The 57,671-nt window shown below is 27.9% G+C and carries 57 protein-coding genes, 2 riboswitches and 1 other annotated feature (2 of these 60 cut by a window edge); of the genes, 41 read left to right on the top strand and 16 right to left on the bottom strand.

The window, feature by feature from the left end; genetic code table 11:
• From ACYUCG_RS05930 to ACYUCG_RS05960, 7 genes are all read left to right on the top strand, one after another.
• Positions 1 to 915, top strand: partial view of a GH25 family lysozyme gene (locus ACYUCG_RS05930; RefSeq protein ID WP_460268291.1) — the 3' portion only. Its footprint begins 114 nt before the window's first position; the window shows 915 of its 1,029 coding nt (coding positions 115-1,029); the start codon falls outside the window, past its left edge; the stop codon is at positions 913 to 915.
• 342 nt (positions 916 to 1,257) lie between these two features.
• Positions 1,258 to 1,896, top strand: a complete 639-nt coding sequence (locus ACYUCG_RS05935) for a PH domain-containing protein (protein WP_332834898.1) — start codon at positions 1,258 to 1,260, stop codon at positions 1,894 to 1,896.
• A 28-nt stretch (positions 1,897 to 1,924) separates the two neighbouring features.
• Complete coding sequence (locus tag ACYUCG_RS05940) at positions 1,925 to 2,407, top strand: hypothetical protein (protein ID WP_164809564.1); 483 nt, start codon at positions 1,925 to 1,927, stop codon at positions 2,405 to 2,407.
• Positions 2,408 to 2,675: 268 nt separating this feature from the next.
• Positions 2,676 to 3,581 (top strand): DUF6731 family protein, encoded by a 906-nt coding sequence (locus tag ACYUCG_RS05945; protein WP_164809534.1) that lies wholly within the window; start codon positions 2,676 to 2,678, stop codon positions 3,579 to 3,581.
• A 26-nt stretch (positions 3,582 to 3,607) separates the two neighbouring features.
• Positions 3,608 to 4,141: a hypothetical protein gene (locus tag ACYUCG_RS05950; RefSeq protein WP_164809533.1), complete on the top strand. Its 534-nt coding sequence runs from the start codon at positions 3,608 to 3,610 to the stop codon at positions 4,139 to 4,141.
• A gap of 100 nt (positions 4,142 to 4,241) precedes the next feature.
• Positions 4,242 to 4,727, top strand: coding sequence for a Cys-tRNA(Pro) deacylase (ybaK, locus tag ACYUCG_RS05955; RefSeq protein WP_164809532.1), 486 nt, complete (start codon positions 4,242 to 4,244; stop codon positions 4,725 to 4,727).
• A 16-nt stretch (positions 4,728 to 4,743) separates the two neighbouring features.
• Positions 4,744 to 4,920 (top strand): hypothetical protein, encoded by a 177-nt coding sequence (locus tag ACYUCG_RS05960; protein WP_460268333.1) that lies wholly within the window; start codon positions 4,744 to 4,746, stop codon positions 4,918 to 4,920.
• A gap of 126 nt (positions 4,921 to 5,046) precedes the next feature.
• Here ACYUCG_RS05960 and ACYUCG_RS05965 read toward each other — a convergent pair whose 3' ends face one another.
• Positions 5,047 to 5,433: a hypothetical protein gene (locus tag ACYUCG_RS05965; RefSeq protein WP_283677724.1), complete on the bottom strand. Its 387-nt coding sequence runs from the start codon at positions 5,431 to 5,433 to the stop codon at positions 5,047 to 5,049.
• A gap of 189 nt (positions 5,434 to 5,622) precedes the next feature.
• Here ACYUCG_RS05965 and ACYUCG_RS05970 point away from each other — a divergent pair, with 189 nt between their 5' ends.
• The 3 genes from ACYUCG_RS05970 to ACYUCG_RS05980 all read left to right on the top strand — a co-directional run bounded on the left by ACYUCG_RS05970 (position 5,623) and on the right by ACYUCG_RS05980 (position 8,544).
• Positions 5,623 to 5,991, top strand: coding sequence for a DUF2164 family protein (locus tag ACYUCG_RS05970; RefSeq protein ID WP_061415669.1), 369 nt, complete (start codon positions 5,623 to 5,625; stop codon positions 5,989 to 5,991).
• 165 nt (positions 5,992 to 6,156) lie between these two features.
• Complete coding sequence (locus ACYUCG_RS05975) at positions 6,157 to 7,800, top strand: C40 family peptidase (protein ID WP_460268292.1); 1,644 nt, start codon at positions 6,157 to 6,159, stop codon at positions 7,798 to 7,800.
• A gap of 141 nt (positions 7,801 to 7,941) precedes the next feature.
• Positions 7,942 to 8,544 carry an NADPH-dependent FMN reductase family protein gene (locus ACYUCG_RS05980; RefSeq protein ID WP_415319290.1) on the top strand — a complete coding sequence of 201 codons (603 nt, stop codon included), beginning with the start codon at positions 7,942 to 7,944 and terminating at the stop codon, positions 8,542 to 8,544.
• A 230-nt stretch (positions 8,545 to 8,774) separates the two neighbouring features.
• Here ACYUCG_RS05980 and ACYUCG_RS05985 read toward each other — a convergent pair whose 3' ends face one another.
• Positions 8,775 to 9,338 carry a class IV adenylate cyclase gene (locus tag ACYUCG_RS05985; protein ID WP_460268293.1) on the bottom strand — a complete coding sequence of 188 codons (564 nt, stop codon included), beginning with the start codon at positions 9,336 to 9,338 and terminating at the stop codon, positions 8,775 to 8,777.
• A 139-nt stretch (positions 9,339 to 9,477) separates the two neighbouring features.
• Between ACYUCG_RS05985 and ACYUCG_RS05990 the strand changes: the two genes are divergently transcribed.
• Positions 9,478 to 10,521, top strand: coding sequence for a nucleoid-associated protein (locus ACYUCG_RS05990; RefSeq protein ID WP_460268294.1), 1,044 nt, complete (start codon positions 9,478 to 9,480; stop codon positions 10,519 to 10,521).
• Between the two features lie 45 nt (positions 10,522 to 10,566).
• On the opposite strand, the gene fba is transcribed toward ACYUCG_RS05990, so the two are convergent.
• From fba to ACYUCG_RS06005, 3 genes are all read right to left on the bottom strand, one after another.
• Positions 10,567 to 11,433, bottom strand: coding sequence for a class II fructose-1,6-bisphosphate aldolase (fba, locus tag ACYUCG_RS05995; RefSeq protein ID WP_003449129.1), 867 nt, complete (start codon positions 11,431 to 11,433; stop codon positions 10,567 to 10,569).
• 94 nt (positions 11,434 to 11,527) lie between these two features.
• Entirely contained in the window at positions 11,528 to 11,962 is a 435-nt protein-coding gene (locus tag ACYUCG_RS06000; protein ID WP_139933446.1) for a DUF4363 family protein, read from the bottom strand.
• The gene (locus ACYUCG_RS06005) at positions 11,959 to 12,657 is read right to left on the bottom strand and encodes a DUF421 domain-containing protein (RefSeq protein WP_139933445.1); all 699 of its coding nucleotides are present in this window, start codon (positions 12,655 to 12,657) and stop codon (positions 11,959 to 11,961) included. The genes ACYUCG_RS06000 and ACYUCG_RS06005 overlap by 4 nt, the downstream gene beginning before the upstream one ends.
• Positions 12,658 to 12,788: 131 nt before the next feature.
• Between ACYUCG_RS06005 and ACYUCG_RS06010 the strand changes: the two genes are divergently transcribed.
• Positions 12,789 to 14,444, top strand: coding sequence for a nucleoside kinase (locus tag ACYUCG_RS06010; RefSeq protein WP_139933444.1), 1,656 nt, complete (start codon positions 12,789 to 12,791; stop codon positions 14,442 to 14,444).
• 191 nt (positions 14,445 to 14,635) lie between these two features.
• Here the strand turns inward: ACYUCG_RS06010 and galT are convergent, their stop codons facing one another.
• Both galT and ACYUCG_RS06020 read right to left on the bottom strand, forming a co-directional pair.
• Positions 14,636 to 16,132, bottom strand: a complete 1,497-nt coding sequence (gene galT / locus ACYUCG_RS06015) for a UDP-glucose--hexose-1-phosphate uridylyltransferase (protein ID WP_240298338.1) — start codon at positions 16,130 to 16,132, stop codon at positions 14,636 to 14,638.
• Positions 16,133 to 16,218: 86 nt separating this feature from the next.
• A complete protein-coding gene (locus ACYUCG_RS06020) occupies positions 16,219 to 17,382 on the bottom strand; it encodes a galactokinase (RefSeq protein ID WP_283677718.1) in 1,164 nt (387 codons plus the stop codon).
• Between the two features lie 225 nt (positions 17,383 to 17,607).
• Between ACYUCG_RS06020 and ACYUCG_RS06025 the strand changes: the two genes are divergently transcribed.
• Positions 17,608 to 18,630: an aldose epimerase family protein gene (locus tag ACYUCG_RS06025; protein WP_347178280.1), complete on the top strand. Its 1,023-nt coding sequence runs from the start codon at positions 17,608 to 17,610 to the stop codon at positions 18,628 to 18,630.
• Between the two features lie 40 nt (positions 18,631 to 18,670).
• Here the strand turns inward: ACYUCG_RS06025 and mglC are convergent, their stop codons facing one another.
• The 3 genes from mglC to mglB form a co-directional block, all read right to left on the bottom strand.
• The gene (gene mglC, locus ACYUCG_RS06030) at positions 18,671 to 19,699 is read right to left on the bottom strand and encodes a galactose/methyl galactoside ABC transporter permease MglC (protein WP_003449090.1); all 1,029 of its coding nucleotides are present in this window, start codon (positions 19,697 to 19,699) and stop codon (positions 18,671 to 18,673) included.
• On the bottom strand, positions 19,671 to 21,218 hold the full coding sequence (gene mglA / locus ACYUCG_RS06035) for a galactose/methyl galactoside ABC transporter ATP-binding protein MglA (RefSeq protein ID WP_060794317.1): 1,548 nt from the start codon (positions 21,216 to 21,218) through the stop codon (positions 19,671 to 19,673). Before mglA ends, mglC begins: the two co-directional genes overlap by 29 nt.
• Positions 21,219 to 21,292: 74 nt before the next feature.
• Positions 21,293 to 22,357, bottom strand: a complete 1,065-nt coding sequence (gene mglB / locus ACYUCG_RS06040; RefSeq protein ID WP_240298335.1) for a galactose/glucose ABC transporter substrate-binding protein MglB — start codon at positions 22,355 to 22,357, stop codon at positions 21,293 to 21,295.
• A 217-nt stretch (positions 22,358 to 22,574) separates the two neighbouring features.
• Between mglB and ACYUCG_RS06045 the strand changes: the two genes are divergently transcribed.
• Positions 22,575 to 23,588: a LacI family DNA-binding transcriptional regulator gene (locus ACYUCG_RS06045; RefSeq protein ID WP_460268295.1), complete on the top strand. Its 1,014-nt coding sequence runs from the start codon at positions 22,575 to 22,577 to the stop codon at positions 23,586 to 23,588.
• A 95-nt stretch (positions 23,589 to 23,683) separates the two neighbouring features.
• Here the strand turns inward: ACYUCG_RS06045 and ACYUCG_RS06050 are convergent, their stop codons facing one another.
• Complete coding sequence (locus ACYUCG_RS06050) at positions 23,684 to 24,523, bottom strand: patatin-like phospholipase family protein (protein ID WP_415319284.1); 840 nt, start codon at positions 24,521 to 24,523, stop codon at positions 23,684 to 23,686.
• A gap of 123 nt (positions 24,524 to 24,646) precedes the next feature.
• A riboswitch (TPP riboswitch) is annotated at positions 24,647 to 24,756 on the top strand.
• 73 nt (positions 24,757 to 24,829) lie between these two features.
• Between ACYUCG_RS06050 and thiD the strand changes: the two genes are divergently transcribed.
• From thiD to ACYUCG_RS06095, 9 genes are all read left to right on the top strand, one after another.
• Complete coding sequence (gene thiD / locus ACYUCG_RS06055) at positions 24,830 to 25,624, top strand: bifunctional hydroxymethylpyrimidine kinase/phosphomethylpyrimidine kinase (RefSeq protein WP_460268296.1); 795 nt, start codon at positions 24,830 to 24,832, stop codon at positions 25,622 to 25,624.
• Positions 25,625 to 25,635: 11 nt separating this feature from the next.
• Positions 25,636 to 26,433 (top strand): hydroxyethylthiazole kinase, encoded by a 798-nt coding sequence (gene thiM, locus ACYUCG_RS06060; RefSeq protein WP_460268297.1) that lies wholly within the window; start codon positions 25,636 to 25,638, stop codon positions 26,431 to 26,433.
• Entirely contained in the window at positions 26,426 to 27,049 is a 624-nt protein-coding gene (gene thiE, locus ACYUCG_RS06065) for a thiamine phosphate synthase (RefSeq protein ID WP_460268298.1), read from the top strand. The genes thiM and thiE overlap by 8 nt, the downstream gene beginning before the upstream one ends.
• Positions 27,050 to 27,277: 228 nt before the next feature.
• The gene (gene recQ, locus ACYUCG_RS06070; protein ID WP_060794310.1) at positions 27,278 to 29,056 is read left to right on the top strand and encodes a DNA helicase RecQ; all 1,779 of its coding nucleotides are present in this window, start codon (positions 27,278 to 27,280) and stop codon (positions 29,054 to 29,056) included.
• An 88-nt stretch (positions 29,057 to 29,144) separates the two neighbouring features.
• Positions 29,145 to 31,067 carry a PrkA family serine protein kinase gene (locus ACYUCG_RS06075; RefSeq protein ID WP_060794309.1) on the top strand — a complete coding sequence of 641 codons (1,923 nt, stop codon included), beginning with the start codon at positions 29,145 to 29,147 and terminating at the stop codon, positions 31,065 to 31,067.
• Positions 31,068 to 31,070: 3 nt separating this feature from the next.
• Positions 31,071 to 32,249 carry a sporulation protein YhbH gene (gene yhbH, locus ACYUCG_RS06080; protein ID WP_283704503.1) on the top strand — a complete coding sequence of 393 codons (1,179 nt, stop codon included), beginning with the start codon at positions 31,071 to 31,073 and terminating at the stop codon, positions 32,247 to 32,249.
• 26 nt (positions 32,250 to 32,275) lie between these two features.
• Positions 32,276 to 33,625, top strand: a complete 1,350-nt coding sequence (locus tag ACYUCG_RS06085) for a SpoVR family protein (protein ID WP_139933433.1) — start codon at positions 32,276 to 32,278, stop codon at positions 33,623 to 33,625.
• A 51-nt stretch (positions 33,626 to 33,676) separates the two neighbouring features.
• Positions 33,677 to 34,213 carry a rubrerythrin family protein gene (locus ACYUCG_RS06090; protein WP_139933432.1) on the top strand — a complete coding sequence of 179 codons (537 nt, stop codon included), beginning with the start codon at positions 33,677 to 33,679 and terminating at the stop codon, positions 34,211 to 34,213.
• Between the two features lie 21 nt (positions 34,214 to 34,234).
• Complete coding sequence (locus ACYUCG_RS06095; protein ID WP_060794306.1) at positions 34,235 to 34,585, top strand: hypothetical protein; 351 nt, start codon at positions 34,235 to 34,237, stop codon at positions 34,583 to 34,585.
• Between the two features lie 45 nt (positions 34,586 to 34,630).
• Here ACYUCG_RS06095 and pssA read toward each other — a convergent pair whose 3' ends face one another.
• On the bottom strand, positions 34,631 to 35,152 hold the full coding sequence (gene pssA, locus ACYUCG_RS06100; protein ID WP_060794305.1) for a CDP-diacylglycerol--serine O-phosphatidyltransferase: 522 nt from the start codon (positions 35,150 to 35,152) through the stop codon (positions 34,631 to 34,633).
• A gap of 314 nt (positions 35,153 to 35,466) precedes the next feature.
• On the opposite strand from pssA, the gene ACYUCG_RS06105 reads away from it, so the two are divergent.
• Positions 35,467 to 36,348, top strand: coding sequence for a YegS/Rv2252/BmrU family lipid kinase (locus ACYUCG_RS06105; RefSeq protein ID WP_139933430.1), 882 nt, complete (start codon positions 35,467 to 35,469; stop codon positions 36,346 to 36,348).
• A 72-nt stretch (positions 36,349 to 36,420) separates the two neighbouring features.
• Entirely contained in the window at positions 36,421 to 37,101 is a 681-nt protein-coding gene (locus tag ACYUCG_RS06110) for a hypothetical protein (RefSeq protein ID WP_415319276.1), read from the top strand.
• Positions 37,102 to 37,270: 169 nt separating this feature from the next.
• Here ACYUCG_RS06110 and ACYUCG_RS06115 read toward each other — a convergent pair whose 3' ends face one another.
• The 3 genes from ACYUCG_RS06115 to ACYUCG_RS06125 are packed head-to-tail and all read right to left on the bottom strand — an operon-like array spanning position 37,271 to position 39,418.
• Complete coding sequence (locus ACYUCG_RS06115; protein ID WP_460268299.1) at positions 37,271 to 37,963, bottom strand: amino acid ABC transporter ATP-binding protein; 693 nt, start codon at positions 37,961 to 37,963, stop codon at positions 37,271 to 37,273.
• Between the two features lie 11 nt (positions 37,964 to 37,974).
• Entirely contained in the window at positions 37,975 to 38,616 is a 642-nt protein-coding gene (locus tag ACYUCG_RS06120; RefSeq protein WP_460268300.1) for an amino acid ABC transporter permease, read from the bottom strand.
• Between the two features lie 13 nt (positions 38,617 to 38,629).
• Positions 38,630 to 39,418 carry an amino acid ABC transporter substrate-binding protein gene (locus tag ACYUCG_RS06125; protein ID WP_460268301.1) on the bottom strand — a complete coding sequence of 263 codons (789 nt, stop codon included), beginning with the start codon at positions 39,416 to 39,418 and terminating at the stop codon, positions 38,630 to 38,632.
• Positions 39,419 to 39,759: 341 nt separating this feature from the next.
• Here ACYUCG_RS06125 and ACYUCG_RS06130 point away from each other — a divergent pair, with 341 nt between their 5' ends.
• The 6 genes from ACYUCG_RS06130 (at position 39,760) to nth (ending at position 45,321) form a co-directional block, all read left to right on the top strand.
• Complete coding sequence (locus ACYUCG_RS06130) at positions 39,760 to 41,031, top strand: magnesium transporter (RefSeq protein ID WP_060796349.1); 1,272 nt, start codon at positions 39,760 to 39,762, stop codon at positions 41,029 to 41,031.
• 58 nt (positions 41,032 to 41,089) lie between these two features.
• Positions 41,090 to 41,326: a binding site (T-box leader), on the top strand.
• Positions 41,327 to 41,369: 43 nt separating this feature from the next.
• Complete coding sequence (gene cysK, locus ACYUCG_RS06135; RefSeq protein WP_060796348.1) at positions 41,370 to 42,272, top strand: cysteine synthase A; 903 nt, start codon at positions 41,370 to 41,372, stop codon at positions 42,270 to 42,272.
• A gap of 18 nt (positions 42,273 to 42,290) precedes the next feature.
• Positions 42,291 to 42,800: a serine O-acetyltransferase EpsC gene (gene epsC / locus ACYUCG_RS06140; RefSeq protein WP_081092184.1), complete on the top strand. Its 510-nt coding sequence runs from the start codon at positions 42,291 to 42,293 to the stop codon at positions 42,798 to 42,800.
• Positions 42,801 to 42,945: 145 nt separating this feature from the next.
• Entirely contained in the window at positions 42,946 to 43,938 is a 993-nt protein-coding gene (gene queG / locus ACYUCG_RS06145) for a tRNA epoxyqueuosine(34) reductase QueG (protein WP_460268302.1), read from the top strand.
• Between the two features lie 37 nt (positions 43,939 to 43,975).
• On the top strand, positions 43,976 to 44,680 hold the full coding sequence (locus ACYUCG_RS06150) for a lysophospholipid acyltransferase family protein (protein ID WP_060796346.1): 705 nt from the start codon (positions 43,976 to 43,978) through the stop codon (positions 44,678 to 44,680).
• A gap of 11 nt (positions 44,681 to 44,691) precedes the next feature.
• Positions 44,692 to 45,321: an endonuclease III gene (gene nth, locus ACYUCG_RS06155; RefSeq protein WP_060796345.1), complete on the top strand. Its 630-nt coding sequence runs from the start codon at positions 44,692 to 44,694 to the stop codon at positions 45,319 to 45,321.
• A 28-nt stretch (positions 45,322 to 45,349) separates the two neighbouring features.
• Here the strand turns inward: nth and ACYUCG_RS06160 are convergent, their stop codons facing one another.
• Positions 45,350 to 46,213 carry a DMT family transporter gene (locus ACYUCG_RS06160; RefSeq protein ID WP_240298322.1) on the bottom strand — a complete coding sequence of 288 codons (864 nt, stop codon included), beginning with the start codon at positions 46,211 to 46,213 and terminating at the stop codon, positions 45,350 to 45,352.
• 99 nt (positions 46,214 to 46,312) lie between these two features.
• Between ACYUCG_RS06160 and ACYUCG_RS06165 the strand changes: the two genes are divergently transcribed.
• From ACYUCG_RS06165 to ACYUCG_RS06210, 10 genes are all read left to right on the top strand, one after another.
• Complete coding sequence (locus ACYUCG_RS06165) at positions 46,313 to 48,778, top strand: sensor histidine kinase (protein WP_460268303.1); 2,466 nt, start codon at positions 46,313 to 46,315, stop codon at positions 48,776 to 48,778.
• A gap of 119 nt (positions 48,779 to 48,897) precedes the next feature.
• Positions 48,898 to 49,803 carry a D-alanine--D-alanine ligase gene (locus ACYUCG_RS06170; RefSeq protein ID WP_240298320.1) on the top strand — a complete coding sequence of 302 codons (906 nt, stop codon included), beginning with the start codon at positions 48,898 to 48,900 and terminating at the stop codon, positions 49,801 to 49,803.
• A gap of 73 nt (positions 49,804 to 49,876) precedes the next feature.
• Complete coding sequence (locus ACYUCG_RS06175; RefSeq protein ID WP_460268304.1) at positions 49,877 to 50,842, top strand: glycoside hydrolase family 25 protein; 966 nt, start codon at positions 49,877 to 49,879, stop codon at positions 50,840 to 50,842.
• Positions 50,843 to 51,003: 161 nt separating this feature from the next.
• Positions 51,004 to 52,593 carry a VanW family protein gene (locus ACYUCG_RS06180; protein ID WP_283677701.1) on the top strand — a complete coding sequence of 530 codons (1,590 nt, stop codon included), beginning with the start codon at positions 51,004 to 51,006 and terminating at the stop codon, positions 52,591 to 52,593.
• Positions 52,594 to 52,734: 141 nt separating this feature from the next.
• Positions 52,735 to 53,568: an HAD family hydrolase gene (locus ACYUCG_RS06185; protein WP_139933420.1), complete on the top strand. Its 834-nt coding sequence runs from the start codon at positions 52,735 to 52,737 to the stop codon at positions 53,566 to 53,568.
• 88 nt (positions 53,569 to 53,656) lie between these two features.
• The gene (locus ACYUCG_RS06190) at positions 53,657 to 54,118 is read left to right on the top strand and encodes a tRNA (cytidine(34)-2'-O)-methyltransferase (protein WP_003450463.1); all 462 of its coding nucleotides are present in this window, start codon (positions 53,657 to 53,659) and stop codon (positions 54,116 to 54,118) included.
• 14 nt (positions 54,119 to 54,132) lie between these two features.
• Positions 54,133 to 54,972, top strand: coding sequence for a DegV family protein (locus ACYUCG_RS06195; protein WP_060796338.1), 840 nt, complete (start codon positions 54,133 to 54,135; stop codon positions 54,970 to 54,972).
• Between the two features lie 90 nt (positions 54,973 to 55,062).
• Positions 55,063 to 56,133 carry a BMP family lipoprotein gene (locus ACYUCG_RS06200; RefSeq protein WP_060796337.1) on the top strand — a complete coding sequence of 357 codons (1,071 nt, stop codon included), beginning with the start codon at positions 55,063 to 55,065 and terminating at the stop codon, positions 56,131 to 56,133.
• Between the two features lie 55 nt (positions 56,134 to 56,188).
• Positions 56,189 to 56,361: riboswitch (cobalamin riboswitch) on the top strand.
• Between the two features lie 374 nt (positions 56,362 to 56,735).
• Positions 56,736 to 57,245 carry an ECF transporter S component gene (locus ACYUCG_RS06205; RefSeq protein WP_139933419.1) on the top strand — a complete coding sequence of 170 codons (510 nt, stop codon included), beginning with the start codon at positions 56,736 to 56,738 and terminating at the stop codon, positions 57,243 to 57,245.
• A protein-coding gene (locus ACYUCG_RS06210) for a hypothetical protein (protein WP_283704496.1) crosses the window boundary here: on the top strand, positions 57,232 to 57,671 show its 5' portion. Its footprint extends 328 nt past the window's final position; only the first 440 of its 768 coding nucleotides appear in the window; it begins with the start codon at positions 57,232 to 57,234; its stop codon lies beyond the right edge, outside the window. Before ACYUCG_RS06205 ends, ACYUCG_RS06210 begins: the two co-directional genes overlap by 14 nt.

Below are 57,671 nucleotides of genomic sequence, written 5' to 3' on the forward strand. Positions count from 1 at the left end.
ACAGAAGGTAATTACTTTAAGGATAAATATGCTAAACAAAATTATGAGAGAGCGAAAGAGCAGGGATTAAGTGTAGGATTTTATCATTTCTTTAGAGCTAATAAAAGAGCCAAGGATCAAGCAAGTTTTTTCATAAATTATTTAAATGAAATAGGAGCAGTTAATTATGATTGTAAATTAGCTTTAGATATAGAAACTACTGAAGGTGTAGGAGCAAGAGATTTAACCTCTATGTGTATAGAATTCTTAGAAGAGGTAAAAAGACTTACTGGAAAAGAAGTTGTTGTATATACATATACAAGCTTTGCAAATAACAATTTAGATAGTAGACTAGGTAATTATCCAGTTTGGATTGCACATTATGGGGTAAACACTCCAGGAGCCAATAACATATGGGATTCATGGGTTGGATTCCAATATTCAGAGAATGGAAGTGTAGCTGGTGTAAGTGGTGGATGTGATATGAATGAGTTCACTAATGGAATATTTATTGATTCAAATAATTTTACTTTAGACAATGCTACTACTAAAAATGTAAGTATTAAATTAAATATAAGAGCTAAAGGAACTACTAATTCTAAAGTAATTGGCTCAATATCAGCTGGTGAAACATTTAAAATAAAATGGGTTGATGAAGATTATCTTGGTTGGTATTACGTTGAGTATAATGGAATAGTTGGCTATGTAAATGCAGATTATGTAGAAAAGCTACAAATGGCTACTACTCATAATGTAAGTACTTTTTTAAATGTAAGAGAAGAAGGATCATTAAATTCTAGAATAGTAGATAAGATAAATGCAGGTGATATTTTTAGAATAGATTGGGTGGATTCCGATTTTATAGGTTGGTATAGAGTAACAACTAAAAATGGTAAAGTAGGCTTTGTTAATGCTGAATTTGTTAAGAAACTTTAATAAAAATTGAATGTTATTTTTATTTTATGTTAATAAATAAAAATTTTATTGATAAAATAAATATAAAGTCTATATAATTAAGGCATACTCTACTTTAACTATTAGATAATTAAGAGGAGAGATAGGCATATAAATATATACGCCTATCTCTTCTCTTTTTAGTTTAAATAAGTATAAAAGCGTAAGTGATTTTAAACACCTTTATCAACGCTTTAATCATTTAACTATATCCCAATTATTAATATACTCAAATTTATAAATTATATTCATGAAAAATAATAACTTTATCCATTAACAAAAATGTTATATAATGTTAATGAATAATTCGAAGAGGTGTTTAATATGGGATTTCTTGATAGTTTAAACAATAAAAATAAACTTGGAAAATATTCACTAGAATCAGATAAAGTTGAAATAATAAAAATTAAAGAAGTATTAAAAGAGCAAGAAGAATGTTTGTGGTTTATTTCATCTTCTGTTTTTAATAGAATATGGATTGTTTCTGTAACAAATATGAGATTAATTTTAGTTAGAAAAAAACTAAATAAAGAATTGGAAATAAAGAGTTTTTTTATTGATGAAATAAATGAAATTGATGTTCAAAAAGGATCATTACTTAGTAAATTAGTATTAAAAATGAATAATGCTAATATAGAATTTAGTAATGTAGAAAATTTATATTTGGATAAATTTTTAGAACTATTAAATACACAGATAAATACTAGACCTAAAGAGTTATCTAAAAGACAAGCTGAAAAGATATATCAAAAAGAAAGGATAGCTCAATTAAAAAGAGATAAAGTTCCATATTGCCCTAAGTGTAAAAGTACATCATTAACATATCAAAATAAAAAGTTGAGTGTTAGAAGAGCAATTACTGGAAAGATTTTGTTTGGTGAAGAGGGGGCAATACTTGGCGGATTAAGCAGTAAAAAAGAGTATGTTAAGTGCTTAAATTGTGGCCATAAGTGGAAAATATAATTCAAGTTTTTATATTGAGGAATAATAAATGAAACAAACATCTAATAAAATTAACAATAATGAAGAGGAAAGAATCAAAAAGATTTATAGAAAAATTCATAAGAATTTTTTGAAAGATAAAACTGAAAGAAATGAAATAGATTATTTATATAAAAAATTATATTTGCATTATATAAATTTAATAGAAAATAATAAGTTAGATATAAAACAAGAAATAACTTTTATTGAATTAAAAATGAATAGACATGAAAATGAAATGTTTAGATATTATATAGGTTTATTTAGTGGAATAATATCTGGTATATTTGTTGCCTTGATAACAGTGTTAATTGATAGTGATTTTTCAAAGGAGCATTTAATACTATCAACACTTGGCAGTGCACTAATATTTTTAATTGTATATATTATTATTAAATTTTCCAAAAAAGATATTAAAGAAATTTCAAACGAAAAGTTATATTACTCAACATGTTTATTAGTTTTAAATGATTTAGAAGAAGAGTTACTTTAAATAGTATGTTAGTATACATACTATTTTTTTATATTTACATACGAACATATGTTTGGTATAATGTAATAAAATGATATTAAATAATATAGTTAAAAATTGATATATTAAAAAAATAATATATTTAAATTAAATAGAAACTAATGCAGAAAAATAATAAAAATTTAATTCTAAGTAATCTTTAAAAAATATTACAATTATTGTATGAATGCATAATTTATTGTAATATTGAAAGGGAATATTATAAGATTTTTAACTTAGGAGGATTTTTATGGCAAGGAAAACTATATCTATGCATTATTTTTATGCTATTATTAAGAAAGAAAAAATAGAAAAACTGGCAGATTTAACTGAAATATTTAAAGTTTTAGAGAAGAGAAAACCAGAAGAAAGAATAATACCAACTAAAAAAGATGAAGAGAATATACAATTAAAGTATATTAACTATAATGAAAAGGCTAAAAGATGGTATTTATGCTTTTTGAAAAATAGAATTGATGCTCCATTTATAACTAAGTTAAGTGACTCTAGAGATAAAGCAGAGTCATTAGAAGATGATGAGTTTGTTGGACAAGAATGTTGTTTAATATATGATGAACGAAGTAAAATAATTTCTATACAAAATAATAGATCAAGTGTATCTTTTAGAACTATAAGTAAATTTTTAAGTAGTTATATAAAAGATTTTTTTGAATTTTCCCCTATAGTATATCAAAAGAAATATACAGAAATATCTGATGATGAAGATATAAATTATAAAAGTATTGTAATAGGATATACAGATATAGAAAAAATTCAGAAGTTAAGTAAGGATTCTGAAGATGGAATTATAAAGTCTATAGCTAAAATGGCTATGGATTTATCGGCAGTAAATGGTAAAGTTGAATTAAATGTTGGTAGAAAAAAGAGATTTTTAGTGAAAAAATCATTAAAAACTTTAGTAGATTTTTTTAAGAAGAATCCAGATGTAACTAGTTCATTAAAAGTAAAAATGATAGATGATGATGGAATAAGGTTTATAGATCTTATACATAATAAAGTCAGTGATAAACAAGATATAATAGTAACAAAAGATGAACCAAAAACATTCAATAAAATATTAAGTGTTATGAATTCATGTTTTAATGAAGCGTTAGAAGAAACATTTGATAAATGTGTTATGTTTTTTGAAAATTAAAAATTTATTTTGGAGGTAGATCGATTATGAAAAAAATATATTTAAAAGACTTTTTAATATATAATATAATTTTGCTTTTGATTTATATATTATTAAGTTTTCTTAAGTATGATCAAAATATAATTAAATATTTTCTTTTTGATACTACAGTTATAAAGTTTCAAGATCTACTTACTGTTTTAATAACTATTTTATCAATTTTCGTTGGAGCTATAATAACTATTGCGACAGTACTTGTTTCTATGTGTGATAAACGTATTATTAAGTTAATAAAAAAATTTGGTAAGATTAATCATGTAATAGATTCTATTAAAGCTGCAATAATAACAGGTATTTTATCAATTATTTTATTGGCATTAGTTTATAGTAATTGTGATTTAAAAATATTATTTTTAAGGTGTATATTACTATATATGTCAGGGTTATTTATTTTAATTTTTATTAATAGAAGTAGAATGCTAATAAAATTAGTTATTTCTTTATTAAATAATTCTTTTGGAAATGATGATATAATAGAAAAACCAGCATTAAAAGATGAGTATAAATTTCATAATAAATAAAAAAAAGACTAGGATAACCTAGTCTTTTTTGTATGGGATTATATATTTAAAGTGTTTTATTGTATAATTATAAATGATTTGATTTTAAGAGGTGAAAATTATGGCAAAAGATAAGAAGCTTAAGACAAATGCTATGAGAATATTGGATTCTAAAAAGGTTTCATATGAAATGTTAAGTTATGAAAGTGAAGATGGAAAAATAGATGGAATTTCAGTAGCTCATAAAATTGGGGTAGATGAGAAAAATGTATTTAAAACATTAGTAGCTCAAGGAACAAGCAAAGAGTTATATGTTTTTGTTATACCAGTTGCAGAAGAATTAGATTTAAAGAATGCTGCTAAGATAGCTGGAGAAAAGAAGGTTGAAATGATAGCAGTTAAGGATATATTAAAATACACCGGCTACATTCGTGGTGGATGTTCCCCTATCGGTTTAAAACGTGATTACAGAACATTTATACATGAGAGTGCTAAAGGGTTAGATTTCATGATAGTAAGTGCAGGAAAGATAGGACATCAAATAAAATTAAATCCTAATGATTTAGTAGAAGTAGTATCTGGAAAATTTGAAAATCTAATAAAATAGTTTTGTCTAAATAAACATAGGTGGATGCTCACCTATAGGAATGAAAAAGAATTATAAAACATTCATACATGAGAGTGCAGAAGATTTAGATTTTATAATATTTAGTGCAGGAAAGATAGGGCATCAAATAAAAATGAATCCAAAAGACTTATTAAATGTTGTAGAAGGGGAATTTGCATTTTTAATAAAATAGTAAAACTAATTAGAGTATATTTTAAAAGAACTTTTAAGGTATTAAAAGTATAGAATTTTTACAATAAAATTTAATTATTAAATCAAAAAGAAGCCACAAAATTTTATGTGGCTTCTTTTTGAATCTTTAAAGAATATTTTTAGCAAATTTCATTAAAGAAGGAGCAGCTGCTAAAAGACTTTTGTTTGATTTTGAATTTATTTTTTTCATTGCACAGGTTACACCTATAATACCTGCTGCAGCTCCTATGCAGGATGCAATAAGAACTTTTTTATTTACTTGAATTTCTTTGTTTAATAGACAAGATTTTATTTTGCAGTCCTCATCATTAGAATTAGCACAATCTTTTAAATCTTCCATAGAATCAAAGAATGAATAATCCTCCATAGTATCTTCCTTAGAGTTATTCATTGAATAGTTATCTCTATAATGAGATGGGGGAACAAAGCGTTTAGATTTTTTTCTTAATGCCTTGTATTCTTTATCCATATTTATACCAATTGCTTTATACATAAAATCACCTCAAATTTATTATTTACAAAATCAATTTATATAATCATAAATTAGAGTCTTTTAAATATTTTCCTTTAATGATAAAAACTTAAAGATTAAAATAATATATTAAGTAACTTTAATATGGTTGGTGAATAAAATGTATTATATGGGATATATTCCAAATTTATTTAGAAGGCGTGAATTTGTATGAATAAAAATGATTTAAATAAAGTTGAAGAAGGATATTATGGGAATAAAGAAGATTATTATGATAAGCAAGGGCATTGTTACACTAGCTTTTTTATAAGTGATATTATTATAGATAATAAAAAGCAAGGTAGTGTTACAATAAATAATAATTTTGATATTTCTAAAGAAAAAAAAGATTTTCTAAAAGAAGAACTTTTAAAATATTTTGAACTTGAAAAAAATGAAAGTTTAGATGATGAAGAATTAGATAACCTTATAAGATTTTTTGTGGAAAATTTAGGAGCACAATTTTATATACAGGGTGTTATAGATTCTTATAAATATATTGTTGAAAAATCTGATGATTTGTTAAGTGTAGAAAGATGATAGAACATAGAAGTTGTCCAATTTAAATAGGGACAACTTCTTTTTTTGTTATTTTTGATATTTTTTTGTAACTATTTTATTGATAAATTTTACTAAAGAATATATTATAGAATATGAAGGATTATTTTAGGCAGGGCGTAATATGACTACTAGGGAGGATTGTGTATGAATAGGAATAAGATAGCAGCTTTGATTTTTGCTGTATCAACAGTATGTGTTGTATCAGCACACAGTGAAAATGCTTATGCAACAGAGCATAAAAATTCTAATCAATTAGAAGAAAATAATCAAACAAGATCGGTAAAAAAAGGGCAAGTTATAAATGTAAGTACGAATTTAAGAATTAGAAAGAGTCCAAATACAAGCAGTGATGTTATTGGATATTTAACTAATGGTGAAATTTTTAATATAGATGGAAAAGAAGGTTCATGGTATAAAATAAATGCTAATGGTAAAGTTGGTTATATTCATGGAGATTATGTTAAAGAAGTAAGTGGAAATTCTAATAGTAGCAATAATAGTGGAAGTAATTCAAATTTAGATACTTCATTAGCTGGGAAAAAGGGTACTGTTGTAAACGTAAGTACTTCTTTAAGAGTTAGACAATCACCAAGCACAAGTAGCTCAGTTGTAGGTAGCCTAAGAGGTGGTCAGACATTTGAGATAAAGGGTAAAAGTGGAAGTTGGTATTATATAAATTCAAATGGACTTACAGGATATATTCATGGAGATTATGTACAAGTAGGTGAAAATATTTCAAATAATGGTGGACAATCATCAGGAAATAATGGACAATCATCAGAAAATAACTCAGGAATGGATACTTCATTAGCAGGAAAAACAGGCAAGGTTGTAAATGTAAGTACTTCTTTAAGAATTAGACAATCACCAAGTACAAGTAGCTCAGTTGTTGGATCATTAAGTGCAGGTCAAACTTTTAAGATAAATGGGAAAAATGGCGCTTGGTATAATATTGATGCACAAGGAACAAAAGGACATGTTCATGGAGATTATGTACAAGTGTTAAGTGGAAACGAAGGTTCTAATAATAGTAATAATAACCAAAGTGGAAACTCAAATAACAATTTAGATGAATCTTATAATGGAAAAACTGGAAAGGTTGTAAATGTAACAACTAATTTAAGACTTAGAAGTCAACCTAATACTAGTAGTTCTGTTTTAGCATACTTATTACCTAATGAGAAGTTTACATTAAAGGGTAAAACATCTTCAGGATGGTTTAAGGTAAATTATAATGGAAAAGTTGGTTATTTAAATGAAGAGTATGTTAAAATAGTATCTTCAGATGAAGGTTCAAATGGAAATCAAGGTGGAAGCACAGGTGGTGGACAAGTTAACCAAAGTAAATATGAGCAAGTTTTAAGTATTATGAAGTCTCATATTGGTTCGCCATACATTTACGGAGGATCTGGAGAAGTACTAACTTCAAGTTTATTAAGTAGCTTAAGAAGAACTTTTCCAGATCATGCTGCAAGAGGATTTTATGATATACCATCAAGTTATTTAAATGGTAATTATAGAGCCTTTGATTGTTCTGGATTAATGCAATGGAGTTTTAGACAAGCTGGAATTAGTTTAGGAAGGACAACTTGGGATCAAATAAATAATGGATATGAAGTTTCTCCAAGTAATGCTAAGCCAGGCGACTTATTATTCTTTAGTAATTTAGGACATGTAGGTATGTATATAGGAAATGGTCAGTGGATAGAGGCTCCTAATAAGGGTAAATTTGTTTCTATTACATCAGTTCCATGGAGTAAAATAGGAAGAGCAAGAAGAGTTCTTTAAGATTAACATAATAAATTTATTATAAAGCAAGTTATATTTAGTAATATGTGTACTGAGTATAGCTTGTTTTTTTATTTATTTAATATACAAAATTTGTAAAATATATTATAATTATATTGTAAAATAATGGGAGGTGATTTGGTGAAAAAATTATTATTATTTATTAGTAGTTATGAAGGTGAAAAGAGTAATTCTTATTATATAGCAGATTATATAGAAAAAAAGTTATTAGGAAGAGTAGAGTGTTCTAAAATATTATTAAGCAATAATGAGTTAAATAATATAAAAGATGAAGTTAGAAAATGTGATAATATTATTTTTATTACTTCATTAAGAAAAGATGAATTTAATAAGGCATCAAAGGATTTTTTAGAAGTTATTAGAGCGGAAAATAAAAATAAAGATTATAATAAAGAAATAAAGTTTTCAGTTATTTTAAATGGTGATGCTGAAGTTTTAAATGGGATAGAAGAAATAGAAAAACTATTAGAACACTGTAAGGATATATGCAATAAAAAATATATTGTATGGCAGAAGGGGATAGGAGTATTAGCTAAACTAAATCTATGGGAAAGTGGTTTGGAAAATAACGATTTAGAATATGATCAATTAGCAATAGAATTAGAAATGTTTTGTCAAGATATAGTAAATGAAAAGAGATATCATCATAATAGTTTTGCTATACCTAAAAAGGGAAGTGGATTTTTAAAATTTATAAATAATAGAATAAAGCAATTTACTTAGGCTTATAAATAGGCTGTATCATGATTAAATAATAAAATTTATAGAATTTATGGAGATTAATAATATAAATAGATTAATTTGGAGATGATGAGAGAGTAGATAGCTTTAACTTTTTATACAAAACTATCTACTGTCTCATAATTTGTCTTCAAATAAATTTTACTACAGTGACAATAATTATTTAGTTTTTTATAATTTTTTTAATTATTTTTCTAAAGTTTTTCTATTATTTACAGTCCATTTTTATTAGAATCAGGAGAAATACCTTTATCTTTTAAAATTTCATAAATTGTTTTAGATGTTGTATCTTCCATTGAATAGCCTAAGTCTATTAAAATTTCATTAAGTTTTTCTTCAGATGAAGTTTCTATTTCTATGTATGGAAATGGACAAAATGATGGATCATTAATATCTATTTCTATTAATGAATCTTTATATTTGTAGCTTTCTCTATACTTCTTTATAGTTTCAAATAATTCTAATCCTAAAGATTTAAAGATATTTTCACCCATAGCTCCATCTTCTATAATTGTTTCATTTTCTTCCATTACTTTAAACTTATCTTGGCTAAGCATTTTTTTTGTAGTCATAAAATAAACTGTTTTATTGTTTATAAGGTCTTCAACAGTTCTTATTCTTGCATAACCTTTTTTATCTAATAATTTTCTATCTGGAAAATCAAAAATATCATTTGTTTGATTTTCACGTTTTACATTCTCAGCTCCAAGTTTACTTAATGTTTCTCTTAGTTTTTCAACATCTATATCTATAATACGTGTTTCAAGTTCTTTCATAATTAAACTACCTCCAAATTCTTTATAATACTATTATAAACAAATTGTTAAAGAGAGAAAAGAATAGTATGGTGATTTTTCCTTTATACTTTGATAAAATATAATATGTGTCAAATTTAAGAAAAGTGGGAGGATAAAGATGGAATACGTAAATGATATAAATATAATTGAAGCTGTTATACATATATTAGATAGTAACAGTGATGAACTTATATTAAATGAGTATAAATTAGAGTTAACAGATGAAATTTATAAGTTTATATATAAACATGTAGAGAAGGGGCTAAAAAGTGAAGATTTAAAGTATGCTATTTTTAATCCAGAGAGACATATAGTTAAGGAAGTTTCTCAAGATTTTTTAAATGGAGTTAATAGTGATATAGTTGAAGTTTCTCAAGAGCTAGCAAGACAGATGTTTTATATTATGAGGGCTAATATAAACATTCCAAGTTGTGATTTACTTACAGTATCAATATCTACAGATCAAGGACCTATGCTTGGGATTTTAAAAATGGATTACATAAAAAACTTTACTCATAAGGTTGATTTTGTTGAGGACAAAATAGGAATAGGAATAGTAGAACAGGCGGCAGGACTTCCAGCATCAGGGCAAAAAGTTCAAAAATGTGCATTTATAAAACCTATAAGAGAAGATCAAAAGGTTAATCTTATGGTAATAGATAAGAAAAAGAAATCATCAGAAGAGGATGATTATGATTCAAACTACTTTGTAGATAACTATTTAGGATGTACAGTTTTTCAAAATGAAAGAGATATGACAAAAACTTTTGTAAAGGCAACAGAAGAGTGGACTAGAAATAATATTATTGAAGATGCAGAAAAAGCTGAAGGTATAAGAAGTAAAATAAAGAATAAGCTTAAAGAAGAGGAAGTTATAAATATAGAAGAATTATCACGTGAGTTATTTAATGAAGAGGAACCTATATTAAAGGATGGTTTTACAACCTTTGTAAGAGGCCATGGATTAGAGAATGATGTTGAAGTTGATAAACTTTGGGTTGAAAAAAAGATGAAAAGAACTAGACTTAAAATAGATAAGGAAATAGATTTATATATTGATGATGAAGCTTACCATGATGATTCTAAATTTGAAATTGTGAGAAATGGTGATGGAAGCATAAATATGGTTATAAAAAATATTAAAAATTATATAGAGAAATAAAAAAAGAGATTAGAAAATCTAATCTCTTTTTATTATTTAAAACTATTAAGCTCTGTTTACTGAACCGAATAATTCCATTTTTTCTTTAACTGTAGCTTTTATAGCTTCGAATCCAGGATTTAATAATTTTCTTGGGTCAAATCCTTTTCCTTCTAAGTCTTTTCCAGCTTCTATATATTTACGAGTAGCTTCAGCAAATGATAATTGACACTCAGTATTAACATTTATTTTTGATACTCCTAATGATATAGCTTCTGCGATCATATCTGAAGGGATTCCAGTACCACCGTGTAATACTAAAGGCATATCTCCAGTAGCAGCTTTAATGTTAGCTAAAGCTTCGAAGTTTAATCCAGCCCAGTTTGCAGGGTATTTTCCGTGAATGTTTCCGATACCAGCAGCTAACATAGTAACTCCTAATTCAGCGATTTGTTTACATTCAGCAGGATCAGCGATTTCTCCAGCTCCAACAACACCGTCTTCTTCTCCACCGATTGATCCAACTTCAGCTTCAACTGATACGTTTTTAGCAGCAGCTAAGTTGATTATTTCTTTAGTTTTAACTATGTTTTCTTCGATTGAGTAGTGTGATCCGTCAAACATTACTGATGAGAATCCAGCGTCCATAGCATCTATAGCTCCTTGGTAGCTACCGTGATCTAAGTGTAATGCTACAGGAACAGTTATTTTTAATTCTTCTAACATTCCGTTAACCATTCCAACTATTGTTTTGAATCCACACATGTATTTAGCAGCACCTTCTGATACTCCTAATATAACTGGTGAGTTATTTTCTTGAGCAGTTAATAATATAGCTTTTGTCCATTCTAAGTTGTTTATGTTGAATTGACCAACAGCGTATTTTCCTTCTCTTGCTTTATTTAACATTTCTTTTGCGTTAACTAATGCCATTTTGTTTACCACCTTTCAAAATCTTTCATTAACTTTTATTAGATTTATATAGGGACACAAAAAGTCCATGCGGGACTTGCCCCTTTCAATAACATTATAAACTAAAATCATTATAAATTCCACAATAAAATATATTTTTTAGGTTGGAATTTAAAATATTACCTATATTAACCTTCTGAATATCCTTTATATGCTTTGTATAGCTCTTTATTATGTGTACAGAGGATAAACTATTTGAAGCATCTTCAGCCTTTATATATTGAGTTAAACTAAGTATTTCTTTACTTAAATTATCTAATTGTTCATGATTTATGTAAAGAGATAAAGAAACATAATTTTCTTCTAAGAGGTTACTTAAGTTTAAAGACTCTTTATAAGCTTTATTCCAATCTTCTTTGCTTAAGGAATTTTCTATTTTGTTGCTATAATCATTTACCATATCACATACATCTATTAGTTTATTATCAAAAAATAAAACAGAACCAAGGAGTAAAAAAAATATTAATGATGAAATTAGAGTGTTTTTCATAGTATGATGTCCTCCTTATCTTTCTGATTTTTTTTCTGAATAAATATCTTTCCATTAGAATCCATCATAATTAGGAATAATTTATCTCTAGGTGGATAATTAAGAGATCTTAATTTTTCATCTAACCATTTTTCATCTTTGTTCATTCCTTTAAGAGCTTTTTTATTTAAACGTCCACTTTCAAATAAAACAACTGGAATTTTTGATTCACTTTCTTTTATTTTTAAATCTTTTTTCTTAACATTATCACAAGCGCTTTTAGGAATAATTGATATGGTTCCATTAGTTTCTATAATTGCATATTGAATATCGCTTATATCTAAATAACCAGCACTCCGTAATTCTTCTAATATATCATTCATTGTTAGCCTTTGTTTCTTCATCATTTCTAGATTAATCTCACCATTACTAATTATTATAGAAGGAGTTCCATCTAGTAGTTTTTCAAACAAACGGCTATGTTGTTGGATTTCAGATATTATTATTTTTACAAATAAAAGTGTAATTATAGGTACTATTCCTAAAAGAAGAGGAAGACGAGTATCCTGCATTGGTAAAGACGCTAAATCAGATAGCATTAAGGTTATTACAAGCTCATAAGGTTGCAATTCCCCAATTTGGCGTTTACCCATAAGTCTAATACTTATAATTACAATAAAATAAAGTATTGCTGTTCTTATAAAAGTTATTAGCATAAAAAAACACCTCCTCTAATAAAATAGGGTAACAAATTTAAAGGGTATTTATACAAAAATAGATAAATTTTTTAAAGTTTTAAGTGTATAATAACAATAAGGCGGCTTATAAGTAGAGAGGAATGGTGTTTATGAAAAGCTTTAGGGTTAATTTAAATGGGGAAAATTTAGTCTTCAATGAAGGAGAAAAGTATTCAGCAATTCTAAAAAAAGACTATATAAATGAAAAAATACCTGTTACTTTAGTTAAACAAAAGAACAAGTATTATGAATTTACTGATTTAATAAATAATGATGGAGATATAGAACTTGTAAATATAGGTGATCCACATGGGAAAATAGCTTATAGTAGAACTTTACAGTTTGTTTTTATAAAAGCAACTTTAGACTTATTTAAGGATGCTAGGATAAATATAGAGCATTCTATAAGTAAGGGGACTTTTGGGGAAATTCACAAAGAAAAAGCCTTAGATGAAGAAGATATATTAAAAATAAAGAAAAAAATGCAAGAGATAATAGATAAAAATATTATAATAGAAAAAATAAAGATGCCTAAGGAAGAGGGTATAAATATATTTAAATCTTATAAGATGCAGGATAAGGTTGATTTATTACATTGGGTTCAAGAAGATTATGTAAACTTATATAAATTAGAAGATAGGTATGATTATTTTTATGGAGATATGGCATATTCTACAGGTGTTTTAAAATATTTTGATTTATTATATTATAATCCAGGTTTTATACTTATGGTACCAAGTCATAAGCATCCAACAGTTGTACCTGAATTTAAGGAGCAAAAAAAGTTATTTAATGTATTTAGAGAAAATGAAAAATGGCTAAATATATTAGGAACTCCAGATGTAGGGTCGTTAGATTATAAATTAGGTGGACAAGAATCTTCAGACATAATAAGAGTTTCTGAAGCTTTACATGAGAAAAAAATAGCACAAATAGCAGATATGATAAGTGAAAGAAAAGAAGTTAAAATTGTTTTAGTAGCAGGGCCCTCATCTTCAGGTAAAACAACATTTTCAAAAAGACTTGCCATACAGCTTAGAGTTAATGGATATATACCAATAGCCATATCTTTAGATGATTATTTTATAAATAGAATTCATACTCCTTTAGATGAAGAGGGAAAACCTGATTTTGAATCTATAAATGCCTTAGATTTAGAATTGTTTAATAAGAATCTTTATGATATTTTAGAAGGGGAAGAAGTAGAAATACCTTCTTATAATTTTAAAATAGGAGAAAGAGAATGGGTAGGTAATAAAATTAAGCTTCCTGATAATGGAGTACTTGTTATAGAGGGAATACATGGACTAAATCCAAAACTTACAGAAAAAATTCCTTCAAAGAATAAGTTTAAGGTTTATATTTCTGCCTTAACACAATTAAATTTAGATAACCACAATAGAATTCCAACTACAGATGTCAGAAAAATAAGACGTATAGTTAGAGATTCTTTATCAAGAGGATATGGAGCAGAACAAACTTTAGAAATGTGGAGTTCTATAAAAAGAGGAGAGGAAAAGAATATATTTGTTTATCAAGAAGAAGCAGATGTTATGTTTAACTCAACTTTAGTTTATGAATTAGCAGCATTAAAGGAATATGCCTTAAGAGAATTAGAAAAAGTAGATAAAAATAGCAGTGTTTACTATGAAGCTAAAAGAATAATAAATACATTAAAGTTTTTTGTGGAAGTTAAGCCAGAAAGAGTACCTGAAAACTCAATTTTAAGGGAATTTATAGGTGGAAGTTGCTTTTATAAGTACTAATTAAATTAATATTAAAGATATATTGAATATTTTATTATCTTTAATACTTAAAATATATTAGAAATTAAGTAGGGATTAATACAATTTATAAATGTTAGTTTGAAAATATTTTAATAATAAAAGTATATTAAAATAAATGAGATGTATCAAAATAAAGTATAAGCTTTATTAATGATACATCTCTATTTTATTTAGCTATTAAGTGAGTCTGTGAATCTCTTGAAACCTTCTAAGCCTTCTTCATTTAGTTTAAAAACACCACAATGTTCTAAAACAGATACGAATTTATTTGATAATTCTTTATTTACAAAATCATTTAACTCTGTTGAGGATTTTAAATAATCAAATTTTTTCTTTAGTTCAAGAGCCCATGATCTGTGATATTCTTCAATATTATCTAAAGAAATTTCATTCTTTAAGTATTCTTTTATTTTTTTAAGCTCCTTTAGAAGTCTTCCTGGTAAAACAGCAAGTCCCATAACTTCTATTAGTCCTATGTTCTCCTTTTTGATATGATGAACTTCTTCATGAGGATGGAATATTCCAAGAGGATGCTCTTTAGAAGTTCTGTTATTTCTAAGAGATAAATCAACTACGAATTTTCCATCTTCTTTTCTTACCATAGGAGTTATTGTATTATGCATTTCCTTATTAGAATAAGCTAAGATATCTAAAGTTTCATCTGAATAATCTCTCCATTTTTTTAGTATTAAGTCAGAAGCCAATACTAGAGAATCTATATTTTCTCCTCTTAATCTTATAGTAGAAATTGGCCATTTAATAGCTTCACATTCTACATCTTCAAAGCCATTTATAGAAAAATCAAATAGTTTCTTAGCATCATTCATAGGGAATCTATGATTTCCTCCTTGATAATGTTCATGGGAAAGAATAGAACCTCCAACTATAGGTAAATCAGCATTTGAACCAGCAAAGTAATGAGGGAATTTATCCACAAAACTTAATAAATTTTTAAATGTTGAAATATCTATTTTCATTGGAACATGATCCTCTGAAAGTATTATGCAGTGTTCATTATAATAAAGATAAGGAGAGTATTGAAGCATCCAATTTCTATCATTAAGATTTAATCTTATCATTCTATGATTAGCTCTATCAGGATGAGTTACTGTTCCCTCATATCCTTCATTTTCTATACATAATAAACATTTTGGATAATTACTTTTAACAGAATTTCTTGCTAAAGCTATTTCTTTAGGGTCTTTTTCAGGTTTTGATAAGTTTATTGTAATATCCATAGTACCATATTTAGATGGTGCCTTAAAATTTATATTTTTAGCTATTCTATCAGTTCTTATATAATTTGAACTTTTACTTAAAGAGTAGAAATAATCTGTGCTTTCTTTAGGTGAAATAGCATATCTTTTATAAAATTCCTTGTTTATTAAAGATGGTGTAGGTAAAAATATATTCATGATATCACTAGAAAATATGTCTTTTGAATATAAAGCATCTTCTATGATGTTCTTTTCTATGGCTATATTTATTAGTTCATTTAATGTCTCATGAAAAGAAAGCGTAAGCTTTTCTCCACATGGAGTATAACTATTTTCATTAAATAGACTAAGAAGTCTATTTCTAGTATATACAGTGTCCATGTCTTCTATGAGATTATTATTTATTGATATTTCTATTAATCTATCTATTAAAGCATTTAAATTATACATGAAAAATCCCCCTTAATTAAATTGAAGAGGGCATGTATCAAAATAGGTTTTATTATTATATTTTGATACAGCCCCAAGGTTTTATTTTAAAGTTCAGTAGGACCATTACCTATAGAAGCAACATAGAATGATGCTTCATATCCTATAGCATCATTATAAGCCTGTCCAACATTTTTAATAAATTCATCAACATGATCATTATTAACTATTGCTATGGCACATCCACCAAAGCCAGCACCAGTCATACGGGCACCTAAAACTCCAGGTTGTTTCCAAGCGTTTTCAGCTAGGGTATCTAATTCTTTACCAGTAACTTCATAATCATCTCTTAGGGAAATATGAGACTGATTCATAAGTTGTCCAAATAATTCAAGATTATTTTCTTTTAAAGCTTTTACAGCATCTTTTACTCTTTCATTTTCAGAAATAGCATGTACACATCTACGTAATTTATTAGAATCTTCTATTTTATCTTTATATGTTTCAAATTCTAATGAAGTTAGTTCGCAAAGAGAAGAAATATTAGTATATTTCTTTAAAGTGTCCAAAGAATCATCACATTCTTTTCTTCTTTCATTATATTTAGAATCTGCAAGTTCACGTCTCTTGTTAGTATTCATTATAATAATTGAATTATCTCCTAAGTTTAAAGGAACATATTCATAATATAAGCTATTACAATCAAGTAAAATTGCCTTATCCTTTTCTCCTAGAGAAATAGCAAATTGATCCATTATACCACTATTAACACCTATATAAGTATTTTCTACCTCTTTACCTATTAGTGCAGCATCTACCTTTGAAATATTAAGAGAAAAGAAAGTATCTAAAATTTTTACTATTAACATTTCTAAAGATGCTGAAGAGGAAAGACCAGCTCCATTTGGAAGATTTCCATTGATAACTAAGTCAATACCCTTATCTATTTTATATCCTTTTTCTATAAGTACTTTTAGTACCCCTTTAAGATAGTTTGTCCAATTGTCCTCTTTTTTATAAGATAAATCATCTAAAGAAAACTCTATTATTCCAAGAGATTCAAAGTTAAGAGAGTAAGCTCTACAAATTCTATCATCTCTTAAGCTTGCTGCTGCAAAAGTTCCAAGAGTTATTGGACAAGGAAATACGAATCCCCCATTGTAGTCAATATGTTCACCTATAAGATTTATTCTTCCTGGCGAGAAAAATAATGAATTAGGTTCTTTACCAAAATTATTAATAAAAGTTGATTTAAGTTTATTTAATTCCATGATATACCTCCGAATAGAAAATCTGTAACTTAATTATACGATTACAAAAAATAAAAATCAATTGTTTTACTAAAAATTTTACTAATTTTTTGTTAAGTTATTTTTAAATATAGACTTTTTGATAAAATTCTTAAAACTAGTATGTTTAATAGAATAAAGATTATTGAAAAACTTATATTAAGTTGTTAAAATCAAATTATAGATATGAGAGGGAGAGTGAATAATTTGGTTATAGAAAGTAAAATTAATGATAAAATAAGTAAAATAGTATTAAAAAATAATAAAGTATCTGTGGAAATATTAAATTTAGGGGCCATTGTAGAAAAAATAAATGTAGATGATAGAGAGGGAAATAAAGAAAATATAGTCCTTGCTTATAAGGATGAGGAAAGCTATATTGAAAATCCTTCAAGTTTAGGTGCTGTAGTAGGAAGAGTAGCAGGTAGAATAGGAAAGGGTTCCTTTAAATTAAATAATAAGATTTATGAGTTAGATAAAAATAATAATGGAAACTGCCTTCATGGAGGATATAAAGGTTTTAGTAAAAAAATTTGGGATTATTCATATAATGAGGATGAAGAAAAATCTACAGCAACATTTACTTGCTTTAGCAAGGATGGAGAAGGGGGATTCCCAGGTAATTTAAAGGTTCAGGTTACTTATTCTCTTGAAGGAGACAAGCTTTCCATAGAATATAGAGCTTCTTCAGATAAAGATACAGTAGTAAATTTAACTAATCATTCATATTTTAATTTATCAGGAAACAATAAAAGAAATGTATTAGAACAAAAACTTTATATAGATTCAGAGAAAATATGTGAGTTAGATAAAAATTTGATTCCAACAGGAGCGTTTATAAGTGTAGAAAAAACACCTTTTGACTTTAGGGAGCCAAAAAAGATAGGCGAGGATATAAATAAAAACCACTTGCAATTAGAAATTGGATCAGGATATGATCATCCATGGGTTCTAAATAAGAAGGGTGATTTTGATGCAATCTTAGTAGATGAAGAATCAGGAAGAATTATGAAGGTTAAGACAGATCAAAAGGCAGTAGTATGTTATTCAATGAATTTTCCAGATGAATTGCCTTTAGAAAATGGCAAAGTAGCCAAAAAGCATGATGGAATATGTTTTGAAACACAAAACTTACCAGTAGGATATGATGATTGCTTCTTAGATGGAATAATACTTAAAAAGGATGAAGAGTATTATCAAAAAACAACTTTTAAATTTGAGTGTATATAAAAAATTGTATGGAAGAAATATTTCTTCCATACATTTTTTATTAGTTCTTTTTCATGTATTTTCTCATATCAAGAGCTACAGCTAGAACTATAATTAAACCTTTTATAACGAATTGTAAATAAGGGCTAACACCTATAAAAGCTAGACCATAGTTTATAACTTGGAATATTAAAACACCAGTTACTATTCCAGGAACAGTACCAACACCACCAGCAGTGGAAACTCCACCAACAACACAGGAAGCTATGGCATCCAGTTCATACATTTCACCAGTACTAGCAGTAGCACTACCAACACGACCAGCTTCTAGGGTACCTGCAAAACCATAAAGAACTCCAGCTAACATATAAACTAATAAAAGTGTTCTAACAACATTTACACCTGAAACCACAGCAGCTTCTCTGTTACCACCTATGGCATAAAGGTTTTTACCAAATTTAGTTTTATTCCATAAAGTCCAAATTACAGCTATTACAATAATTGCATATATAACTAAATAAGGTATTTTTATATTTCCATATATAGGAATGGAACCAAGTGTAAAATTACTAAAGGATTGGCTAAGACCACCTATTGGCATAGCTCCATATGGAGGTCTATCAAAGTATATTGAGTTAAGTCCATATATTCCTGTCATCATTCCTAGAGTAGCTATAAATGGAGGAACATTAAATTTAGAAACAACTAATCCATTTACAAGACCAACTATTCCACAAACAGCCATTGCTATTAAAATTGGAATGAATATAGGTAATTCAGGTAAATTAGGATACATTTTATATGCATAATCTCCAGCTTGAAGTAAAGAAGCTGATACTACGGCAGCAAGTCCAACTGTTCTACCAGCAGAAAGGTCAGTACCTTCAGTTAAAAGTATTCCTCCAACCCCAAGGGCTATTATTATACGAGAAGAGGATTGGCTTAATATATTAATAAAGTTTTTTAATGATAAAAAATCTGGTGAAATAATACAAATTCCTATTAATAAGGCCACTAAAACTATATAAATAGCATTATTCATTAACCATTGGCTATTTAAATTAAACTTTTTCTTTGATTTGGTTTGCATTGTTAACTCCTCCTGTTACTGATAGATATTTTGCAGATAGATGCATAATTTCCTCTTGGGTAGTTTCGTTAGCATTAACTATGCCAGAAACCCTACCATTACTCATGACTAGTATTCTGTCACATACACCTAAAAGTTCAGGCATTTCAGAAGAAACCATAATTATTCCTTTATCTTCTTTAGCAAGTTCATTTATAAGTTGGTATATTTCGAATTTAGCACCAACATCTATACCTCTAGTAGGTTCATCTAGAAGTAGTATTTCAGGTTTTCTAAGAAGCCATTTTCCAATTACTATCTTTTGTTGATTACCACCAGAGAGGCTACCGATTAGAGTTTTTTGACTTGGGGTTTTTACTTTCATTGAATCTATAACCCATTGAGTATCCTTAGATATTCTTCCATTTGCTAAAAGACCTGTTGAGGTTTTATAACTATCTATATTAGCTATTATAGAATTAAAATCTATAGGTAATTTTCCAAAGATTCCAGTTTGGCGTCTTTCTTCAGTAACAAGAGCAAAACCGTTTTGCATAGCCTTAAAAGGCTTACTGTTATCAACTTTTTTGCCATGTAAAATTATGTCTCCAGACCCCTTTTCTCTAAGGCCAAATAAGGTTTCTAAGGTTTCAGTTCTTTTAGCACCAACAAGGCCTGCAATTCCTAAAATTTCCCCTTTTCTAAGTTTAAAGGAAACATTCTTTAATTCATTTTTTGCATCACTAAGATTATTTACTTCTAAAATAGTTTCTTTAGGAGTATGATCCTTTTTAGGGAATCTATCAGTAAGTTCACGTCCAACCATAAGTTTTATTATTAAATCCATAGTCAGATCTGAAGCTTTTTCAGTAGCAATCCATTTACCATCTCTCATTATGGTAACTTCATCAGAAATCTCTAAGATTTCTTCCATTTTGTGAGAAATGTAAATTATACTTATTCCTTGCTTTCTAAGCTTGTTTATTATTTTAAATAGATGACTTACTTCTTTTTCTGTTAAAGAGGAAGTAGGCTCGTCCATTACTATTATTTTAGAGTTATATGAAACAGCCTTTGCTATTTCAACCATTTGCATTTGAGAAACAGATAGGGTAGAAACTTTATCCTTAGGATTAACATTTATATCTAAATCTTTAAAGATTTTTTCTGTTTCATCATACATTTTCTTTTCATCTATAAAAAGCCCTTTTTTAGGATATCTACCAAGCCAAAGATTATCCATAACATTTCTTTCTCTAACTTGATTTAACTCTTGGTGAACCATAGATACTCCATTATCTAGGGCATGTTTTGAATTCTTAAATTGTACCTTTTGGCCAGAAATAAAAATTTCTCCTGAATTAGGGTGATATATACCAAATAGACATTTCATTAATGTTGATTTACCAGCACCATTTTCTCCCATCAAGGCATGTACAGAACCTTTTTTTACTTTTAAGGTTACATTGTCTAAGGCTTTAACTCCTGGGAATTCTTTAGAGATATTTCTCATTTCTAACAGGTTTGAAGAGTCTTTCATCTTTTTTTACCTCCTGTTTTATTAAGGGCGTATATCAAAATTTATTTTGATATAGCCCCCTTATTTTTTATAAATTATTTATATGAATCTTCAGCAACGTTGATATTGTCTTTAGTTATTCCTACATATGGAACACGAATTGATTTTTTATCATCAAGTTTCCAACTAGTTCCATCAGTTATATCTTTTCCATTTACTAAATTCATACAAGAATCCACTAGAGCTTGAGCTTGGTTTTTGGCATCGTTTAATACTGTACCAGCCATTTTACCAGCTTTAATTTTATCTAAGGCTTCTGGGATGGCGTCAACACCATATATTGGAACAAATTTTTCAGGAGTTCCATCTAAATAGCCTGCTTTTTCAAGAGAAGAAATAGCACCTAAAGCCATTCCATCATTGTTGCAAATTACCATTTCTATATTGTCACCATTTTTAGCAATCCAAGCATCCATTTTTTCAGTAGCCTTAGTTGAATCCCACATAGCTGTATCCATTGCTAATTCTTCAGTTTCTATACCTGCCTTATTTAGTGTTTCAATAGAGTATTTTGTACGAGCTTCTGCATCAGGGTGACCAGGTTCTCCTTTAAGCATTACGTATTGGATTTTTCCATCACCATTTTTGTCCCAAGCAGGATTAGCTTTCCAACCTTCTGCCATTACTTCCCCTTGGATTATTCCTGATTCTTCAGAAGTTGTACCAACATACCAAACCTTATCATAGCTTTGCATAACAGATTCGTCTGGTTCCTTATTGAAGAATACTACTGGTAAGTTATCTGCTTTAGCTTTATCTACTACAGTAGGAGCAGATTTAGGATCAACTAAGTTTATTGCAAGAATATCAACACCCTTAGCTATCATAGTATCCACTTGTTCTATTTGTTTAGATTGATTATTTTGAGAGTCATTCATTAATAACTCGGCTTTTCCATCACAAAGTTTTTCTATATTTCTACGTTGGTATGACATGAAGTTATCTTCAAAACTATAAATTGTAGCTCCTATCTTAGGTGAATCGTTTTCTTTTGGTGTATCACCAGATGATCCAGTAGAGCCTGAACCTCCACCACAACCAACTAAAGTACCCATAGTTAAAGCTGAAATTAAAATTAGTGCTAAACCTTTCTTTTTCATAATAAGTCCTCCCTATTTTACCTTAAAACTTTATTGTAATTTTAAAACAATTATAACATAAATTGGAAATTAAACAAGAGATTTTTGTTAAAAAATAATAAAATAAGTATTATTTTACATTTATTTAGTTAAATTTTATAGATTGTATAAAGAAAAGGTTAGAAAATTTTAGTAAAAAAATATATAATATAAAATAAGAAAAGTAAGGAGTGATTATGTGGCTACTATTAAAGATATTGCAAAAGGTGCTGGAGTTTCAATAGCTACTGTATCTAGAGTTTTAAACTTAGATGAAACACTTAATGTGTCTGAAGAAACAAGAAAAAAAGTAATGGAAATAGCTGAAGAGTTAAATTATATACCAGTAAAAGAAAGAAAAAATAAAATAAAAAATTACACCATAGGTATAGTTTATTGGTATACAGAAATACAAGAATTAAACGATCCATATTTTCTTTCAATAAGAATGGCTGTTGAGAAAAAGTGTAGTGAAGAGAAAATTAAATTTAAACCAATAGATTTTCAAAAAATAATTAATGAAGGTACAAAAGAATATACAGATTTAGATGGAATATTAGCTATTGGAATATTTGAAGAAGAAGAGATAAGCTTAATGGAAAAGTTATCTAAAAACATAATTTTTGTAGATTCTTCTCCAGAGGAGTGGAAACACGATTCAGTAGTAGTAGATTTCAAATATGGAGTAAATCTTTGCTTAGATTATTTAACATCCTTAGGACATAAAGATATTGGATATTTAGGTGGTGAATCAATTCCACATAATGGAAATGAATCTACGAGAAAAGTAAATTATAGAGAAAAAACTTTTAAAGAATATATGGAGAAAATGGGAAACTATAAAGAAGAGTGGGTTCTAAAGGGAAGATTTTTACCAGAGCATGGTTATGAACTTATGAAGAGGATATTAAAAGAGAAGGATCTTCCTACAGCATTTTTTATAGCTAGCGATCCTATGGCCATAGGAGCTTATAAAGCAATATTTGAAGAAGGATTAAGGATACCAGAGGATATAAGTATATTAGGGTTTGACGATATATGTACTGCTAAATTTTTAACACCTTCCTTAACAACAATAAAAGTTTTTACTGATCATATGGGGAGTATTGCAGTTGATACACTTTTAGAGAGAATGAGGACAGGAAGAGAAATATCTAAGAAAATAGTTTTACCTGTAAAACTTATAGAAAGAGAAAGTTGTAAAAAACTTTAAAGATAAATTTACTTTTGTTTAACTAAAGAGACTACATGGAAATTTAGAGTTTTCCCATGTAGTCTTTTTTGATTATGTTTAAAATGTAACTAAGATTAAAATAAAGCTTTAATTTTTTCTAAGTTTTTTATACAGGCGTTATATCCTGAATTATAAGCATCTTCTAATTTGGTTACATCTTTTTCAAAGCTTTCAATAGCTTCATCTTCATTTGGCCTTATTATAATTGCCTTCCCATCTCTTTCTAATTCTTCACAAAATTTTATTGTTTCATTATATTTTATATGTCTTGATAAAAATGAATTTTTTAAATTAGGATATTTACGTCCAACTATTTTAGATGCTAACTTATTACTTTTTCCTAAAGTTTTTCTATAACTTTTAGGTCTAGTAAGAATTATTAAATGTTTTTCATTCCCATCTGCTATAGCTTTTTTTATTGGAATAGGATCTAAAAGTCCACCATCATAATATTCACTTCCATTTATTTTTATTGCTGGGAAAAGTATAGGGATAGCACAAGTAGCTCTCAAAGCCATATATTTTTCATCTTTAATTTTTCCATCTAAGTATTCTGTTTTTCCTGTGTTAGCATTTGTAACACCTACTAAAACTCTTCCCTTATAATTTGAAAGTGCATCAAAATCATAAGGGAAGAGTTTATTTGCTAATTCATCAAATACAAAATCTAAACCAAAGATGCTTCTACATCTAAAGAAGTTAGAAAGGCTTAAATATCTTTTATCATTTCTATATTTTTTTAATATTTCAATATTTCTTCCTTTTTGATTAGAAAAATATGAAAAACCATTAGTTATTCCTGCTGAAACTCCAATACAATAAGGAAATATTATATTATTGTCAAGAAGAGCATCCATAACTCCTGCACTAAAAATAGGACGAAAAGTTCCTCCTTCTAAAACTAAACTAACCATAAAATATCCTCCTAAGGTTCACGATATATTTAAGATTATAATCCTTAAATTAAAAAAATTCAAAAAAAGATATGTTGAAAAAGAAAAGGAGCTATGGTATCATTTGGATTAGAAAATAGCATAAAAAATAGCTAGGGGGGCCAGTAGTGTCTGGCTGAGATTAGAAATGAAATTTCTTGACCCTTTAACCTGATCTGGTTAATACCAGCGTAGGGAAGCCCAAGATACATATATTTAAATTGATTTTAAAGCATATATAGCCTTAGGGCTGTATATGCTTTTTCTTTTTTAGAAGGAGTGAAAAATATGAGTAAATTATTTAATGCATTAACAATTGCAGGGTCAGATAGTTCAGGGGGAGCAGGAATACAGGCTGATATAAAAGCTTTTTCCGCTAATGGAGTTTACGGAATGAGTATAATAACTGCCATAACAGCTCAGAATACTCAAGGAGTTTTTGGAATAATGGATGTTACTCCTGAAATCATAGAAAAACAGATAGAGGTTATTTTTAATGATATAGAAGTAGGTGCCATAAAAATAGGTATGGTATCTAAAATTGAATCAATAGAAGCTATAAGTAATGCTTTAGGAAGAGTAGAAAAATTACCTCAAATAGTATTAGATCCTGTTATGATTTCAAAAAGTGGATTTAAGCTTTTATCAGATGATGCAAAAAATACTTTGATAGAGAAATTAATACCAATAGCTACTTTAATGACTCCAAATTTACCAGAAGCAGAGGAATTGTTAGGTAGAGAAATACTTACAATAGAAGATATGAAAAAGGCAGCCTGTGATCTTAAAAAATTAGGAGCAAAAAATGTTTTAATTAAGGGTGGACATTTAGAAGGAGAGGCTACAGATATTTTATATGATGGTGAAAACTTTACTCTTTTTGATGAAGAGAGAATAGATACAAAGCATACCCATGGAACAGGATGTACCTTATCATCAGCTATTACAGCTAATTTATCAAAGGGAATGAATATAGTTGATTCTGTGAGATGTGGAAAAGAATATATTACAGGTGCTATAAAAAATGGGTTTGAACTTGGAAAGGGTGTTGGACCAACACATCATTTCTATAAATTTTACTAGGAGGAATAAAAATGGAAGTTTTGAAAAGAGAAAACCCTTTAATACATATGATAACTAATTATGTTACAGTTAATGATCTAGCACAAGTAACTATTAATTATGGCGGCTTACCTCTCATGGCTACACATCATGATGAATTAAAAGAGATAACTGGAATGGCTAATGGATTATTAGTCAATATAGGAACTCTAGAACCTTACCAAATGGAGTCATCAATGATTTCTATGAAAATAGCAAAGGAAAAAGGAATTCCCTCTGTTTTAGATCCAGTAGGTGTACAAGCATCCAAACTTAGAAGAGATTTTGCTAAAAAATTAATACTAGAGGGAGAGCCTTCACTTATAAAGGGGAATTTAGCTGAAATAAAAAACCTTATAGGTGAAACTTCAAATTCAATTGGAATAGATTCCTTTAATGATTCTTTAAGTGAAAATACAAAAAATAAGATAAAGGAATATGCAAGAGAAAGAAATCTTATAGTAGTTGTTTCTGGAGTGGTTGATTTTATAACTAATGGAGAAGAAAGTGCAAGTGTTAAAAATGGAACTTATAAAATGAGTAAAATTACAGGTACTGGATGTATGTTAGGAGCTTTATTAACACTAGCTTTAAGTTTTTATGACCATAAAGATTTAAGATTTAAAGAAGTGGTTAAAGCAGTAACTGCATGGGGAATATGTGGAGAATTAGCTGAGGAAAGATTAAGAGAAAAAGAAGGGTTAATGACATTTAAGCATAATCTTTTAGATGAACTTTCAATTATTAATGATGAAATAATAAAGGAAAGGGAGAAGGTTATTTATGAGTAATAAAGATGCGAAAAAATTATATTTAGTAACAGACTATAGGATTCCTTTTAATGAGCTTTTAGAAAAAACAAAGGAAGCTTTAATTGGAGGGGTATCCATTGTTCAATATAGGGCAAAGAATAAAGAAACTAAAGAAATGTGTAAAGAAGCTGGGGCTTTAAAAAAGCTTTGTGATGAGTTTGGAGCATTATTTTTAGTAAATGATAGAATAGATGTAGCCTTAGCAGTAAAAGCTCATGGAATTCATATAGGGCAAGATGATATGGAGGTTTCTATAGCAAGAGAAATAATGCCAAAGGATGCAATTATAGGTGTTACTGTTCATAATAAAGAGGAAGCTTTAAAAGCTATGAAAGATGGAGCAGATAACTTAGGAGTTGGAGCTTTATTTTCAACTAACAGTAAAGATGATGCAACATTAATGACCTTAGAAACTTTAAGAGAGATAAAATTTGTTTCTAATATTCCACTTTATGGAATTGGAGGTATAACTCCTTATAACTTGAATAAGGATATTTTAGAAAATCTAGATGGGGTAGCTGTTATATCTGCTTTGTTAAATAGTGATAATATAAGAGAAAAAAGCAAGGAATTTTTAAATATTCTTAGTAAATAAGAAATTTTGAATATTAAACTTAAAATATGAAATAATCAAAAAGAGGTTCTTAAGTTATAGAATCTCTTTTTTATTTAGAGTTTATTTTATAGTATAATATTTATAATTTAAGGACTATTTTAATTAAATCTTAATTTTAGATAGTCACAATTTAATTTTAGATATGCTTATTTGAGTATGGTCTTAATTTTATATAAGTTAGATAAGTAGTAATTTTAGGAGAATGATATGAGAAGAGAGTTTGAGGTATTAAATAATATTTTTGGATATAGGGAGTTTAGAAAAGGTCAACAGGAGGTAATAGATAAGATTTTAAGTGGAAAGGATGTATTTTGTATATTACCTACTGGAGGTGGAAAATCTTTATGTTATGAAATACCTGCTTATATTTTTAAAGAAACAACACTTGTTATTTCTCCCTTAATATCTCTTATGAAGGATCAAGTTGATAATTTAAATTCCTTAGGAATTAATGCTGCTTATATAAGTGGAGGAAATGACTTTGAAGAGGTTAAAAATATAATTAGGAAATTCATAAAAGGAGAATTGAAGCTTCTTTATGTATCACCTGAGAGATTAGAAAATAGATATTTTTTAGATAATATAGAAAAAGCTAATATTGCACAAATTGTAGTTGATGAAGCCCACTGCGTATCAATGTGGGGCCATGACTTTAGAAAAAGTTATAGCAAGATAAAACCATTTATTTGTAATTTAAAGAAAAGACCAATTATTACAGCCTTTACAGCTACGGCTACAGAGATAGTTATGAAGGATTCTATTGAACTTTTAGGTCTTCATAATCCCTTTATTTATAAGGGGAGCTTTAGTAGAGATAATTTGGAGATAAATGTATTAAAAGAAGTTGATAAATTAGAGTGTATAAGTGAAATTATAAGTGAACATGATGAAGAGTCAGGAATAATTTATTGCTCAACTAAAAATGAAGTTGAGGAACTTTATAAACACATGCTTTATAGAGGGAAAAGTGTAGGGAAATATCATGGATCCTTGAAAGATAAGGAAAAAAATTATTACCAAGAAGAATTTTTAAATGATAATTTTAAGGTTATGATTGCCACAAATGCTTTTGGTATGGGAATTGATAAACCTGATGTTAAGTTTATAATACATTCAACATTTCCAAAAAGTATAGAAAATTATTATCAAGAAATAGGCCGTGGAGGAAGAGATGGAAGCTTAGCTAAGTGTTATCTCCTTTATTCAGAGCAAGATATAAGAGTTATGGATTATTTAATAAGTTCAACTACAGAAATATCTAGAAGAACTATAGAACTTAAAAAACTAGAAAAAATAATAGAGTTTTGTAATTATGATAAGTGTCTTAGAAAATATATTTTAGATTATTTTGGAGAGGAAAACTCTATAAAATATTGCAATAATTGTACTAACTGCTTAAAAAATAGCGATTTAATAGATATGACATTAGAGGCACAAAAGATATTATCATGTATATATAGAACAAAGGAATCCTTTGGAGAAAGTGTTTTGATAGATATTTTAAGAGGCATTCATGGACCTAAAATTGAAAAGTATAAGCTATATGAGCTTTCAACCTTTGGAATAATGAAAGAATATACAAGCAAGTACATAAAAGATATAATAAATGAGCTTTTATCTATTAATGCTTTAGAAAGAAAAGAAGGAACATATTCTATGCTAAAGTTAAATAGAAAGTCTATAGGAATATTAAAGGGAGAAGAAAAAGTACTTTTAGAGGTTAATAATAATGAAGAAAGTATGTGTAAGGATTTAGAACTTTTCAAGAAACTTCGTATTTTAAGAAAAGATATATCAAGAAGGGAAGGAGTTAAACCATACATAGTTTTTACAGATTCAATGATTATGGAGATAATAAATAAAAATCCTAAAAATAAAGAGGATTTAAAAAATATTAGAGGTTTTGGAGAGCAGAAAATAATAAAGTATGGTCCTTTTATTCTTACTACTTTAAGGGATTATGAAAAGTATGGAAAAAGAAATTAGTTTAACTAATTTCTTTTTTTATTATATATAGTTTTTGTCATAGAATATAATGTATTGTGAATATATTTAGGGTAAAGGAGGGATTACAATGGATTTTAAAGAGTTTATAAAAAGTGATAGGGAAAAACATAATAAGCAGAAGTTTAAGGGAACATTTATTGATTATTTAGAAATTGTAAAAGATAATCCTGACGTTGCTAAACTTTCTCATAAAAGGATTTATGATCTAATTATGGATAAAGGTTTTGAGATATTAAGACCTGAGGAAAATGCAAAAATTAAAAAAATATATGGTAATGAAAAGATTAAGAAATATAACTTCTTCAAGGAAGATTTTTATGGAATTGATACAGTTGTTATGAAATTAATGAACTATTTTCATTCAGCATCAATGAAGGGAGAGGAAGCAAGACAAGTACTATACTTAGTTGGTCCTGTTGGAGCAGGTAAATCTTCTTTGGTAGAAGCTATAAAAAAAGCCTTAGAAACTGCGCCACCAGTATATGTTTTAGATGGATGTCCAATGCATGAGGAACCTTTACATTTAATACCTAAGCATTTAAGAAAAGAATTTGAAGATATGTTAGGCGTTAAAATCGAGGGAGATTTATGTCCAGTTTGTAAGTATAGATTATTAAATGAATTTGGTGGAGAATATGAAAAGTTTCCAGTTTCAACAAAGAATTTCTCAATTCGTTCTAGAAAAGGAATTGGAGTTGTACCACCAGTAGATCCTAATAATCAAGATACTTCAATTTTAACAGGATCTATTGATATTTCTAAAATGGATATGTATCCAGAGGATGATCCAAGAATATTCTCATTAAACGGTGCATTTAATGTTGGTAATAGAGGATTAGTTGAATTTATTGAGGTATTTAAAAATGATGTGGAATACTTACACACTATAATAACTGCAACTCAAGAAAAATCTATTCCTTCACCAGGTAAGGGGTCAATGATTTATTTTGATGGACTTATAATAGCTCACTCTAATGAAGCTGAGTGGAATAAATTTAAATCTGATCATACTAATGAAGCAATTTTAGATAGAATTGTAAAGATTGAGGTTCCGTATTGTTTAGAACTTAGTGAAGAAATTAAAATTTATGAAAAAATATTAAAGAAATCTAACTTTGATGCTCATATAGCACCTCATACTATAGAAATTGCTTCAATGTTTGCAATATTAACAAGATTACTTCCTTCTATGAAGGTTGATCCAATTACTAAGCTTAAACTTTATAATGGAGAGGAAATTGTTGAAAAGGGAACGACTAAGAGAATTGATGTTTTAGAGTTAAAAGAAGAAGCTGGACCTATGGAAGGTATGAAGGGAATTTCAACAAGATTTATTATAAAAGCAATAGATAATGCGCTATCAAATGCAGAGCATAAATGTATAAACCCATTAAGTGTTATGGAAAGTATAATAAAATCTGTTAAGGATATGGATATATCTCAAGATGATAAGAAGAAGTATTTAGGATATATTCAAGATACTATAAGAAAAGAATATAATAAGATTCTTGAAAAAGAAATTACAAAGGCATTTATTCACTCTTTCCAAGAGCAAGCAGAAAGTTTATTTAATAATTATATAGATAATGCAGAGGCTTATGTAAATAAAACAAAACTTAAAGATTCTGCAACTAGCGAAGAACTAGAGCCAGATGAAGAATTTATGAGAAGCATAGAGGAACAAATAGGAATATCAGAATCTTCTGCTAAGGGCTTTAGAGCTGATGTAACATCATATATGTTCTATATAGTTAGAAGTGGCGGAAAAATGGACTATAGATCTTATGAACCACTAAAAGAAGCCATTGAAAAGAAATTAACAGCTTCAGTTAAGGACTTATCAAGAATAATAACTAAATCTAGAGTAAGAGATAAAGACCAAGATAAGAAGTATAATTCAATGGTAAATCAAATGGAGAAAAACGGTTATTGTCCACACTGTTGTGATGTAATTTTAAAATATGCGGCTAATAACCTATGGAAGGATTAAAATATGGCCATATTTAGAGATCAGGCAGAGAACCATGTGGAACATGATAGATCTATAGAGGATAGAAGACGTCACAGGCAGTTAGTAGAAAAATCTATTAAAGAAAATTTAGGGGATATACTTTCAGAGGAAAGCATAATTGGAGAAACTAAAAATAAAAAATATAAAATTCCTATTAGGGGAATAAAAGAATATCAATTTATTTATGGGGCAAATAATAAAGGCGTGACAACAGGTAATGGAGAGGAAAAACGAGGAGATAGAATAGCTAGTGATAAGAGAAAAGCTATTGGTAATAATAAAGCAGGAAATCAAGAAGGAAAAGATATATATGAAACTGAAATAACCTTAGAGGAAATTATGGATTATATAGTTGAGGATCTTGATTTACCTAACTTAGATAGAAAGAAGTACTCTGAAATAATAGTTGAAAGTGCAGCTAGAAAAAGGGGATATCAAAAATATGGTATAAGACCAAGACTTGCAAAGAAAAAAACTGTTATGTCTAAAATAGCCAGAAAACAAGGAAAAAAAAGAGCATTGCGTGAAATAGGGGAAGAAGCAGAAATAGGTAGATTTCCCTTTAGAGAAGATGATTTAAGATATTATAAAGTAAAAAAACAACCTAAAAAGGAAAGTAATGCTGTAATGATTTTTATAATGGACGTTTCTGGTTCTATGGATAATACTAAAAAATATTTAGCTAGATCCTTTTTCTTTGTTTTATCTAGATTTATAAGAAGAAAATATAATAATATAGCTTTTGAATTCATATCTCATACTACCACGGCTAAGAATGTTAATGAATATGAGTTTTTCCACAAAGGCGAATCTGGAGGAACTTATATATCTTCAGGAATAAATGCTGCCATAGATTTAATAAAAGAAAAGTATAATCCAGGTGTTTGGAATATATATCCTTTCTATGCTTCAGATGGAGATAATTGGAGTGAAGACAATGAAAAAGCTATGCAGGCCGTAAATGAAATTTCAGATTTAAGTAATATGTTTGGATATATAGAGCTTTTACCTTCAACTTATTCTACTACAATGTTCTACAGATTTAAAAAGGAAATAAGTAAGAAAAATTTTGTTTCTGTAACTGTAAAGGAAAAGAAGGATTTATGGAATGCTATAAAATATATGCTATCTGAAGAACTACAGGAAGAGAATAAGGAATGAGAGTTTTAAGATAAGGGGCTTTAAATATGGATTATAATTTAAAAGATTTAGAAGGATGGAACAATAAGATAGAAGAAATAGCAAAAAGTGAAGGACTAGATTATTATCCGCAGGAATATGAAATTATAGGCTATAATGAGATGCTAAGTTATGAAGCATATGTAGGAATGCCTTCTAAATATCCACATTGGAGTTATGGTAAGGCTTATGAAAAGAATAAAACCTTATATTCATTAAATATGACAGGATTACCATATGAGATGGTTATAAATTCTAATCCTTGCCTAGCTTATTTAATGAAGGATAACACTTTATTGCTTCAAATATTAACTATGGCTCATGTATATGGTCATAATGATTTCTTTAAAAATAATAGGTTGTTTAAAGAAGGAACAGATGCAAATAATGCTTTAGAAATGTTTAAGCTAGATGCAGACACTATAAGAGGATATATAAATGATCCAAGTATAGGGTATAGTCAGGTGGAGAGAATATTAGATGCTGCTCATTCAATAAGATATCAAATACCAAGAGTTATAGGTGAAAAGAGAGAATCTCAAGATGAGCAGAGAAAAAGAGTATTAGAGATATTTAATAAGAAAAAAGAAAATAGGGGTATTTTAGACTCTATGGAAGAAATACTTCCTCCTGATATAAGTAAAATTCCACTTAATCCAGATGATGATATCATTCAGTTTATAATAGATTATAGTAATTTGGAAGAGTGGGAAAAAAATATATTGAAAATAGTTAGAAGAGAGAGCTTATACTTTTTACCACAAATAGAAACTAAGATAATGAATGAAGGATGGGCAAGTTATTGGCATTATAATATTTTAAAAAAGCTAAATTTACCACAGGGACTTCATTTAGAATTTTTAAAAAGACATAATGATGTTGTGGCTCCTATTCCTTATGGACTTAATCCCTACTATATAGGTTTTAGAATTTTTCAGGATATAGAAAAAAGGTATGGCAGAGAAAAGATTTTTGAAGTAAGAGCATTAGAAAGAGATACTTCTTTTATAAGAAAGTATTTAACTAGGGAGCTTTGTGAGGAACTCAATTTATTCCAGTATGTTAAAAAGGGTTTTGATTATGTGGTAGAGGAAGTTTCTGATGATTTAGGGTGGAAGAGTATTAGGAATCTTATTGCTGAAGAATGTGGCGTAAGTTCTATTCCACACATTAGGGTTAGAGAGTTAAATAAAAAAGATATGACATTAAATTTAGAACATGTTTTTGATGGAAGAGAATTAGAGGCTAACTATGCGAAGAAAACTTTAAAGTATATAAATATTTTATGGGGAAGAAAAGTAACTTTAAGCAGTAAAGGAAAAGATGGTTCAGATATATTATTTATGTGTGATGAATAGGAAAAAACTTTCATATTATATAATATAAATAATATAAAATATGGAGTTAATATGAAAAGTTTAAAAGGATCTCAGACTGAAAAAAATCTTTACAAGACCTTTGCAGGAGAATGTCGTGCTAGAACAAAATATAATTTGTTTGCTGAAGAGGCAAGAGAGGAAGAACAACATTGGATAGCAGATATCTTTGATGAAACTGCTAAGAATGAATATGCTCATGCTAGAGAAGTTTTTAGAAGATTTTTAGGTAATGTAGGAGACATAGCAGATAACCTTATGGTAGCAGCGATGGGGGAAAGTGATGAATTTAAAGAAATATATAAAGAGTTTGAAAAAACAGCACGTAGTGAAGGCTATGAGGAAATAGCAGACTTTTTTAAGGAGCTTAGAGAGGTAGAGGAATCTCATAATGAAAGATATATGAAGTTTTATGATAAGGTTAAATCAAAAAGTTTATATTCATCAAAAGAACCTGTGAAATGGGTATGTACAAATTGTGGATATATCCATGAAGGAAAAGAAGCTCCAATGAATTGTCCTTTATGTAGATTCCCTCAAGGATACTTTAGACTTTTGAATGAATGTTAGTATTAAAGAGGAGACTTTTAAATGGGACAAATTGAGATTTTTAGAAAACATTTTAAAGAGGTCAATGATTTAAGTTCTGTTTTAAGCAGTTATGCTAATACTTATAGACTTTTAGTTGGAGCTGCTGGGGAATTAAATACTATAGCTAAAGTTAGAAAGAGAGATTTAGATGATGCCTTAGATAGAGTTGATGAAATGGGAAAAATAATAGATTCTATTTTAGAGGTTATTAAGGAAAATGAAGAGGCTTATATTAAGTATATAAAACTTAAATCTAAATTTATAATGGAAAAAGCCTCAAAGGATGTAATTTTAACTGAAGTTGAACAAGACTTGCTTTTTGAAAACTCTAGTAGAGAGGAAGAAGAATAAATAATAAAAAAAGCCTATTAAAGAAAATTCTTTAATAGGCTTTTTTTAAAATTTCTTTAATTGTAAATTACTAACCATTAAGTAAGAGAATACAACTAAAATTACTACTGGGAATAAAATATTTAAAGTAAACTTTATTGATAATAAAATAAATAAAGCAACAACAGCTCCAGCAATAGTTATAGGTACTCCTCTAAATACACCGTCAAATTCAGTTGCATTGTATCTAGCTAATCTGAAAGCTCCACAAATAGGGAAGCAAAGTAATAATGCATAACCTATAATGCCCATAGGGCCTAAAGATTCAAAGTTATAAAATACAAAAGTTAGTACTGATGGTGCAACACCAAATGATACTAAATCAGCTAAGGAATCTAGTTCCTTACCAAGATCACTAGAAACATTTAAATAACGAGCAACTCTTCCATCATATCTATCAACTAAGCCAGCCATAATTATAAATATTGCAGCTAGTAGATAGTCTGATTTAAAGGTTGCTAATAATGATAATATACCAAAAGATAGGTTTATAAAAGTAAATATATTTGGTATACTACTTTTTCTCATATAATCACTCCTAATAAAAATATTAACAATAATAAAATTATATTAATGTATATCCAAAAATTAAATATATCTTAGAACAAAATAATTTTGGACTAATTGTGAATAAATAGTTAAAACATAGATATTATTGCATAATTTTTAGTATAAGTCAAAATGTAATTACTTATACCATATTATCGACAATAGGATTAACAAATGATATAATTTTATAATATTGCAGGGTTTGTATAATATATTAAAAATGATACCATTAATTGAAAGAAATATCAATTTAATTTATTTATAGGAAGTAATTAAAAGTGGAGGGTAAAACATTGAAGAAAGTAAGATTTATATATAACCCATATTCGGGAGAGAATGCTATTTTAAAGGAACTTGATAAGATAATAACTATGCATCAAGATAAGGGATATACTATAGTTCCATATAGAATTCAAAGAGGAGTAGATGTAATAAATGCTCTAGATATAGTAGATTCTACTTATGAATATATACTGATTGCAGGTGGAGATGGAACTATAGACACTGTTGTAAATGCTATGAAGAAAAGAGGAATAGAAATTCCAATAGGAATTATTCCTGTAGGAACAGCAAATGACTTTGCAAAACATTTAGGTATGCCTCAAGATGCAGGAGCATGTGTTGAACAAATATTAGATTCTTATGCCGTTGGAGTAGACCTAGGTAAGGTAAATGATAATTACTTTGTAAATGTATTATCTACAGGATTATTTACAGATGTATCTCAAAAAACAGATACAAATTTAAAAAATACAATAGGTAAATTAGCATATTATTTAAAAGGATTAGAAGAATTACCTAATTTTAGAAAGCTAGATGTTAAAATCACTGCTAATGGTCAAGTGTTTAATGAGCCTATATATTTAATGCTTGTTTTTAACGGTCAAACAGCAGGAAACTTTAAATTAGCAACTAAGGCTAAGGTTCAGGATGGACTTTTAGATATAGTTATATTTAAAGCTTGTCATATTCCAGAATTAATACCTATGTTTATAAAGGTATTAAAGGGAGAACATTTAGAGGATTCTAGAATTGAGTATATAAGAACAGATGAGCTTCTTATAGAATCTAATGAGGAAATAGTTACAGATATAGATGGAGAAAGAGGTCCAGACTTCCCATTAAGAGTTCAATGTATTAAAGATGGAATACAAGTTTTAGGAATAAATAAGTAATATAAATAATAACTTATAGTAATGAGATTTAATATGTAAACAAGATAGGTGAGAAATAAATTAGGAGGAATTATGAATCAAACATTTATTTATTACACAATATTGTTTCTTATAATTTTTATTACTATAAGTAATTTAGTAGAAAATTATAGGTATTCACCTAAAAAAATAAAAAATATAATAGGTATAGTTTTTTTATTACAAATTATAAGAGTTATATCCTTAATAGCACTAGCTTTAGTAAGTGATCAAAGGTATATAAGTTTATTTAAATATGTAGGTTTCTTAGATATAATATATATTCCTTTAATGGCATTAGTAGCATTTTATATTTTACTTAGAAGTGATAAGATGAAATTTCAGTTTTTTAAATTTGCTCCTATAATATTAATAGGATTTTATATTGGAGTTATAACTATTTTTAAACCTTTTTTTAAGATGTCTTGGGAATATGGTTATGTAATTACAACGGAAAGACAAATTTTACTTAAATCCATATATATTCTTTTATTGATAGCTATATTAAGCTCTTTAATACTTTTTAAAAAGGAAAAACATTCTGATAAAAAAGGAATACTATTTTTAGGAGTAACCTTAGCTTTTATAATAATAGAAAACTCTTTGGAATTATTAGGAATTAAGTTTTTAAATGGTGCTATAATTAGTGAGCTAATATTATGTATTTTAGGTTTTTATATAGTTTTAACTTTTAAGAAAAATAGAATTTCTATAAAGGACTGTATCAAGAGTTAATAATAAAACTTATAAACATATTCTGAGAATTACTAGATTTTAAGTGAAAGTTCAAAATCTAGTAATTCTCTTTATACTGTTTATAAGTTTTGTTAAAGTAATTTTGATACATTCCCTTATTTTTTGAAGTAATAGTAGACTAAAAATAAAATTTAAAAAGTTAAGTGGATTAAATCCAAAACTCTTTTGAAGGTATATCCTCTAATATTTTTCCAGAATCTAATTTTATAATTCTTGAAGAGACTTCTTTGGCAAATTCCATATCATGAGTTATTATTAACACTCCAATATTTTCAGTAGATAAGGATTTTATAATATTAGAAACATCCTTAGTTAAGGATGGGTCTAATGCGGAGGTAGGCTCATCAAAACATATATATTTAGGATTTAACATTAAAGCTCTTGCAATGGCAACTCTTTGTTTTTGCCCACCTGATAGTTCACAAGGGTAAGATTTAGCTTTATCCTCTAAAGAAAGTTTAGAAAGAGTTTGTAATGCTTTTTTAGTAGCCTCTTCTAGAGAGAGATTTAGAGTGTGCATTGGAGCTAAAATTAAGTTTTCTAAAATATTCATATGAGGAAAAAGGTTGAATGTTTGAAATACTAAGCCTATTTTTTTGTGAATTTCCTTTTGTACTTTGGAATCTGCATATATTCCCTTCTCGCAAATTTTTATAGAATCTAAGGTTATATCTCCAAAGTCACAGGTTTCAAGTCCATTTAAAATTCTAAGTATTGTTGTTTTACCAGCTCCAGAGGGGCCGAGTAAGGTTAATATTTCTCCTTCCTTAAGAGTGAAGGAGATGTTTTCTAATATTTTATTACCCTTAAAGGATTTCTCTAAGTTTTTTATTTCTATCATTTTTAATCCTCCTAATTATAATATAAATATTTTTTCTCTAATCTATTAAATATTTTAGTTAGAACTGCTATTAATAGTAGATATATTATGCCTATTAAAAATAATGGAAGAAGAGAAGCGTCTCTGTTACTTGCAATTTTACCAGCTCTTAAAAGCTCACCTATGCCAACTACATAAACTAAGGATGTATCTTTAACTAAAGTGATAACTTCATTGGCAATTGAAGGCAAAGTCTTTTTAAATGATTGAGGAAGAATTATCTTTTTAAAGGTAAACCATTTTGAAAGACCTAAAATTTTGCTTGCTTCAAATTGTCCTCTATCAATATCTTTTATACCAGATCTAAATATTTCGCCAAAATAAGCTGCATAATTTAAAGTAAAAGCTATTATGGCTGCTGGGAATCTATCTATGCTAATCCCTATTATTGGTAGTCCGAAAAATATAAATATTAATTGTAATAATAGAGGGGTTCCACGCATAACCCAAACATATAAAGATGATATAAAGTTTACTATTTTAATATTTGATAATCTAAGTATTGCAACTATTATTCCTAAAGGAACAGATAGAATTAGTGTTAATATAAAAACACCTAATGTATTTTTTAAGCCTTCTATTATTGATGGCATTAAAGTAATAATATAATTCAAAGTTAATACCTCCTTATTGCTCTAAATCTTTTCCAAACCATTTATTAGATATTTTAGCTATAGTTCCATCCTCTTTCATATCTTCTAAAGTTTTATTTAATGGTTCCATTAAATTAGAATTTTTTCTAAGTCCTATGCTATAACTTTCTTTCCCTAAATCTTCAGTAAGAACATGAAATTTACTAGGATCATTTTTTGAAATATAATATTGAGCAAGAATTTCATCACAAACAACTGCGTCACTTCTTCCAGCTTCTAAATCCATAAAGCAATCATTAAAGCTATCAAAAAGTACAGGCTCTTCATTTTTAAAGGATTTAGTTAGTTTTGGTCTTTCAAATAGAGTGTCAAGAGAGCTAGAACCATCTTGAGTAGTTACAGTTTTTCCTTTTAAATCATTTAAAGTATTTATCTTAGAGTTAGAAAGTGTAACTATAACTTGTCTATTTTTCAAGTATGAATTTGTAAATGCAACTTTTTTTTCTCTTTCAGGTGTCATAGTATATCCATTCCAAATTAAATCTATATTTCCATTAGTAAGTTCAGTTTCTTTCATTGACCAATCTATTGGTTGGAATATAACTTTTAAATTCATACGTTTAAAAGCTTCTTTTGCTAAATCAACATCAAAACCAACTATTTCACCTTTTTCATTTTTAAAACCCATAGGAACAAAAGTGTCATCTATTCCTATAATCACTGTATTACTATCCTTTTTAGTTTCTAATTTCTTTGAGGAACAACCAAATATAAGAATAGAGGGAATTACTATACTAATTAATAAAAATAATAACTTTTTCATATCTTTCTCCTTTCGATTTATTACACTAATACTTTAACATGATGAAGTATTGAAGTCAAATAGAAAATAAAATAATTTTATTTAAATATTGACAAAACGTTGCATTTTAGAGTTTATATAATATAATAAATTAGAGAGTTATGTAATTTTTTATTTATAGGTGGTGAAACTAAATGGAAGATAGCCCTCGAGAAGATAGGTGCAATTTAAAATTAAATATTATAAGAAAAGAGGGAAGTGATTTTCTAGATTAGATTAAACTTATAATATACTTCTCCTTTTCTTAAAAATCAAATTTAATTTTAAAAATTTTTTTAAAATTAAAAAAGGAGGAGAGCTGGATGAACAAATTAACAATGTTTTTATACAGTAACATAATCAATAAGAAGATATATGATGAATTCAATGAAGTCCTAGGAGTTTTAAAGGATGTTTATGTAACTACAGAGGATGGTTATCCAAGAATTATAGGATATAAAGTAAAGAGAGATGGAGTCATATTTGATTATGAGTTTAAAAATATAGATTTTTATCAAAGAGATAATGGAAAATTTAAAATACAAATAAGAGGTAGTAGAGAGATATTACCAAGAAATTATAGTTATCTTTTATCTCAAAATTTATTAGATAGAAAGATAGTAGATATAAATGGAAAGAAAGTAGTTAAGGTTGATGATTTAAGAATAGTAAAAATAGCAGGTGAGTTTAGAGTAATAGCTGTTGAAACAGGAAAGATAGTAAAGTTTAGACGCAATGGATTAGAGGGACTAGGAAAATTATTAGCTAGAGTTTTTAAAGAAAAGTTTCAAGAAAAAGTTATTATGTGGGAAGATGTTGAGTCTTTAGAAATGATTAATGATAACTTAAAGTTAGCTATTCCATATAAAAAGCTTCAAAAATTACATCCAGCTGATTTAGCAGATATACTTGAAGAACTTGATGCCATAAACAGAAAAAAAGTCTTCGATAGCTTAGATGAAGATTTAGCTGCAGATACCTTAGAAGAAATAGAACCAGAAGTACAGAGCAGTATAATAAAGGGACTTTCTCATTCTAAAACTGCAGAGCTTTTTGAAAATATTCCAAATGACGAAATAGCAGATATTATAGATGAACTAGATGAGGAAGAAAGAGAAAAAGTATTAATTGCCTTAGAAAATGAAGACGCAGAAGAAGTTAAAGAACTTATGGGATATTCAGATGAATCCGTAGGTAGTATAATGAACAAGGATTTTATATCTTTTAATTTAGATCTTACTGTAAAAGAGACAATAGAACTTTTAAGAGAATTAGATGCAGATGAAGAAGTTATGTATTATGTTTATATAACTGATGAAGAAGATAGATTAAATGGAGTTGTAACTTTAAGAGATTTAATAATGAATGAAGAAAATAAGAGACTTAAGGAGATTATGCACACATCTTCCATAAGTGTTAATATAGATAGTACTATAGAGGATGCAATAGAAAAATCAACAAAATATGATTTAATATCTATTCCTGTTGTGGACTATGAAGAAAAATTAGTGGGGATGGTTCTTATTCATGATATAGTTGATGAATTAATTCCTAATAACTTAAAAAGAAAATTTAAGAAAAAGTACACAGATTAGTTGACAAATTTTAATAAAAGAATATAATAAAGTATATAATTCATATCAAAATAGTCGGATAAATGTTGTGATAAAGTAAAGTATTATAAGGATAGGTCACAGAGAGAAAGTGGTGCTGGAAATCTTTCACCAAAGCTTTATAAGAAGTGCGCTTTTGAACAGAAATTTCGAAAAGTTAGCAGTAGAAATTTTCGAGTATCACCCGTTAACGTGATAGAGTATTTATAGTACTTGATTAAGTGAGGTCTTTACCTAATTAGAGTGGAACCACGGAGTAAAAAGCTTCGTCTCTAAATAGTGTAAGGCCTTTTTATTATATTTTTAAGGAGGAAATTTATATGGTTTTTAACAGTCTTTTAAGTTTAATAGGAAACACACCAATATTAAAAGCAAATAATTTATTTGAAGGGAACAATGTATTTGTTAAGCTTGAAAAATTTAATCCAGGAGGAAGTATAAAAGATAGAGCAGCTTTAGGTATGATAGAAGAAGCTGAAAAAAATGGATTATTAAAAGAAAATGGAGTTATAGTAGAACCAACTAGTGGAAATACAGGAATTGCCATAGCTATGATTGGTAAAATTAAGGGATATAAAGTTATTATAACTATGCCTGAAACAATGAGTAAAGAAAGAAGAGATATGATCAAAGCTTATGGAGCAGAGATAATTTTAACTGAAGGTAGCAAAGGAATGAAAGGAGCTATTGAAGAAGCTGAGAGATTAGCTAGTACAAAAGGATATTTCATGCCTCAGCAGTTTTTAAATGAAGCTAATGCTAAAAAACATTATGAAACTACTGCGGAAGAAATAATAAGAGATTTGCCAGACTTAGATGTATTTATTGCAGGAGTAGGAACAGGTGGAACTATTACAGGAGTAGGAAGAAAATTAAAGGAATACAATCCTAATATAAAAATAGTTGCTGTAGAACCTAGTGATTCAGCCGTATTATCAGGAGAAAATTCTGGTCCTCATAAAATTCAAGGAATAGGTGCTGGATTCGTACCAAAGATATATGATTCATCAGTAGTTGATGAAATAATAAAGGTTAAAAATGAAGATGCATACACTATGGCAAAAAGCTTTGCTGATAAAGAAGGTGTTTTAGTAGGTATATCTTCTGGAGCGGCACTTCAAGGTGCAAAGGATATTTTAGAAAATATAGCAAAAGATAAAAAAGTGTTAGTTATAGCACCTGATGGAGGAGAAAAATATTTTTCAACAGGGCTATATGAGTAATTTGTAGGAGTGAAAATTTTGTTCAGAAATTTAAAATATGATATAGAAAATGTTATGAAAAATGATCCGGCGGCTAGAACAAAACTAGAGGTTTTATTGCTTTATCAAAGCATACATGTTTTGATATTTTATAGAATAGCACATGGACTATATAAGATAAAATTATTTTTTCTAGCACGATTAATTTCTCAGTTAGGAAGATTTTTTACAGGTATAGAAATTCATCCAGGGGCAAAAATAGGAAAAGGACTTTTTATAGATCATGGAATGGGTGTTGTAATAGGGGAAACTGCAGAAATAGGAGATAATGTAACTATATATCATGGAGTTACTCTTGGAGGAACTGGAAAGGACAAGGGTAAAAGACATCCAACTGTGGGAAATAATGTTATTATTGGATGTGGAGCTAAAATTTTAGGACCTATAAGTATAGGAGATGGAGCAAAAATAGGAGCAAACTCTGTAGTATTAAAGGATGTTCCAAAGGGAAAAACCGCTGTTGGAATTCCAGCAGTTATTAAAAATTAATTTATAAATATGCCAATTTTTATTATTTGGTTTATAATAAGACTATATATAAATTTTATTAGTTAGAGAAAAATTAAAACCATATGTTTTTACATTTACTAACTAAAAATTTAATATAGTCTTTTTTAGTTTGAGGTGATAATTTTTGAAGGAAAAGATTTTAGAGTTTTGTAAATCTTTAGGATTAGACACTGTGGGATTTGTAAAGTGTAGAAGATTTTCAGAACTTGAAGAGGTGTACAGTATAAGAAAAGATAAAGGATTTGAAAATGAGTTTGAGGAACAGGATATAGAGAAAAGAGTAAATCCTAATGTGTACATGGAGGAAGGAAAGACCATAATAACAATTGCTTTTCCTTATTTATATGATGAAGACTATGTTGATAATGGATTTTCAGTTTATACTAGAGGAATGGACTATCATTATGTTGTTTCTAATTTTCTTAAGAAGATAAGCGAATATATAGAGTCTTTAGGGGGAAAGGCAATTTCTTTAGTTGATAGTAATTCCTTACCTGAAAGATATATTGCATACTTAGGAAATATAGGATTCATAGGAAAAAACAATATGTTAATTACTAAGAAGTATGGTTCCTATGTGTTTTTAGGAGAAATAATTACGGATTTAGAAATTCAGTGTGAAGAAGAAAGAACTTTAGAAGAATTAAGAACTTACAAAGAATGTGGTGATTGTGAAATATGCTATAAAAATTGCCCAACTAAGGTTTTAAATAGAAGTAAAATGAAAAATACTAATTCATGTATGTCTTATATAACTCAAAAAAAAGATATAGAAGATAAATATTTAAAGCTTATGAAGGGAAGAATATTTGGATGTGATAGCTGTCAAAAAGAGTGTCCATATAATAAGGAAATAACTTATACAAATATAGAGGATTTTAAACCACTTGATTTTATGCAAAAGAATTCTTTTGAAGATTTTCATAAAATAAGCAAAAAAGAATTTAATGAAACTTTTAAAAAGACTTCTTGTGGATGGAGAGGCAAAAATACAATTTTAAGAAATATAATGATTAAAAAGGTCTTAATTAATAAGGAAGATATATCAAACTATCAATTAAATTCTGAAAGTCTCAAAAATTTTAAAAATAGACTTTTAAATTTTTATGATGTATAATAATATATTGTTAAAATTTGATACAGGAGGTAAAGTTATGTTTACTCGTATAGGAGCTAATATATTAGTTAGATTACCGGATAGTATTTTTAGACCAATAGCAGGAACTTTAATCGGTGGATGTTTAAATAAATATGCTGACTTGAAAGTTGAGGGACTTGATAAAATAAAAAAGGAAGAAGGTCCATTTATATTTATAGGAAATCATTTAAGTAATGCAGATGGGCTAGTTCTAGATAAGGTTTTACAAAAGGAATATGATCCATATTTTATTGCTGGAGTAAAGCTAAATGATGAGGCTTTAACTAACATAGGTACAAGATTAGTTAAAAATATAAAAATAAAACCTAATTCAGCAGATAGAGAATCCTTAAATAAAATAGTTAAGGCTGTTAAGGGTGGAGAAAATATAGTTATTTTCCCTGAAGGAACAAGAAGTAGAAATGCAAAAATGATAGAAGCTAAAAAGGGAATTATACTTATAGCAAGATTAACAAAGGCTAAAATAGTACCTTTTGGAATGACTGGAACTGAAAAGCTTATGCCAATAAATGATGAAAATATGGGAGCAGAAAAGTTTCATCATTCAAAGGTTAACATAAAGTTTGGAACTCCTATAGAACTTCCAAAAAAAGAAAAAGATGAAGGAAAGCATGAGTATGAAGAAAGGTCTTTAAATTACCTTATGAAAAATATAGCCAATCTTTTACCAGAAGATTATAGAGGGGTATATAAGGATTAGGGGGATATACTATGAAAAAGAGAACTAAAGAGGTATTAGAAATATTAAAAGAAGAGTATCCAGATGCTAAATGTGAGTTAAATTATGAAACTCCCTTTCAACTTTTAGTTGCCACTATTTTATCAGCACAGACTACGGATAAAAAGGTTAATGAGGTTACTAAAGGGCTTTTTAAAGACTATCCAGATGTAGATGCCTTTTTAACTATAAGTCAAGAGGAACTAGAGGATAGAATAAAGCAAATAGGACTTTATAGAAATAAAGCTAAAAATTTAATTATGATGGTTCATCAATTAAAAGAAAATTTTGGTGGAGAAGTTCCTAAAACTATGGAAGGAATAACTTCCTTAGCTGGAGCCGGAAGAAAAACTGCTAATGTGGTTTTATCAAATGCTTTTGGAGTTCCATCTATTGCAGTAGATACTCATGTATTTAGAGTTTCAAATAGAATTGGGTTAGCACATTCAGATAATGTACTTGAAACTGAAAAACAACTTCAAAAAGAATTACCTAAAAAAGAATGGTCTTTAGCTCATCATCTTTTAATTTTTCACGGGAGAAGATGTTGTATAGCTAGAAAGCCTAAATGTGATATATGTAAGATAAATAGATATTGTGATTATTTTAAAAATAATAGATAAAAAGCTACACAAAATAGTGTAGCTTTTTTTACTTATTAGCTTCCTTTTTGTTATATAAAAATATAGAAAAAGAAGCTAATAGAATTAAGGCATATCCTATTAAGGAGATTTTATCTGGTATATCTCCAAATAATACAAAGCCTATTAAGGCAGTGAAAATAACTTGAGTATAGTCATAAATTGAAATATCTCTTGCTGGAGCATATCTATAAGCCGCTGTTAATGCAAATTGAGCACAAGAAGCTGCCACACCTGCAAGAATTAAAAATACAAATTGTTCTAAGCTAAAGGTTTCAAATTGAAATAACATAATAGGAAAAGTAGTTACTATTGAGAAGAAAGAAAAGAAGAAAACAATAGTAGCTCCTTTTTCTTTACCACCTAAGTATCTAACAAATGTATATGCGCCTCCAGCAAAGGCTGCTGAACAAAGTCCAATTATAGCAGGAATAAAGTTACTTGCTAAATTTCCAGAAGGTCTAACTATAAATAAAACTCCAGAGAATGCAGCTAAAAGACATATTATATGAATTGGTTTTAATTTTTCTTTCAGGAATAAATAAGAAAATATAATAACAAAAAATGGACTTAATTTATTAAGAATAGTAGCATCTGATAATATTAATCTATCAATTGCATAGTAATTAGCCCAAATTCCTAAGGTTCCTAAAGCAGAACGCCCTATAAGAGCAAGTCTATTCTCCTTGTGTCCAAAAAGTAAGGCATTATCTTTTTTTACTAAATAAAATGCCACGAAACAACTAACTAAGTTTCTAAAAAAACTTTTTTCTATTGATGGTAAATCACCGGATAATTTTACAAATGTACTCATAAGAGCAAAACTAAGTGCTGATATGGTTATTAAAACTATACCTTTTGTTTTATTATTCATTTAATCCTCCTATTAAATTTTTGAATTTTTTATAATAACATTTTAGATGTTAAAAATAAATAGGTCAATATTAATAATATATAGTAATATTATGAAGAAATGAATAAATTTTTGAAAAAAGAAGTATTTTTACTTATTTTAAATATTTATTTAATATATAATGGAAGTACTATGCTAAATAAGAATGGGGAAAATTTATATATGTTAATTGGACTTTTTAACAATTTAGGTATTAAAGAGAAAACATTAAAAAGAATAGCAATAGTTACAGTAATATTACTTAGTTTATTTTTTATAAAAGGTTTAAATATTATTTGTGCCTTAAATAGGAATTTATTTAAGGATGTAAGTGTGATTTATGCTGCCGAAGAAATAATAGTAATGACTCAGATAATCCTCTGTCTTATGATATTATCTATATGTTTTATATATTATAGAGGGCTTAAAAGAAAAGAGTTCTTTGGTATATCACTTGTTTATGTAAGTATTTTTACTGAAATGGTTTTTATAGTCTTAACAGGAAAATTAGTTGAAAATCAAGTTTATGACTTGAATTTATTTAGTTTACTATTTAGGGGAGTATTATTACTTTTAGCTGTTTTATGTTTTAGAAACTTTGATGTTTTTATAAGAAAACATCAAAAATTAACTTTAACATTTGTAATATTAGTAACAATTATATTACAAATATTAAATATTAATCATAATATAGGCGTATATAGGTATAACTTTATATATAATTTAACTGTAGTTTTAATATCTATAACATATATCTCCTGTATTATAGCTTGTTTAGTTAAGATTTTTCAATTTAGAGAAATAACTTATTTAGTAATAATGATAAGTGCTTCGCTTATGTTATTAAAATTAGTTTATGGTATTTCTTTAGTTATAACTACTAGTGACATTATAAAAATAAATATTGTATTTTTTAATTTTATATCATTTATGAGTTTTGTATTTGGTATGTTTTTTGACTCACTTAAAGTTATAAAAAACAAAAACTTTATGCAAGAGGAGTTAAGTGCATTTTTTAACTTAATAGAATTTGATTGTAATAGTGAAGTAATATTATTGAGGAATAATTTGAAGGTTATATATGCAAATGAAAAGTGTAGACGTAAGAGAATTTCACCTAAAAATATAGAAAATAAAACTTATATTGATTTAGAAAAACAAATTAAAGAATTTTTATATGACAAAAATATAATTAGTATAGAAAGTGTACTTAGACATTCACAGGAATGGAAAGGAATAATAAAGTTAAATGGAGAAAATGAAGTTATAAAGGTTAATCTTCAAAAGATAAAAAAGGAAAAACATCTTTATTATGTACTAAGAATTAACGATATAACAGAAGAATACAGAATGGAGAAAAATTTAAAATTAGATGAGCAAAGGTTAAGAGGAGTTACTGAAAATATAAAAGATTTAATATTTACAATTGATGTTGAAGGCAAAATAAGCTATGTAAATAAAGCTGTCATAGATGTTTTAGGGTATTCTGAAGAAGAATTGTTGGGGAAAATTTACTATGATAAATTATTGGTTGAATCTAATTTAAAGATGATAGATAGTAAATATTTTAACGAGGATAAAGTTTTAACAATAGATAAGGTAAGATCCAAAAGAGGATTGGTTGAATTAGAATCTATTTCTAGTAGAATTAAGGATAGCAAGAGCAATACCTTAGGATGGGTAAGAGTTGCTAGAAATATAGAAGATGTAAAAGAAATAGAAATATTAAAAAATAAATTTGAAGAAATAAAGCAGTATGATAAGGTTAGAAGCGAATTTTTTGCAAATTTATCTCATGAGCTTAGAACACCTATTAATATAATATATTCATGTATACAGCTTCTAAACAATAGTAAAAAATTTGAAGCAGGTTTTGCTAGTTTATACGATAAATATGAAAAAACTTTAAAACAGAATTGTTTTAGAATGTTAAGACTTGTAAATAACCTTATAGATATAACAAAAATAGACTCTGGTTTTATTAAAATGGACTTTATTAATTATGACATAATAAAACTTACAGAAGATATAACTATGTCTGTAATTCCTTATGTGGAATCTAAGAATATAGATATAATCTTTGATACTGACTGTGAAGAATTAGAGATAAAGTGTGATCCAGATAAAATTGAGAGAATAATTTTAAATTTATTATCTAATGCTATAAAATTTACAGAGCCAGGTGGAAGAATAGAAGTTAGTATTTTTACAGATGAGACATGGGTAGACATAAGAGTTAAAGATACAGGGATAGGAATTCCATCACACATGAAAGAATTTATTTTTGAAAGGTTTATACAAAATGATAAATCCTTAAATAGAAATAAAGAAGGAAGTGGAATAGGATTATCTTTAGTGAAATCTTTAGTGGAATTACATGAAGGAAAAGTTTTCTTAAGTGAAAGCAATGAATCAGGTAGTGAATTTTCAATATTATTACCTAATGTAAAATTAGAAAATGATATAGAGGAAAATGGAAGTTTAGATTATAAAACAGAGGTTGAAAAAATATCAATAGAGTTTGCTGATATTTATGAGATATATTAGAAGATTTAATAAGTTGAAATAATTTCATAAACTTTCTATTTTAAAAAGATAGTGATATAATATTAAGGGCTTGTTTAAAAAAGACAAGTCCTTAATTATTTCTATTTGGAGGTAAATATATGAAAGTTGGAGTAATAATGGGAGGCATTTCTTCAGAAAGAGAGATATCAATACAAAGTGGAAATTCCGTAGTTAATGCCTTAGATAAAGATAAATATGAAGCTATTCCTATAGTTTTAAATGAAAAAGAAGATTTAATAGAGAAGGTTAAAGGAATTGATTTTGCTCTTTTAGCTTTACATGGAAAGTTTGGTGAAGATGGAACTGTTCAATCTGTTCTTAAAACTTTAGGAATACCATTTTCAGGATGTGGTCCATTAAGTAGTGCTATATGTATGGATAAGGACATGACAAAGAGAATTTTAGCCTTTGGAAATGTTAGAACAGCGAGATGGTTAATGGTTTCATCAATAGATGAGATAGATTATGAAAAAATAGAAAATTTAGGTTATCCAGTATTCATAAAACCTAATAATGGAGGATCCTCTGTTGCAACAACTTTAGTTGAATCTAAAGAATCAGTTAAAGATGCTGTATTAGAAGCCTTAAAATATGATACAGAAGTAATGATTGAAGAATATATTAAAGGTGATGAGATAACTTGTCCTATAATTGATGGAAAAATGTTACCTGTTTTAGCTATAAAACCAAAGGGAAAATTCTTTGATATAGCTTCAAAGTATGAAGATGGAGGAGCAGATGAATTTATAGTTGAATTAAATGAAGATCTTCATAAAGAAGTAGAAAAAATGGCTTTAGAAACTTATAAGTTATTAAAATGTGATGTATATGCTAGAGTAGACATGTTAGTAAAGGATAATGTTCCATATGTATTAGAAGTAAATACATTACCTGGTATGACAAAGAATAGTTTATTCCCTAAAAGTGCTGCAGGAATAAATATGAGTTTTGAAGAACTTTTAGATACAATAATAGAAAAATCTTTAAAGGTTAATAGAGAATAATTTTATTTAGTAACAACTTTCCCTATAAACTTATATTTTATATAGTAAGAACTAATTTGCAGGGAGAGTATTAATGCAAGATAAAAATCCATTAAGTACATTTGGTCCAGATTTAAATGAATTTAGCAGAGATGTTAACTTTGAAACATTAGCCCAAAATTCAGATTTTATTTATTTAAGAGCTTCTGGCTCTGGAACAGGCAAATTAAGAATTGATAATAAGTTTTTAGAGTTTGCAAAAGAGTGCAGAAGATTAGGAATTCCATGTGGAGCATATCATTTTGCTAAACCTTCTAAGGATTTAGGCAGTGCTGTTATTCAAGCAGATCAATTTATTGATGTTTTACAACAGGGATTTGGAACTGGGGATTATGGAGACTTATTCCCAGTATTAGATGTTGAAGCTCCTACAGATAGATCCTTGACTACTACAGAACTTGTAAATTGGATTGATAGATTTAGAGATAGATTTGAGGAGAAAACTAGAAGAAGACTGATGTTATATACAGGCTTATTCTTTATAGGTCTATATGATGATTTTAAAGTTCCTGGGAAAGGATATCCTTTAAGTGATATGCCTTTATGGATTGCTATGTACACCAGAATTCCTTCTAATCCAAAGATTCCACCAAATGTTGGAGGCTGGAAAAGGTGGACTATATGGCAATTTACTGATGAAGGAAAGTTAGATGGAGTTGGAAGTCCAGTAGATTTAAACTGGGGTCCTAATAGCATAGATAGTCTAATGCCACCTTCTGCAGTTACTGGATTAAATGCATATATATCTGGTAATAAAATATTTGTTAATTGGACAGCTAATAAAGAGGATGATTTAAATGGATATAATGTTTTTGTAAATGATAATTATGCAGGAACATTACCAAGAAAAGCAACTAAAATTGTAATTGATAAAAGTAGATTTTATCTTCCAAAAGGAAAGCCAATAAGAATATCAATAGAAGCATTTGATATTACTGGAGACTTTTCAAAAGAAAGAACTGAATATATTTTAGATAATAATGGGGAATTCCTAGGATAGATTATTTTATGTTAAATAGAGTTAAATTTTTTTAGCTCTATTTAATTTTTCTCCAAAAGTTACAAAAATTTTGTTATAATAAGAAATGTTATTATATTGTAATAATTTTTAGTAATATTTAGATTATAGTTTTTTTAGAAGGTTTAGAGAGGAGAATAATTGTGAACGAAGAAAAGAAGAAATCAAGCATAGGCTTACTTAAAAGCAAAAAGAAAATAATAATATCGATAGTTATTATATTAGCAATTATAATAGGTTCTATTGTTGCGTATATAGTTAGTATTCAGAAAAAAGTTGAACAATGGAATGATAAGATATATCCTAACGTATATGTTGAAAATGTAAATTTATCAGGAATGACAAAAGAAAAAGCCATTGAGGTTTTAGAGAAAGATGTAAAAGAACCTGTAGAGCATAAAGCTATAAAAGTTCAGGCGGCAGATAAAAGTATTGAAATAAAATTTTCTGATTTATCACCAGAATATAATATAAATGAAACTGTTGACGAAGCCATGAATTATGGAAAAGATTTAAATCTTTTTGAGAAAAATAACCTTATAAAGGGAAAAGATAAAAAGGAATTAAATTTAGATTTTAAATATGATGAATCTAAGTTAACAGATTATGAAAAAAAACTTACTGAAATGGTAAATCAAAATGCTAAAAATGCTACTATAAGTATAAGTGGTGGTAATATAAGTGTAATAGATGGTGAAGATGGACGAGCTATAGAAGAAGATAAAATGGTTTCTTTAGTAAAAGAAGCTATAAATGCAAATCCAGAGGGTAATTCAGTTGTGGAAGTACCTGTAGAAGTTACAAAACCAAAAATAACTAAAGAAATGCTTTCAAAAATAGATGGCGTTATAGGAAGTTTTACAACAAGTTATACAAGCTCAGATGCTAGTAGAAGTGCTAATGTTGAAATTGCAGCTAAAACAGTTAACGGAACTATTTTAATGCCTGGGGATACATTTAGTTATAATAATACTTTAGGAGAAAGAACTACAGCTAAGGGATATAGAGATGGAGCAGCTTACGTAGGAAATAAAGTAGTAATGGTTACTGGTGGAGGAATCTGTCAAGTTTCTACAACATTATATAGAGCTGTTTTAAGAGCTGGAATAATGCCAACAGAGAGACATAATCATAGTATGACAACTACTTATTCAGGTCCAAGTGAAGATGCTACAGTTTCATGGGGATCTTTAGATTACCAATTTAAAAATACTTATGATTTTCCAATATATATACAAGGATATACAAGTAATAAACATGTAACATTTAATATATATGGAAATGTCCAAGGTATGGATGGAAAAACTTATGAATTACAAACTGTAGTTAATGAAACTTTAAAACCATCAGTTAAAACAGTAGAAGATTCTAGTTTGCCTGCAGGAGAAAAAGTTGTTGAACAAAGACCTGTTACGGGATATAAATCAACAGGATATTTAGTAACTTATCAAAATGGAAAAGAAATAGATAAGAAACTAATAGCACATGATGTATATAAACAAAAGGATGAAATTATAAAAGTCGGAACAAAAAAGGCTGAGCAACCAAAACCAGAGCAGCCAGCTCCGCAACCAGCACCTCAACAACCAGCTGCAGCGCAGCCTGAGGCGCAAAAGCCAGAGGCATCACAGCCGGCTGCTCAACAACCAGCTACACCTCAGACACAAGAAACTCCACAAACACCTGCTACGCCACAAGCACCAGCAGCACAAGGGAATACAGGAACAAATTAAGGAGTAAAATAAATATTATTTAGTTTTTGAATTGTATTTACAATTAATTTTAAAAATTAAATCATAAAAACAAATTGAATATGATAAAAGGGGGAGAGGTTAATAAATTAACTCTCCCCTTTTATTTGGGGAGGAGAATTTATGAAATATAAAATGATATGTATAGATATGGATGGGACATTATTAAATTCAAAGAAAGTTGTAAGTGAAGAAAATAGAATTGCATTAAAAAAAGCTTATGAAAAAGGAGTACATATAATAATATGTACAGGGAGAAATCCTAAAAATGCAATATATTTCTCAGAATTTTTAGGAGTAAACTGTGCTGTAATAGCTAATAATGGAGCTTGGGTAATTGATGAGGATAAGGAAGTTATAATATCAAAGGATGTTTTAAATGAAAGTCAATGCATAGATATTATGAGCATATGTAAAGAATATAAGGGGGTTCCTAGTTTTCATTCAAAAGATAAGGTTTATTGGCCATCAAGATTTAGGAAACATTTATGCGATATTATTTTAAATAAAAAAATACCTGAAAAATATAGGGTTAAGAATATTTATATGAAAGAAAATGAAGAGTGGAGAGAGGTCTTTAAAAGTAATAATATAGGTAAGTGTATAATAATAGAATTGAATACTAGTAAGCTAAAGAAAATAAGGAAAGAGCTTGTTAAAAAGGGTAATTATGAAATAACTCAATCAGGAAGATATGCTTTAGAAGTAAATAATAAAGGGGTATCAAAGGGAAGAGCTGTGAAGGCTTTAGCAGAAGAATATAATATAAAAAGGAAAGAGATTATATGTATAGGTGATAATGAGAATGACTTGTCTATGATTACTTATGCAGGCTTAGGTGTTGCTATGGGAAATGCCATAGATTCTTTAAAGGAAAAAGCTGATTATATAACTGAAAGTAATGACAAAAATGGGGTAGCAAAGGTAATATATGAATTTGTATTAAAGAATGATTAACTTGCATTTTATTTCATTAGATAATATCATATACTTGTGACTTAACTTAAAAATTTATAATTTTTTACATTTATTTGGAGGGACAAAGGTGAATCTTAATATAGTATTATATCAACCAGAAATACCACAAAACACTGGTAATATAGCAAGAACATGTGTTTTAACAAATTCAAAGCTTCATATAATAAAACCTATGGGCTTTGTTATAGATGATAAACATTTAAAAAGAGCTGGATTAGATTATTGGAGTCAATTAGATCTTGAAATTCATGAAAGTTATGAAGATTTTATGAAAAAGTATGGAGATAAGAAGATTTATTTATCAACAACTCATGCTGAAGATCATTATGATGAAGTAAAGTATGAAGAGGGAGCTTTTATAATGTTTGGAAGAGAGTCAGCTGGAGTTCCAGAGGACGTTCATAATGCTCACCATGGAATAAAAGTACCAATGATAAACACAACTACTAGAAGTTTGAATTTATCAAACACAGTAGCTATTATAGCTTATGAAGCTTTAAGACAAATTGGATTTCCAAACATGAAATAAGGGGGAAATATATTTTGGATAAAATAAAGATCATAACAGATAGTACCTGTGACTTATCTAAGGAGATTATAGAGAAGTATGACATAGACGTAATGCCTATGTTAATAAATTTTGGAGAAGAGAGCTATTTAGATGGAGTTGAAATAAAAGTAGACTCTATGATGGAAAGAATTGAAAGAGAAGATGCTCTTCCAACTACTGCTCAAATAGTTCCAACTAGATTTATAGAGAAATATAAAGGTTACTTAGAAGAAGGATACAAAGTTATATCTATACATATATCATCTAATATGAGTGGTACTTATCAATCAGCATGTTTAGCTAAGGCTGAATTAGAAAGTGATGATATAGTTGTAATAGATTCAAGAAATGTAACAGTTGGACTTGGATTAATTGTATTAAAAGCAGCTAGATTAATAGAAGCAGGAATAACTTTAGAGGATTTAGAAAAAGAAATTTTAGAATACAGGAATCATATTAAAAGTACTATAGCTTTTGAAAGTTTAGACAACTTAGTAAGAGGAGGAAGACTTTCAAAAGGAAAAGCTTTATTTGTTAATGCTTTAGGCATAAAGCTTATGCTTAATGTATTAGAGGGTGAAATGAATGTCCAAGGAAAAATAAGAGGAACTAAAAAGATGGTAAAGGCTATGATTGAGCAATTTGATTCAATCCCTAAAAAAGAAGGAGAGCCTATTATATTAGTTGAACTTGAAAATGAGGATATTTACTTACCTATAAAGGAATATTTAGAAAATAATAATATTGAATATTTAAAACTTCCTCTAGGATGTTCAGTAGCAATCCATTCTGGTCCTAAAGTTTGTGCATTATTTTATGTAGAAGAATATTAAAAGAAACTCCTAAGGGAGTTTCTTTTTTTTACATAAATTTTCTTACTTAAAGAAATAATAATTTTGACTAAAAAAATAGGAGGACTAAAAATGAAATTAAAAAAAACATTTAAAGCTTTGGCTTTGCTTTTAGGAATAACTTCAATAATTGCTGGGTGTGGTTCAAATAATTCATCAGCTTTAAAAAAAGTAGATGTTATAGAAAAACAAGTTTATAATTTTGCCTTAGTAAAAGATGACTTTTCTAATGAGGAAAATTATTTTACTGATTTAGCTGTAGATGGATTAGAGAGAATAAAAAAAGAATATGGTGCTAGAATAGAAGTTTTTGATACTAATTCATCAGAGGATTATGAGAAGAGGCTTAGAGAAGCAGCTCAAAATAATGACTTAACTTTTGCTTCAGCCTTTAAATTTTTAGAGAGTTTAAATAATGTAGCTAAAGATTATCCAGATAAAAATTTTGCTATAGTAGATACTGTATCAGATCTTCCAAATGTAAAATCCATAGATTTCAAGGATGAACAGGGTGCTTTTTTAATGGGAATAATAGCTGGTAATACTACTAAAACAAATAAGGTAGGTTTTATAGGGGCAATAAAGGAAGAATTAATAGAAACATTTTTATCAGGATTTATGGCTGGATTAAAGGTTTCAAATGAGGAAGCATATAAAAATATAAAAGAAGGAAATTTAGTTCAGTATGTTGGGAATTTTAATGATCAAAAGAAAGCAAGTGATATAGCTAAAAAAATGTATGATGAAGGAGCAGATATAATATTTGAATCAGCTGGAGAGGCAGGAGAAGGAGTTTTTAAGGCTGCTAAGGAAAAAGGAAAGTATGCTATTGGAGTGGATATTGATTGGGCAGCAAGATTCCCAGAATATGCTGATGTTATATTATCATCAATGATAAAGAATCTAGATGAAGCAGTATATACTACAGCCAAGGAAGTTATAAATAGTGATTTTAAAGCTGGACCAAAAAATAAGATGGAAATAGGGCTTAAGGATAATGGAATTGAGGTGGCTAAAACAACTAGTAATTTAGTTTCTAAAGAAATTTTAGATAAAGTAGAACAATATAAAGAAGCTATTATAAAGGGAGAATTTAATGTGCCAGAAACTTTAGATGAGGTTGAAAATTTTAATATTAAATAAAAATAATAATACATAGGTTGACAAAATGTATATAATTATGTAATTATAAAGTGAAAATAAAATAAGAGCATTAGGTGTTTATTGACTTAATAGGGAAAGTTAAAAACTGCAGCCCCCGCTACTGTTGATAAGGACGAGAACAAAGGACCACTGTGATAAATAGTCATGGAAAGGATTGTTTTAGGATGATTTATTAGCCAGGAGACCTGCCTAGTATGCTATTCTTATTGTTTCGGAGGGAAGCATTATATAAGTTTAAAAAGTATGTAAATTATTTTAACTGGTGGGGAGAGTTATCCTTACCAGTTTTTTATTTGAAAGAATATTTACAGAAAGAATATGTATAAGCTTTTCTAAGGGTTAATTAGAAATAAAAATTTCTAAATTAACATTTTATTTAACTCTATTTAATTAAGCATCAATTATTCTAAGGTTATACAAAGATATTAGATTTTAGTATAATTATGAAAAATTGAAATTATAATTTATGTTTTATTGGGTATGAAATTTTATTTAATATTAAAAGTATAACTTGCTAGTTAATAGGTGCCTTATAATTTAGAGAGAAGGAAAATAATATTAATTAGGAGGGTAAAATAATTATGAATTTTACTAAGGAAAAAAAGAGATTAGATGTTAAGAGTTTATGTTTTTCAGCTATACTTATAGCAATAAGTGTTATATTAGCTAACTTTCCTATATTCTCTAGTATAGCATTAGATTCTATGCCAGCTTTTGTTGGAGGAATAATAATATCACCTGTAGTTGGTGGGATAATAGGACTTTTAGCTCATTTATTTGTAGCTTTAAGAACAGGATTTCCTTTAAGTTTACCAGTACATATTTTAGTAGCATTAGAAATGTTTGTTGTTGTATACATAACATCAATAATATTTAATAGAGGAAAAGTTGTTTTAGCAGGAATTGTTGGTACTCTTTTAAATGGAATAGTATTTACTTTAATAACAGGAGTATTTATGTATTTTGTTTTAGGAGGAATGAATCCAATAGACTTTTTAAAACTTTTAGGATTACCACTTACTTTAGCAAGCTTAGTTAATATAGTTGTAGCATTTATAGTAAGTAAGGGACTAAAAAATGCAAATATATAAGTTTAGAGACTTAACTGTATTAGAAAATGAAAAAAATAAACTAGTAATAGCTTGCGATAGTTGTGGTGGAATTGGTGAAAATGAAGCAGATTTTGTAAAAGCCAGTAATGAGATTGTATCATATTTCTCAGCTAGAGTATGTCTTTTTGAGCTTTTAGCTTTTAGAGCAAAACCATTAGTAATAGTTAATAATTTGGGTATGTCTATGAATAATGGGGGAGAAAAAATAATACAAGGCATTAATAGAGCCATAAAAGAGTATAATGCTGAGAACTTTTTTGAAGAAAAATCTAATTTATCAGAGTGTGTAACAGGAAGCACAGAGGATAACTTTAAAACTCTTCAAACTTTTTTAGGATTAACCATAATAGGAGAAAAAGAAGAAACATTAAAGGTTAATTTTGAAAAGGGAGATTCCATTTGTTT

This window comes from Clostridium sp. CTA-17 (assembly GCF_054767895.1).

Coding starts and splice junctions, on each gene's coding strand:
- ACYUCG_RS05935 (WP_332834898.1), top strand. CDS start 1,258: ATGGGATTTCTTGATAGTTTAAACAATAAAAATAAACTTGGAAAATAT.
- ACYUCG_RS05940 (WP_164809564.1), top strand. CDS start 1,925: ATGAAACAAACATCTAATAAAATTAACAATAATGAAGAGGAAAGAATC.
- ACYUCG_RS05945 (WP_164809534.1), top strand. CDS start 2,676: ATGGCAAGGAAAACTATATCTATGCATTATTTTTATGCTATTATTAAG.
- ACYUCG_RS05950 (WP_164809533.1), top strand. CDS start 3,608: ATGAAAAAAATATATTTAAAAGACTTTTTAATATATAATATAATTTTG.
- ybaK (WP_164809532.1), top strand. CDS start 4,242: ATGGCAAAAGATAAGAAGCTTAAGACAAATGCTATGAGAATATTGGAT.
- ACYUCG_RS05965 (WP_283677724.1), bottom strand. CDS start 5,433: ATGTATAAAGCAATTGGTATAAATATGGATAAAGAATACAAGGCATTA.
- ACYUCG_RS05970 (WP_061415669.1), top strand. CDS start 5,623: ATGAATAAAAATGATTTAAATAAAGTTGAAGAAGGATATTATGGGAAT.
- ACYUCG_RS05975 (WP_460268292.1), top strand. CDS start 6,157: ATGAATAGGAATAAGATAGCAGCTTTGATTTTTGCTGTATCAACAGTA.
- ACYUCG_RS05985 (WP_460268293.1), bottom strand. CDS start 9,338: ATGAAAGAACTTGAAACACGTATTATAGATATAGATGTTGAAAAACTA.
- ACYUCG_RS05990 (WP_460268294.1), top strand. CDS start 9,478: ATGGAATACGTAAATGATATAAATATAATTGAAGCTGTTATACATATA.
- fba (WP_003449129.1), bottom strand. CDS start 11,433: ATGGCATTAGTTAACGCAAAAGAAATGTTAAATAAAGCAAGAGAAGGA.
- ACYUCG_RS06000 (WP_139933446.1), bottom strand. CDS start 11,962: ATGAAAAACACTCTAATTTCATCATTAATATTTTTTTTACTCCTTGGT.
- ACYUCG_RS06005 (WP_139933445.1), bottom strand. CDS start 12,657: ATGCTAATAACTTTTATAAGAACAGCAATACTTTATTTTATTGTAATT.
- ACYUCG_RS06010 (WP_139933444.1), top strand. CDS start 12,789: ATGAAAAGCTTTAGGGTTAATTTAAATGGGGAAAATTTAGTCTTCAAT.
- galT (WP_240298338.1), bottom strand. CDS start 16,132: ATGTATAATTTAAATGCTTTAATAGATAGATTAATAGAAATATCAATA.
- ACYUCG_RS06020 (WP_283677718.1), bottom strand. CDS start 17,382: ATGGAATTAAATAAACTTAAATCAACTTTTATTAATAATTTTGGTAAA.
- mglC (WP_003449090.1), bottom strand. CDS start 19,699: ATGCAAACCAAATCAAAGAAAAAGTTTAATTTAAATAGCCAATGGTTA.
- mglA (WP_060794317.1), bottom strand. CDS start 21,218: ATGAAAGACTCTTCAAACCTGTTAGAAATGAGAAATATCTCTAAAGAA.
- mglB (WP_240298335.1), bottom strand. CDS start 22,357: ATGAAAAAGAAAGGTTTAGCACTAATTTTAATTTCAGCTTTAACTATG.
- ACYUCG_RS06050 (WP_415319284.1), bottom strand. CDS start 24,523: ATGGTTAGTTTAGTTTTAGAAGGAGGAACTTTTCGTCCTATTTTTAGT.
- thiD (WP_460268296.1), top strand. CDS start 24,830: ATGAGTAAATTATTTAATGCATTAACAATTGCAGGGTCAGATAGTTCA.
- thiM (WP_460268297.1), top strand. CDS start 25,636: ATGGAAGTTTTGAAAAGAGAAAACCCTTTAATACATATGATAACTAAT.
- thiE (WP_460268298.1), top strand. CDS start 26,426: ATGAGTAATAAAGATGCGAAAAAATTATATTTAGTAACAGACTATAGG.
- recQ (WP_060794310.1), top strand. CDS start 27,278: ATGAGAAGAGAGTTTGAGGTATTAAATAATATTTTTGGATATAGGGAG.
- ACYUCG_RS06075 (WP_060794309.1), top strand. CDS start 29,145: ATGGATTTTAAAGAGTTTATAAAAAGTGATAGGGAAAAACATAATAAG.
- yhbH (WP_283704503.1), top strand. CDS start 31,071: ATGGCCATATTTAGAGATCAGGCAGAGAACCATGTGGAACATGATAGA.
- ACYUCG_RS06085 (WP_139933433.1), top strand. CDS start 32,276: ATGGATTATAATTTAAAAGATTTAGAAGGATGGAACAATAAGATAGAA.
- ACYUCG_RS06090 (WP_139933432.1), top strand. CDS start 33,677: ATGAAAAGTTTAAAAGGATCTCAGACTGAAAAAAATCTTTACAAGACC.
- ACYUCG_RS06095 (WP_060794306.1), top strand. CDS start 34,235: ATGGGACAAATTGAGATTTTTAGAAAACATTTTAAAGAGGTCAATGAT.
- pssA (WP_060794305.1), bottom strand. CDS start 35,152: ATGAGAAAAAGTAGTATACCAAATATATTTACTTTTATAAACCTATCT.
- ACYUCG_RS06110 (WP_415319276.1), top strand. CDS start 36,421: ATGAATCAAACATTTATTTATTACACAATATTGTTTCTTATAATTTTT.
- ACYUCG_RS06115 (WP_460268299.1), bottom strand. CDS start 37,963: ATGATAGAAATAAAAAACTTAGAGAAATCCTTTAAGGGTAATAAAATA.
- ACYUCG_RS06125 (WP_460268301.1), bottom strand. CDS start 39,418: ATGAAAAAGTTATTATTTTTATTAATTAGTATAGTAATTCCCTCTATT.
- ACYUCG_RS06130 (WP_060796349.1), top strand. CDS start 39,760: ATGAACAAATTAACAATGTTTTTATACAGTAACATAATCAATAAGAAG.
- cysK (WP_060796348.1), top strand. CDS start 41,370: ATGGTTTTTAACAGTCTTTTAAGTTTAATAGGAAACACACCAATATTA.
- ACYUCG_RS06150 (WP_060796346.1), top strand. CDS start 43,976: ATGTTTACTCGTATAGGAGCTAATATATTAGTTAGATTACCGGATAGT.
- nth (WP_060796345.1), top strand. CDS start 44,692: ATGAAAAAGAGAACTAAAGAGGTATTAGAAATATTAAAAGAAGAGTAT.
- ACYUCG_RS06160 (WP_240298322.1), bottom strand. CDS start 46,213: ATGAATAATAAAACAAAAGGTATAGTTTTAATAACCATATCAGCACTT.
- ACYUCG_RS06165 (WP_460268303.1), top strand. CDS start 46,313: ATGAATAAATTTTTGAAAAAAGAAGTATTTTTACTTATTTTAAATATT.
- ACYUCG_RS06170 (WP_240298320.1), top strand. CDS start 48,898: ATGAAAGTTGGAGTAATAATGGGAGGCATTTCTTCAGAAAGAGAGATA.
- ACYUCG_RS06175 (WP_460268304.1), top strand. CDS start 49,877: ATGCAAGATAAAAATCCATTAAGTACATTTGGTCCAGATTTAAATGAA.
- ACYUCG_RS06185 (WP_139933420.1), top strand. CDS start 52,735: ATGAAATATAAAATGATATGTATAGATATGGATGGGACATTATTAAAT.
- ACYUCG_RS06200 (WP_060796337.1), top strand. CDS start 55,063: ATGAAATTAAAAAAAACATTTAAAGCTTTGGCTTTGCTTTTAGGAATA.
- ACYUCG_RS06205 (WP_139933419.1), top strand. CDS start 56,736: ATGAATTTTACTAAGGAAAAAAAGAGATTAGATGTTAAGAGTTTATGT.